Genomic DNA, 57,671 nt, shown 5'->3' on the forward strand with positions numbered 1-57,671 from the left:
AGCGGCACGTCCAGGTGGTCGGCCAGGTGCAGGACCATCTCGGGGGTCGGTCGCGCCTTTCCCGTCTCGACGCGGCTCAGGTGACGAGTGCTCACCCGCGACCGGTTGGACAGCTCGAGCTGGCTGAACCGGCGGCGCTCACGCCAGGTGCGCAGCAACGCACCCACATCGCCAGGGTTCACGACGGGGTTCACCACGGGGTCCACGACCAGGGCCATGCCGCCAGCCTAGGGAGCCGGGCTCCGGCGTCCCATGACCTCCGAGGTCATGGACCGTCGTCGCCCACCGGCGCGAGGCTCGACGCCGTCAACACCCGACGGAGGAGAGGAAGCATCATGAGCGACATCGTGGAGCAGTACCTGGCGACCTGGAACGCGTCCGGCGCCGAGCGTGAGGCCCTGCTGGCCGAGCACTGGTCCCCCGACGTGAGGTACGTCGACCCGCTTGCCGAGGTCAGCGGAACGGCTGCCGTCGGCGCCCTCGTCGACGCCGTCCAGGGTCAGTTCCCGGGCTTCGTCTTCAGCCAGGCCTCGGAGGCGGACGCGCACCACCGCCAGCTGCGGTTCTCGTGGGGTCTCGGCCCCGAGGGCGAGGAGCCGGTGGTGATCGGGTTCGACGTGGTCGTGCTCGACGAGGACGGTCGGATCCAGGACGTCCGCGGCTTCCTCGACCGGGTGCCGGCGTGAGCACGCGCCGGGGCTACGCGGTCGCGTTCCTGAGCGACGTGCGGATCGGCCCGGAGATCCTGCGCTACATCGAGCAGATCGAGGCGACCTTCGAGCCGTTCGGCGGCGAGTGGGTGGTGCACGGCAGCCAGCCGGAGATCGCGGAGGGCCACTGGCGGGGGGACCTGGTGGTCATCGGCTTCCCATCGATCGTCGCCGCTCGGGACTGGTACGCCTCGCCGGCGTACCAGGAGATCCTCGAGCTCCGGAGCCGGCACTCCGACTCGGTGGCGCTCCTGGTGGAAGGCGTGCGGGACGGCTACCGCGCCGAGGAGACGCTCCACAAGCTGCGTACCGGCTGACGGGTGCCTTGTCGGTGCCGTGAGCAAGGATGGGCGGGTGGCAGCAGCCCTCGACAGGTTCAGCGAGCCGACCCGCACCTGGTTCGGGGCGGCCTTCGCCGAGCCGACCCCTGCCCAGGCGGGCGCGTGGACGGCGATCGGCGCCGGCAAGCACGCGCTCGTAGTCGCGCCCACCGGCTCCGGCAAGACGCTGAGCGCGTTCCTGTGGAGCCTCGACCGGCTGCTGACCGGGGAGCGGCCGCAGGACAAGCAGAAGCGCACCCGGGTCCTCTACATCTCCCCGCTGAAGGCGCTCGGTGTCGACGTCGAGCGCAACCTGCGCGCCCCGCTGACCGGCATCCGGCACACGGCCGACCGGCTCGGCACGCCGGTCCCGGAGGTGAACGTCGGCGTCCGTTCCGGCGACACGCCGGCCGCGGACCGGCGCAAGCTGGTCACGAGCCCGCCCGACATCCTGATCACCACGCCCGAGTCGCTGTTCTTGATGCTGACCAGCCAGGCCCGCGAGAGCCTGCGCGGCGTCGAGACCGTCATCGTCGACGAGGTCCACGCGGTGGCCGGCGGCAAGCGGGGCGCGCACCTCGCGGTCACCCTCGAGCGCCTCGACGCGCTGCTGGACCGCCCGGCGCAGCGCATCGGTCTCTCCGCGACGGTCCGCCCGCTCGAGGAGGTCGCGCGGTTCCTCGGCGGGAGCGCGCCGGTCGAGATCGTCGCCCCGCCGTCCGCGAAGGAGTGGGACCTCGAGGTCGTCGTCCCCGTCGAGGACATGACCGCTCCCGAGGAGTACGACGACGAGGACGACGGCGACCCGCAGCGCGCCCAGAGCATCTGGCCGCACGTCGAGGAGCGCGTCGTCGACCTGATCGAGCAGCACCGGTCGACGATCGTGTTCGCGAACTCCCGGCGCCTCGCCGAGCGGCTGACGGCGCGGCTGAACGAGATCGCGACCAAGCGCGCCGGGGTGGACCTCGACGCGGGCGGCCCGCCGGCTGAGCTGATGGCGCAGTCCGGGCAGAGCCACGGCGCCGAGCAGGTGATCGCGAAGGCGCACCACGGCTCGGTGTCGAAGGAGCAGCGGGCGCTCATCGAGGACGACCTCAAGCGCGGCCGGCTCCCCTGCGTGGTCGCGACCAGCAGCCTCGAGCTCGGCATCGACATGGGCGCGGTCGACCTGGTCGTCCAGATCGAGTCGCCGCCCAGCGTCGCGAGTGCCCTCCAGCGCGTCGGCCGCGCCGGCCACCAGGTCGGCGAGGTGTCGCGCGGGGTGCTGTTCCCCAAGCACCGCGGCGACCTCGCCCAGACCGCGGTCGCCGTCGGCCGGATGCGCACCGGCGCGATCGAGTCGCTGCGGGTGCCCACCAACCCGCTGGACGTCCTCGCCCAGCAGGTCGTCGCCGCCACCGCGCTCGACGCCTGGGCCGTGGACGACCTGTTCGAGCTCGTCAAGCGCAGCGCGCCGTTCGCGAACCTCCCTCGCAGCGCGTACGACGCCACCCTCGACCTGCTCAGCGGCCGCTACCCCTCCGACGAGTTCGCCGAGCTCCGCCCGCGCATCGTCTGGGACCGCGTCACCGGCACCCTCACCGGCCGGCCGGGCGCCCAGCGGCTCGCGGTCACCAGTGGTGGCACCATCCCCGACCGCGGCCTGTTCGGCGTCTTCCTCGTCGGCGGCGAGGGTCCGGGCCGGCGCGTCGGCGAGCTCGACGAGGAGATGGTCTACGAGTCCCGCGTCGGCGACGTCTTCGCGCTCGGCGCCACGAGCTGGCGGATCGAGGACATCACCCACGACCGGGTGCTGGTCACCCCGGCGCCCGGGATCCCCGGCCGGCTGCCGTTCTGGAAGGGCGACGCCCTCGGGCGGCCCGCCGAGCTCGGGCAGGCGATCGGGGCGTTCACCCGCGAGCTCGGCGCGCTCCCGCGCGAGCGCGCCCAGGCCCGCGCCCAGGAGGACGGCCTCGACGAGTACGCCGCCGGCAACCTGGTCGCCTACCTGCACGAGCAGCTCGACGCCACCAACCTGCTCCCCAGCGACCAGACCCTGGTGGTCGAGCGGTTCCGCGACGAGCTCGGCGACTGGCGCCTGGTCGTGCACTCGCCGTACGGCACCCCGGTCCACGCGCCCTGGGCGCTGGCGATCAACGCCCGGCTGCGGGAGCGGTACGGCGTCGACGGGCAGGCGGTCGCCTCCGACGACGGCATCGTCGTGCGCATCCCCGACACCGACGCGGAGCCGCCGTCCGGCGACGTCATCGTGTTCGAGCCCGACGAGATCGAGGCGGTCGTCACCGACGAGGTCGGCGGGTCGGCGCTGTTCGCCGCCCGGTTCCGCGAGTGCGCGGCACGGGCCCTGCTGCTCCCCCGGCGCGACCCCGGCCGGCGCTCGCCGCTGTGGCAGCAGCGCCAGCGCTCGGCCGTCCTGCTCGAGGTCGCCTCGAAGTACCCGTCCTTCCCGATCGTCCTCGAGGCCGTGCGCGAGTGCCTGCAGGACGTCTACGACCTCCCCTCGCTGGTGGCGCTGATGCGCGGCGTCGACCGGCGCGAGGTCCAGGTGGTCGACGTGTCGACCACGCAGCCGTCGCCGTTCGCCCGCAGCCTGCTGTTCGGGTACGTCGCCCAGTTCATGTACGAGGGCGACTCCCCCATCGCCGAGCGCCGGGCCGCCGCGCTCTCCCTCGACCAGGGCCTCCTGGCCGAGCTGCTCGGCCGCGCCGAGCTGCGCGAGCTGCTCGACCCCGAGGTGCTGGCCGAGGTCGAGGCCGAGCTGCAGCGCACGACACCGGAGCGGCGGGCCCGCGACGCCGAGGGCGTGGCGGACCTGCTGCGGCTGCTCGGGCCGCTCAGCACGGCCGAGGTCGCCGAGCGCTCCACCGCCGACCCGGCCGACTGGCTGCAGGCGCTCGCCGACCAGCGCCGCGTGGTCGCGGTCCGGATGGGCGGCGACGAGCGCTGGGCCGCGATCGAGGACGTCGGCCGGCTGCGCGACGGGCTCGGCGTCCCGGTCCCGCCCGGCACCCCGGACGCGTTCACCGATCCGGTCGACGACCCGCTCGCCGACCTGGTCGCCCGGTTCGCGCGGACCCACGGCCCGTTCACCACCGAGGACGTCGCGACCCGGCTCGGGCTCGGCGTCGCGGTCGTCCGGCACACCCTGCAGCGACTGGCCGCTCAGGGTCGGGTCCTCGACGGCGAGTTCCGGCCCTCCGGTTCCGGCACCGAGTGGTGCGACGCCGAGGTGCTCCGCAAGCTGCGCCGCCGCTCGCTGGCCAAGCTGCGCCAGGAGATCGAGCCGGTCGAGCCGGACACCCTGGGCCGGTTCGTCCCCGCCTGGCAGCACGTCGGCGGCCGCCACCGCGGCATCGACGGCGTGCTCACCGTCATCGACCAGCTCGCGGGGTGCGCCGTCCCGGCCTCGGCGCTGGAGCCGTTGGTGCTCGCCAGCCGGGTGCGCGACTACGAGCCGTCGTACCTCGACGAGCTCACCGCCTCCGGCGAGGTCCTCTGGGCCGGGCACGCCGCGCTCCCCGGCTCCGACGGCTGGGTCTCGCTGCACCTCGCCGACCAGGCACACCTGACGCTCCCGGACCACGCCCCCTTCGAGCACAGCGAGCTGCACCAGGCGGTGCTCGACGCCCTGGCCCCGGGCGGCGCCTGGTTCTTCCGCCAGCTCTCCGACTCGGTGGGTTCGACCAACGACGCCGCGCTCTCGACCGCCCTCTGGGACCTCGTCTGGGCGGGCCGGATCAGCAACGACACGCTCACCCCGCTGCGCGCGCTGACCCGCAGCGGCACCCCGGCCCACCGCACCCGGCGCCCGCCGCCGCGGCTGGGCCGGCGACCGGGCAGCGGCGTCGCGCGCACCGGCCCGCCCGAGACCGCCGGGCGCTGGGCGCTGCTGCCGTCGATCGACACCGACACCACGCGCCGGGCGCACGCGTTCGCCGAGCGGCTCCTCGACCGGCACGGCGTGGTCACCCGGGGCGCGGTGGTGAACGAGCGGGTGCCGGGCGGCTTCGCGGCCGTCTACAAGGTGCTGTCGGCGTTCGAGGACTCCGGCCGTTGCCGGCGTGGCTACTTCGTCGCCGGGCTCGGCGCCGCGCAGTTCGGCACCGCCGGCGCCGTCGACCGGCTGCGCACGTTCTCCGAGGTGCCGGTGGACGCCAAGCCGAGCGCGATCGCGTTGGCCGCCACCGATCCTGCCAACCCGTACGGCGCCGCGCTCCCCTGGCCGGAGACGTCCGGCCACCGTCCGGGCCGCAAGGCCGGTGCGATCGTGGTGCTGGTCGACGGCGTGCTCACGATGTACGTCGAGCGCGGCGGGCGCACCCTGCTCACCTGGACCGAGGAGCCCGACCAGCTCGGACCCGCGGCGGCGTCGCTCGCCGAGGCCGCCCAGCGCGGCAGCCTGGGCCGGATGACGGTCGAGAAGGCCGACGGCGAGCAGCTGCTCGGGTCCGGGCCGACCCCGCTGCGGGAGGCTCTCCAGGCGGCCGGGTTCGTGGCGACGCCGCGTGGCCTCCGACTCAGGACGCCCGCCGGTGCCTGAGGGCGACGCCGTACGCCGCACCGCGCGCCGGCTCGCGCGGGCGCTCGACGGCCGGGTCCTGACCCGCACCGACTTCCGGGTCCCGCAGCACGCGACCGCCGACCTCGCGGGTGCGCGCGTGCTCGAGACGGTCTCCCGCGGCAAGCACCTGCTCACCCGCATCGACGCAGCCGACGGTCCGGTCACGCTCCACACCCACCTGAAGATGGAGGGCTCGTGGCGGACCTTCGAGCCCGGCAAGCGGTGGAACCCACGCTCACACGAGATCCGGGTGGTGCTCGAGACCGACGGGCCGACCGCGGTGGGCTACCTGCTCGGGATCGTCGAGCTGCTTCCCACCGCCCGCGAGGACGACGCCGTGGGGCACCTGGGCCCGGACCTGCTCGGGCCGGACTGGGACGAGGACGAGGCGCTGAGGCGGCTGCGTGAGCACCCCGACGAGGCGGCCTTCGAGGCGCTGCGCGTCCAGTCGAACCTCGCCGGGATCGGCACCATCTATGCCGCGGAGGTGCTGTTCGTCATGGGTGTCGCCCCGGCGACGCCGATCGGCGAGGTCCCCGACCTCCCCCGGATGCTGCGCCGGGTGCGCCAGATGCTCGACCAGGACTGGTCACGGTCGAACCGGATGTGGGTCTACCGCCAGCGGCTGTGCCGGCGTTGCGGCACCCAGGTACGCGTCGACCAGCTCGGACCGGCCGGCATGGAGCGGTCGGCGTACTGGTGCCCGTCCTGCCAGAGGTGACCCAGAAAGTGACTACGCCGCGGAGTTGACGACGCTCGCGGGCGTCGCGACCGGCAGCCGGGTGAGGCCGGCGGCGGCCTCCTCGAGCGCGACCGCGCTCGAGACGTCACGCAGGACCTCCGACAGCGGCACGTCGAGCGCCGCGCACAGCGAGGCGAGGAGCTCGGAGGACGCTTCCTTCTGGCCGCGCTCGATCTCGGAGATGTAGCCCAGGCTGACCCGGGCGTCGGCCGACAGCTCGCGCAGGGTCATGCCGCGCTGCATCCGCAGGTCACGGAGCACGTCGCCGAGCAGCCGACGGAACAGCACCATGCGCGTCTCCCTGTGTCGAATCTGGCGGGTCGTCCGTGCCAACGCTACCCGAGGCCCGAATCTTCCCGGCGCAAGACCGTCTCGAACGCCTCGAACGCCTCGCGGCAGGTGCGGTCCTGGATCTGCTCGCGCTTGCCCGGCAGCTCCAGCGCCACGGCCTCGAGCAGCCCCGGTCCGGCGATGCCGACGAACACCGTGCCCGGCGGCTTGCCTTCCTGATCGGCAGGTCCGGCCACGCCTGTAGTGGAAATCCCGTACGTCGCACCCATCACGGCCTTGACGCCCGACGCCATCGCCTTGGCGCACTCCGGCGAGACCACCCCGTGCTGCTCGATGATGCCGTCGTCGACGTCGAGCACCGTGGCCTTGATCTCGGTGGCGTAGCTGACCACACCACCGAGATAGGTCTCCGAGGCCCCGGGGACGTCGGTGAGCGCCACCGCGAGCCGGCCTCCGGTGAGGGACTCGGCGGTCGCGACGGTGCTCCCGCCGGCCCGCAACAGGAGGTGGACACGCTTGAGCAGGTCGGTCACGCGGTAGAACCTACCTCCGGACGTCGATGGCGTGGGTCGTGGTCGAGCCCTCGGTCCAGCTATCACCCTGATAGGTGACGGTCACGACCTGGACCCCGGTGGACCGGAACGGGTCGAGCCGGAACGTCGCCTTGCCCTTGTCCAGTGACTCCCACTGGGTGCCCTGGCCCGGCACGGTGATCTTGACCAGCCCGGTCGGCGTGGCGCCGTCTGCGTCGACCTCTACGCGGAGCTTGACCTCGGTCTTGTTCACCTTCACCGACTGCGGCGTGCTGTCGGCGGTGACGCTCGAGGACCTCTTCAGCACCGTGAGCGTCGCGGGCGCCGACTGGCTGGGCCGGGTCGTGGCGTCACCGACGTACGACGCGGTCACCGAGCGGACTCCGGCGAACGGGATCGGCGGGATCGCCACCGACGCCGTGCCGTTGACGAGCAGGCCGACGCCGACGGGGACGCCGTTGACGCTCACGAACACGTAGCCGGTCGGCGTGAAGCCGGCCGCCGTCACCGAGACCTGGGCGCTCACCCCGGACTTCCCCACCACGACCTGGGTCGGCACGACCGCCACCTGGGTGGTGGAGTCGGCCTTCGAGACGGTCACACTGACCGTGCCCTGGGACGGCTGGGTGCCGCTGTTCCCGAGGTACTTCACGGTCAGGCTGTGGGTCCCCACCGCGAGCATGGTGCCGGGGATGGTCAGCGTGCCGGTGCCGTCGGCCGCGACCGAGCCGGTCGCGATCAGCGTGCTGCCCTCGAGCAGCTGCACCGAGCCCGCCTTGTTCGCCCGGGTCGAGGTGACCGCCACCGAGACCGTGCCCGGAGTGCCGTACGCCATCGGCGACGCCGCCGCCGTGGTCGTGCTGCCGACCGGGTTCTGCGGCGTCACCGCGACCGTGGTCGTGGTGCTGCCGGAGCCCGTCTGCGCGTCCCCGGAGTAGTCGATGGTCACGGTCTGGTTGCCGGCGGTCGGGAACGGACCCACCGTCAGCGTCGCCGCGCCGTCGACCAGCGTGGCGGTGTCGATCACGGATCCGTCGACCGACGCCATCACCGTGCCGGTCGGGCTGACCCCCGCCGCGGCCACCGTGACCGCGATCGAGGAGGTCTGGTCGATCTCCACCGACGCCGGCGTGGCCGTCGCGGTGAGCGTCGGCTCCGCCTTCGTCACGGTCATCGTCACCGAGCCCAGCGACCCGGTGGTCGCGGAGTCCCCGCCGTACACGAGCGTCAGCTCGTGGTCGCCCACCTCGAGCGAGCCGGCCGGAATGGTGACCGTCGCGGCGCCGCCGGCGAGCGTCGCCGAGCCGAGCACCGTGATGCCGTCGCGCACCGTCACCGTGCCGGTGGCCGAGGACGGCGTCACGGTTACGTCGACCGAGCCGGTCTGGCCGTACGCCATCGAGGCGTCGTCGGCCGAGACCGTTGAGTTCGGGAGGCCGTCGGTCGTCGTGATCGGCACGATCACCTCGGTGCCCGTCGTGGTGCCGCGCACGAGGACGTTCGCGGACCCGTCGGCCAGGCCCTCGGGCAGCACCACGCTGACCGCGGCGGTCCCGGCCTCGTCGTCCGGCTCGGTGCGCAGCGTGTTCGTGACCGGGAAGGTGCCGAGCACGGTGTCGCCGAGGAGCACCTCGACCTGCGCGTCCTGCACGTCGCCGGCGGCGGTCATCGCCAGCGACGACAGCGTGAACGCGAGCGTGTCACCGGCGCCGTACTCCGCCGGCGCACCGCCGGCGAAGTGGACGCCGACGCCGTGCTGGGCGTAGTCGACGGCCAGCGGGTCGGCGAACTCGGCCATGTAGTCGACGACCGCCTGCAGGTCGGTCTTGCCGGTGTCCTGCTTGTTCGTCGCGGCCGCGAAGCCCCAGAAGTTGTCACCGGTGCCGGACGACAGGAACGACGTCGCCGACACGCGGTACGTCGCGTCCGGGTCGAGCGGCTGACCGTCCAACCACATGCCGGTGATCCGGTCGCCCTCGGCGCGGGACGCGTCCTGGGTGAACGTGAACCCGTCGGAGGTGCCGAGCCGCAGGAACGGGCGCGACGGGACGTTGCCGTCGGCGTCGCGCTGCCACTGCTGCTCGAGGATCGTCTTGATCTGGTCGCCGGTGAGGTCCATCGACACCAGCGTGTTGGCGAACGGCTGGACGTCCGCGGCCTGCCGGTAGGTCACGGGCCGCGGGGTGCCGTCGTTGCCGAGCAGGTCCGCGCGCAGACCGCCCGGGTTCATGAACCCGATGTCCGCGCCGGTCTTCCAGCGCTGGATCTCGGCGATCAGGTTGCCCACGGTGGACTCACCGCCGCGGTTCTCGACGGCCGGGCCGCCGCTGATGTTCGGGTCGGTGCGCCGCGCTCGCATGAACGGGCCCTCGACGTCACCCAGGACCGCGGCGCCCGCGACCTCGGCGTACGCGACCGCGTCGTCCACGATGTCCTGGGTGGCGGGGTCGGCGTCGTAGTCCTTGAGCTGGAGGACGGTCTGGCGGATGTTGACCAGGTCGCCGTCGCCGGGCGCGAACTCGAACTGCAGCCGGTTGAGGTTGGCGCCGTACTGGCCGGCCGACACGACCGGACGCTCGGTGACGTCGCGGTTCTCGTCGATCCAGGCCTGCACCGGCACCTTGTGGTTGTAGGCCAGGTGGGTGTGGCCGGACACGATCGCGTCGACGTTCTCGTTGGCACCGGCCACGATCTTGCCGAACGTCGAGTCGTCGGTCACCGCGGCGTACGACGTGCTGGCCGCACCCTCGTGCACGAGCTCGATCACGAGGTCGGCCGAGACGCCGGTGTCGCAGCCGTCGGGGCCCTTGAGGTCGTCGGCGTGCTCGTTGACCGCGTCGACGATGCTCGTCACCACGATGTCCTCGATGGCGGAGGCGGAGACCAGCGTCTCCAGGTCCTCGGTGACCGCGCCGACGAAGCCGACGACGCGACCGTTGGGCAGGGTCTCGCACCAGGTCTCCGGCAGCGCCGGGTCGCCCGCGGCGTGGCCGTCCTCGGTGTCCTTGAACTCCACGTTGGCGCCGAGGTACTCCCAGGACGTCAGCGGCATCACCCGGTCGACGAGGTCGTGGTAACCCTTGTCGAACTCGTGGTTGCCCACCGAGGACACCTCGAGACCGGCCTCGTTGAGGGCCGCGATCGTCGGCTCGTCGTTCTGGAGGAACGACTCGAACGTCGAGGCGCCGATCAGGTCACCCGCCGCCGCGAAGATCGTGTCGGGGTTCTCCGCGCGCAGCTCCTTGACCGCGCCGGCCATCGAGGCCGCGCCGGCAGCCGCGCTGCCGGGGTCGTCGACCAGCCGGCCGTGGAAGTCGTTGGTCGCCAGGATCTGCACCGTGTCGACGGTGGGGTCGGCGGTGAGCTCGCCGACGTCGATCCCGATGATCTCCGGGTTGTGGTCGGAGCTGCGGAACGGGTTGACCGCGTAGAGGTTGGTCGCGTTCGCGTTGAGACGGCTGTACTCGTAGTACACCGACTCGCCCGCGTTGATCTCCCAGATGTCCTCGCCGGTCACCATGTCGAGCGCGGCGGGGTTGGCGAACACGTGGTCGAGCGAGCCGGCGAGGCCACCGAAGCTGTAGGTCGTCTCAGGGGTGCTCGGCTTGAGGTTCTCGTAGCCCGCGGCCTCGATCACCTGGACCGGGTCCTCCGCGGAGTAGGAGTTGAAGTCGCCCGTGAAGAAGACCGGCTCGATGTTCTTGTCCGACGAGACCTGCTCGGCGAAGGCCACCAGCGCGGCAGCCTGGCGCTTGCGGTCGCCGTTGTAGAACCCGGCGCCGTCACCCGCGTCCACGTTGTCGCCGTTGACCGTCGCCGGAGCCTGCGGGCCGCTCTTGGACTTGAAGTGGTTCACGATGACGACGAACGCGTCCTCGCGACCGCCGCCGAGCGGCTTGAAGGCCTGCGCGAGCGGCTCGCGGGCGTTGCGGAACTGCGGAGCGTTCAGCAGCACCTGCGAGCGACCGACGGTCTCGACCTTGCTCGGGTTGTAGATGAACGCCGAGCGGATCGCGTCCTGCTCGGTGACCGTGGGCAGCGCCTCGGGTCGCGGCGACGCGACGTAGGCCCACCGGTCCCCGACGTACGACGGGTGGTGGGTCGCCCAGTGCTGGTTGAGCTTCAGGACCAGCCGCTTCAGCGCGTCGTCGCGGTCCTTGTCGGTGCCGTTGGGTCCGTCGATCGCCGGGTCGTAGAGCTTGATCGAGTTCTCGACCTCCTCCAGCGACATCACGTCGGCGTCGATGGTGTTGATCGCCTCGAGCTCCTTGGCCTCCTGGTTCAAGAAGTTCGTCTGGTTCGCGGCACCGCGCGGACCGAGCAGCTGCACCTTCAGGCCGGTGATCGGGTCGATCGCGTCCTGGATGCAGGTGTCGTTGGAGATCCGAGCCGCAGTGCCGCCACCGACCGGACCGCGGTCGGTGTAGAAGCTGCAGCGACGCGGGTTGGTGAGGCTGAAGGCGGACGTGTCGCTCCCGGTGCTGTTGCCGTCGCTGGCCGCCCACTCCTCACCGAGGGTGTTGAAGTAGTTGAGCATGTTGAACGTGGCGATCTTGAGGTCACCGGTGCTCCCGAGCACGTCCTCGGGAGCGCTCGTGCGGGTGTTCTCGATGGCGACCCGGTCCTGGCCGTCCTGCCCCGGCGCCACCTTGGTCTGCGGCTGGAGCCGCCAGAAGTCGAAGTCGAAGCGCAGCACGACCGGCTTCGGGAAGGTCACCGACGCGCCGACCCGCACGGGGTGGCTCGGGGTCAGCCACGGGAACTGGAGGTCCTCGAAGGTGTTGGTCGAGTAGTCGATGTCGGCGCCGTCGTCGAGGATCAGCTGGTGCGCCAGGTTGTAGCGCTGCCGGGCAGCGAGACCGGAGGCGTCGGACTGGTCGATGCTCTCGGTCGGGATCATCAGCGGTACGTCGCTCTCGGCCGCCAGGCCGATCTCGCCCTGCATCGCGAACCCGCGGCTGCCGCTCTGGGTGAAGGGGCTGCCGTCGTAGGAGTCGGTGACCGTGTAGTCGCCAGTGGGCTGGAAGAGCTCGCCCTCGTGCTCCTCACGGGCCGCGTCGAGCGCAGCGCCGGCCAGGCAGTTGCTGCCCGGCAGGACGCAGTCCGTGCCCGGAACGACGTCGCCCGGGACCACGGCCGGCTGCGGGGTGCCCAGCACCGTGATGGGGTTGGCGGCGCTGGAGGAGTTGAGCTGGGTGGACCCGAACCGCTCGCCCGCCACACCCTGCACCTCGACGGTGCTGCCGATCGCCGGCAGGGTCTTGCTCCCCGAGAACACGAAGATCGCGTCCGACGCACCCGCGGTGTCGTAGTCGACTCCCTCCTGGCCGCCGGTCTGCAGGTAGAAGCCGGCGTAGTTGCCGTCTCCGTTGGGGTACGCCGCCGTGACCACGCCCTCGGTGATGACCGTCTTGCCGCTCTCGGGGGTGGTGGGTCCGGTGCCCTGGATCTCAGCGATCGTGAGCCGCTGCGGTGCCGCCTGCACGTCGATCTCGAACTCGACCGTCGACGTGGCCGGCGTGGGAGCGGCCGAGTCGGTGACGGTGGCCGTGACCGTGGTCGTGCCGACCTCGGTCGGGGTGCCTGCGATCACGCCGTCGCTGGTCTCCTCGAGGCCGGCGGGGAGGGTGGAGAACGACCAGCTGTACGCCGGAGTCCCGCCCGTCGCTTGCAGCGTGATGTTCGAGATCGGGGTGTTGACGAACGCGTCCACGTCGGCCGGGTCGACGGCCGCGAGCGGCGTCGGAGCGCCGCCCGTGCTGTTCGTGGGCGTCATCGCGGTGCCGTTGAGCACCGTGAAGTCGACGTTGTTCCGGTCCGTGTCGACCCCGTTGGTGCGCGTGATCGACGACGAGTTGCTCGGGGCCGGGGCCGCCGCGGTGCCCTCGCGGATCGCGGCGGTGCCGAACCCGACGAAGTCGATGACGTTGGCGTCGGTGACGGCCGCGTTGCCCGCGCCGTCCGGGTCGATGCCGGCCGTGCCGTTGACGAGGAAGACCTGGCCGGCGGTGCCCGACAGGTTGAGGCCGCAGGCCGTGGTGTCCGCGGCCTGCGGCAGCGCGGCGCCGGTCGCGCCTCCCGCGCACTGCACGAGGTAGTGCTTGCCTGCGCCGAGGCTGAACGCCGGCAGCGCGAACACGTTCGTCGCCGTCGTGGTGGTCGCCGCCGCGCGGTACTGCAGGCTCTTCCCACCGAGCGCGATCGCCGACCCCGTCGGGTTGTAGATCTCGATGAAGTCGTTGGTCCAGGTGGCCTGGTTGTTGCCACCGCCGCCGTACACCTCGTTGATGACGAGGCCGGTGCCCGCCGGGTTGCCGCTCGCACTGGACGGGATGAGGAGCAGCGAGCTCGCGACCAGGGCGAAGGCCGAGGCCGGCCCTACCAGTCGATTCCAGGAAGTGCGCATGTCGGACGTCTCCAGGGCAGGGTTCGATGCGGGTTCGGGCAGGCGCCATCGAATCGCCCAAGGCGGAAGGCCACCGCCGCCGCTCGAGGCAGCGGGTACTTCCGGGGAAACCAAGCGCGATGCAAGATGCTCTCTCGGCCGAGATCCGAGATGCAGGGAACCTAACCCTGAAACGAACGTCTCAGGAAGAGAATCCGCCAACATCTTGTAACAAGTCGGCGAAGATTTCGGCTCAGGCCTCAAGTTGGCGTCGGGGCCCGCCGATAGCCGGGCCCCGACGCCAGGTCCTGGATCCGGGTCAGAACAGCCTGATCACCCGGACCGTGACGGTCGTGCTCGACGGCTCCGTCGCCTCGTCCCCGGCATAGCTGACCTCGACCTCGTGGATGCCCGCGGTGCGGAAGGTGCCGAGGTTGACCGCGGCGTAGCCCTGCTGCAGCTGGACCACGCGGGACTTGCCGTCCCACGTCACCGTGACGCTCCCGGTCGGCGTGACGTCGCCGTCGGAGTCGACCTGCACCACGAGCAGCACCGGCAGGAGCTTGGCGATCGTGACCGGGGGCAACGCACGAGCGGTGACGCTCGACGCGGCCCTGGCCTCGGTGCCGGCGTCCAGCCCGACGACGACCGGGTCGTGGTCGGACGATCGGTACGGACCCTCCTGGTAGAAGTCCGTCGCGTGGTAGTTGTAGCGGCTGTACTCCATCGCCACCGGCTCGACCGCGTTGATGTTCCACACGTCCGCACCGGTGAACCGCTCCAGCGCCGACGTGTTCGCCAGGACGTGGTCGAGCGAGCCGGAGAGGCCCGAGAACGAGTAGGAGTACTCGTCGTTGCCCGAGGCGACCTCGAGGTTGGTGTACCCCTCGTCGTAGAGGATCCGCATCGGGTCCTCCTGGGCGTAGGAGTTGAAGTCGCCCATCAGGAAGACGTCGTCGACGTCACCCTGGATCGTGGGCACCCAGTCGGCCAGCGCCTGCGCCTGCCGCATCCGCGACTCGTTCGACGCGCCCTGGCCGTCGCCGGTGTCGGCGTCGCCCGGCCACGGGCCGGCCGAGCCCTTCGACTTGAAGTGGTTGACGACGACCAGGAACGGGTCGCCGCCGGCGCGCGGGCTGAAGGCCTGGGCGATCGGCTCGCGTGCGTTGCCGAAGGCCTGGTCGTCGCCGCTCAGCGTGCCGAGCGCACGCGCCTCGCCGACCCGCTCGACCGCGGCCGGCTTGTAGATGATCGCGTTGGTGATCACGTCCATGCCGTCCGCGGGCAGCTCGGACGACGACGGGTTCGCCGCCCACGTGCCGGCACCCGCGTCGGCGTTGAGAGCCGCGACGAGAGCGCTGACGGCCTCGTCGGGCGCCTCTCCCAGCTGGCGCGAGTTCTCGATCTCCATCAGACCGACCACGTCGGCACCCAGCGCGTTGATCGCGTCGACGATCTTGGTCTGCTGTCGGCCGAGGTCCTGGGGGTCCCAGGCCCCTCGGAAGTCACACCCGTCCCGGACCGTGTTGCCGTCGTCGTCGCGGTCGTAGTACGCCAGGCAGCCGGCGTCCGGGACGTTGTCGTCGTTCGGGTCGCCGAGGCTGGTGAAGTAGTTGAGCACGTTGAACGACGCGATCTCGACCACCGGGTCGCCCTCGGCCGAGATCAGGTCCTGGTCGGGGGCCGCGGTGCGGGTGTTCTCGAACGTCGCCGGGGCGGCGGCGTTGTCCGGTCCGACGACCCGCTCCACCGGCTGGAACCGGTACGTCGGGGCGCTCGGGCTGCCCCCCTCGGTCAGGATCACCGGGTCCTGGAACGTGCCGGTCGCACCCACCCGGATCGGCTCGGTGTTCGAGATGTACGGCGGGGTCAGGTGGCCGTTGAACAGGCACGGCGCCGGCCGCGGGCTGCACGTCGACGCGCTGCTCGACGAGGCGGTGAAGTTGGTCGACGAGCCGTCGTCGAGCGTGATCGCGCGCGCCGCGTTGTCGGCCGCCTGGGCCGTCGCCGCGGCCGAGCCCGGAGCGCCGACCTGCGTGGGCTGGATCAGCGGGCGGTCGCCCACCGCCAGCCCGAGCTCGCCGTACTGGTTGGTCGCGTAGTTGTTCGAGACGGTGAACTCGCCCTGGGGCGCGAACAGCATGCCCTCGAGGCTCTCCTTCTCGGCGTCCGTGTCCGGCCAGGCGGTGATCGCCGGGGTCGGCGCCGGCACTGCCTCGCTCAGCTCCACGACGCTGCCGGCGTTCGGGATCGTGATCTGCGTTGCGCCGGCGAACTCACCGACGGCGCCGGTGACCTGGACGTGGTCACCTCGGGCCACGGTGACCGGGATCGTGCCCTGGTAGACGAAGATGCCGTCGGACGCCGTGTGGGTCGCCAGGTCGATCGATCCCCCGGTGCCGGGGGTCTGGAGGTAGAACCCGTTCAGGCCGCCGGCCGGGTAGGCCGCGGTCACGACACCGCTGGTCCGCTGCGTGCCGGTGCGCGCCGCCGTCTCGCCGGTCCCTTGGATCTCGGCGATCGGCACGGTCTCCAGCGCGGTGACGACGAAGCCGAACTCCACGCCGGCCGTGTCGCCCGCGGCGTCGGTGACCGTCGCCGTGACGGCGTAGTCGCCGGCCGCCGTGGGAGTGCCCGACACGACGCCGTCCGCGCTCACCTCGACGCCGGGCGGCACTCCGGTGGCCGACCACGCGTAGGGGCTCTCGCCCCCGGTCGCCGCCAGCGTGAACCCGGTGATCGGCTCGCCCACGAGGCCGGTCTTGTCCCCCGGGTCGTCGGCCGCGAGCTCGGCCGGCTCGCCACCCCCGGTGTAGCCGTTCGGCACGCCCTTCGTGCTCGGTGCGGCAGCGGCCCACGTGTCGTCGGCCTGGCGCTGCAGCGACTGGCCGACGGGCGTGGTGTCCGGCTCCAGCACCCCGATGTCGGTGGCCGTCTGGCCACTGGCCGGCCCGTTCGTCGCGGTGAGCGGTCCCTCGTAGGACAGGAACTCCACCACCACGCCGTCGTCCACGAGCGCCAGCCCGTCCGGTGCGCCGTTCTGGATCCCGTTCGACGGGTAGTCGAGGACCGCGGTGCCCCAGCCGTCCTGCTGGTCGGCGACCACGCCGGTCAGGGCGTCGGTGTCGTACGACGCCCCGGTGGCGCCGTTGTAGAGCACGACCTGATAGCCGGTGAGGTCGGTGCCGGCCGGTGCTGTCACCTCGACGAACTCGCCGCTGTCGGTGCTGACGTTGTCGTAGTGCAGCTCGCTGATGAACACGCCGGTGGCGGCGTTCGCAGGAGCGGACGGAACGAGGGCGAGGCCCATGACCGCCACGGCGAGACCGGCGAGCTTCGCCAGCACCCGTCGCGACGCCCGAGATGACGTGGACATGGTGAAGTCCTTCCGAGAATGCAGTTGTGGGGAGAACCGCGTCGGGGCCCGCCTCGCGGCGGGCCCCGACGTGGGCGCTACTTCTTGACGACCTTGATCGTCACCGAGGTGCTGGACGGCTCGGTGTCGGCGTTGCCGAGGTACTTCACCTTGACCGTCTTCTTGCCGGTGCTGGAGAACCTCTTGAGCGTCACGCTCGCCTTGCCGTTCTCCAACGTGGCCCGGTAGGTCTTGCCGGCCACGCTGACCGTGACCTTCCCGGCTGCCGGCTGGCCGCCCGCCTTCACCGTGACCTTGACGGTGGCCTTCGTCTTGTCGACGACGACCTTGTCCGGGCTGACGGTGGCGGTCGTCTTCGACGCCGCGCTCGCCGCGCGGACCACGAACGGCACGGTGACGACCGTGCCCGTGGTCTCGCCGGTGAGCGTCATGGTGTGCTCGCCCGGCGCGAGGCCCTCGGGCAGCTCGACGCTGACCGAGGCGGTGCCGGACTCGTCGTACGGCGTGGCTTCCGGGACGGTGTTGTCGACCGGCGTCACGCCGGCGTCCGTGCCGTCGATCGCCAGGGTGAGCTGGCTGTCCTTGGCGTCGCCCGCGCCGGTCATCGCCAGCGACGACACCTCGAACGCCAGCGTGGACCCCGGTGCGTACGTCGCCGGCGCACCGGCCGGGAACGCAACGCCCACGGCGTGCTGGGCGAAGTCGACCGGCAGCGGGTTGGCCTCGGTGCCGAACTCCGCGAGGTAGTCCACCATCGCCTCGAGGTCGACCTTGCCGGTGTCGCGGCGCCCGGTCCCGTTGGCGAACTCGAAGAAGTTGTCGCCACCGGTGGAGAGGAAGGAGTTGACCGTGACCGAGTACGACTGGGTCGCGACGATCTCCTCGCCGTTGAGCCACATGCCGGTGACCGTCTTCGTCGCCGGGTCGTAGGTGTACCTGAAGCCGGCCGAGGTGCCCAGCCGCAGGAACGGGCGCGAGGAGCCCTCGGGCTGCCACTGCTGCTCCAGGACCTTCTTGATCTGCGCGCCGGTCAGCTGCATGTTGACGAGCGTGTTGGCGAACGGCTGCACGTCCGCGGCCTGCTTGTAGGTGAGGTCGGACGGGTAGCTGTCCGGCGTGCTGCCGACCATGTCCTTGCGGAGGCCGCCGGGGTTCATGAACGCGATCTGCGCCCCGCCGGCGGTCTCGGACTCGGTCGCCCAGCGCTGGACCTCGGCGACGAGGTTGCCGAGGGTCGACTCCCCGCCCCGGTTCTCCTCGGTACCGCCACCGGCCTTGCCGCGGTAGGCGCGGCTGAAGCCGTCGGCGATCTCACCGAGCTTGACCGCGCCCTTGACCGCGGCGTCCGCCACGGCGTCGTCGACGATCGGCTGGACCTCCTGGTCGGCCGGGTAGAGCGGCGCGAACACGGCGCTCGAGGAGCCACAGGCCGACACACACTCGGTCAGCGGCACGAGGCTCTGGGAGATGTTGAGGATCTTGTTGTCGTCGGGCGAGATCGTGAACCCGAGCCGGTTCAGGTTGTAGCCGTACTGTCCCGCCGAGACGACCGGGCGCTCCTTGACGGGGTGGCCCGCGTCGCCCTGCCAGGCCGCCACCGGGAACTTGCAGTTGTAGGCCAGGTGGGTGTGGCCCGACACGATCGCGTCGACGTTGGCGTTGACGCCCGTGACGATGCTCCCGAAGTCGGAGGTCGGGTCGTCGTCCATCGCGTCGCAGTCGGTCGAGGGCGCGCCCTCGTGGACCAGCATCACGACCGCGTCGACCCCGTCGGCCCTGAGCGCGTCGGCCTCGGTGTTGACCGCCTCGACGATGCCCGTGACCTCGATCTCCTCGATGCCGGACGGGGTGACGAGCTCGGGCAGGTGCTCGGTGACCGCGCCGACGAAGCCGACCTTGACCTCGTTGACGGCGCCCTGGTTGAAGACCTTCACGAACGTCGGGTCGAGGGCCGGGTCCTCGGTGTCCTTCATCATCACGTTGGCGGCGATGTACTCCCACTCCGCGCCGCCGTACGGGTTGGTGGTGGCGTCGTAGGGAGCCAGCACCCGGTTGACGAGGTCGTCGTACCCCTTGTCGAACTCGTGGTTGCCCGCGGCGGAGACCTCGAGGCCGGCCGCGTTCAAGGCGTCGATCGTCGGCTTGTCCTGGTTGATGAACGACTCGAAGGTCGAGGCGCCGATCAGGTCACCGGCGGCCGCGAAGACGGTGTTGGGCCAGGTGGCCCGCATCTGGTCGACGGCACCGGCCAGCACTGCGGCACCGGCCTCGACGCCGTTGGACTTGATGCGGCCGTGGAAGTCGTTGGTGGCGACGACGTTGACGTAGACGTTGGGCGTGGCTGCGTCGGCAGTGGAGCTGACCAAGGCAGCTGAGGACGCGACGAGCGCGAGCCCGGAGACGGTGGCGAGGGCACGCATGCCCTGGCGCACCCGAGAACTGCTGGAGGGCACGAGGAGACCTTTCGGCGACGAGTTGCGGGGGTGCCCGCAACATAACCCCGAAACTGCCGTGCCAGGCAAGGGCCCCGGTGAACAAGTTGTTCCAGCCCGGCAGCCTTTACGTAACGGTTCGAGCGCGCAGGCTGTGCCGCTGCTTCCAGACGTCGCGGAAGAACTCGTAGCCGGACCACAGCGTGAGGGCGACGGCGATGGCCAGGCAGGCCTGGGCGAGGTAGAACAGCACCTCTCCGGGCGTCTCCATCCAGCCGGGCAGGTCCGGGTCGCGCAGCGGCAGGCAGAGCGTGGCGAGCGCGATCGCCTGGAAGGTCGTCTTCAGCTTGCCGAGGTCCTTGGCCGCGATCACGACCTTCTTGAGGACCGAGAGCCGCAGCAGGGTGACGCTCCACTCGCGCAGCAGCACCACGATGGTCACCCACCACCAGATGTCGCCCACGATCGAGAGACCGATGAAGGCCATCCCGGTGACGGCCTTGTCGGCGATCGGGTCGGCGATCTTGCCGAAGTTCGTGATCAGGTTGTGCTTGCGGGCGAGGTCGCCGTCGATCTTGTCGGTGATCATCGCGGCCACGAAGATCACGAACGACACGCAGCGCCAGGTGATCGAGTCGCCACCGTCGATCAGCAGCGCCCAGGCGAAGAACGGCACCGACGCGATGCGCAGGGTCGTGAGGACGTTCGGGACGTTCCAGTTGCTGGGCTTCGCCTCGACCTCGGTCATCACAGTCCCCGAGCGTAGAGGTCGGCGCCCTCGGCGCCGACGACCACCGCGCGCACGAGGTCGCCGACCTTCGCCGCGCTGTCGACCAGGTACGTCGATCCGTCGACCTCAGGACCCTGGTGGGCGGCGCGGCCCTCGACCCGGTCATCTGAGGGGGCGTCCTCGACCCGCTCGACCAGCACCTCGACGTGCTCGCCGACCCGCTCGAGCGCGCGCTGCGCGGTCAGCTCCTCGACCAGCGCGGACACGTGCTCGGCGCGCGCCCGCACCTCGTCCTCGTCCAGCTTGCCGTCGTACGTCGCGGCCTCGGTGCCGTCCTCGTCGGAGTAGCCGAAGACGCCGGTCACGTCGAGCCGCGCGGCGACGAGGAAGTCGCACAGCGTCTCCAGGTCCTGCTCGGTCTCGCCGGGGAAGCCGACGATCACGTTGCTGCGCACGCCGGCGGTCGGCGCGAAGCCACGGATCTGCTCCAGCAGCGCGAGGAAGCTGTCCGGGTCGCCGAAGCGGCGCATCCGGCGCAGCAGCGGTCCGCTGGCGTGCTGGAACGACAGGTCGAAGTACGGCGTCACGCCGGGCGTCGTCGCGATCGCCTCGACCAGGCCCGGGCGGGTCTCGGCGGGCTGGAGGTACGACACCCGGACCCGCTCGACGCCGTCGACGGCGACCAGCTCGGGCAGCAGGGTCTCCAGCAGCCGCAGGTCGCCGAGGTCCTTGCCGTACGACGTGGAGTTCTCGCTCACCAGGAACAGCTCGCGCACGCCCTGGGTGCCCAGCCACTGGGCCTCCTGCAGCACGTCGCTGGGCCGGCGGCTGACGAACGAGCCGCGGAACGCGGGGATCGCGCAGAACGAGCAGCGTCGGTCGCAGCCGCTGGCGAGCTTGAGCGAGGCGGTCGGGCCGGAGTCCAGGCGCCGCCGCAGGGAGGCCGGTCCGGACGCGTGGCCGGGGACCGCGGCCGTCGACAGCGAGCGCTCCACCGGCGAGATCGGCAGCAGCCGGCGCCGGTCCTGCGGAGTGTGGGCGTGGTGCTGCTCCCCCGCGATGATCGAGCGCAGCCGGGCCGAGATGTCCGGGTAGTCGTCGAAGCCGAGGACCGCGTCGGCCTCGGGCAGCGACTCGGCGAGCTCCTTGCCGTACCGCTCGGCCATGCAGCCGACCGCCACGACCGCCTGGGTGCGGCCCGACTCCTTCAGGTCGGCGGCCGCGAGGAGGGTGTCGACGGAGTCCTTCTTGGCCGACTCGACGAACCCGCAGGTGTTGACCACCACCGTGTCGGCGTCGGCCGGGTCGTCGACCAGCCGGAAGCCGTCGGCCTCCAGCCGGCCCGCGAGCTCCTCGGAGTCGACCTCGTTGCGGGCACATCCGAGGGTGACCATGGCCACCGACAGCAGGTTCTGGGAAGTCATAACCGATCGAGTATCCCAACCGAACCTGTGTCGGGCCTAAACGGCCGCTGCCGCGCTACTCCGGGGCGGCGAACGTGTTGGACGCCGGCTGGCCCTCGGTGCCCAGCGGACCCTGGTCCTCGCCGTCGATGGTCACCCCGAGCGAGCCGTCCGAGGACTGCACCTGCACCGGCGGCGTCGCCTTGATCGCGCGGGTGTCGCCGTACGCCAGGTCGCCGTTGAACACGACCTGGCCGGTGCCGTCGTGCACCACCACGTGCGCGCCACCGGTGGACGCGTCGAGCAGCACCGGCACCGGTGCGCCGAGCTTCGCGGGGTTGGACGGCGAGCCGTTGAGCACCGGGCGCTCGTCGAGCTGGATCGGGCTGTCCATGATCAGCCGGGCGATCGACCACGCCAGCACGATCGCCATCACCGCGGCGACGAGCACCGACCAGTTCGGGCCGCCGCGGGTGCCGCGGATCGGGCCGTCGGCCTGGGTGGCGAGCTCGGCCTCGAACACGCGGCGCGCGTCGATCGGGGCGTCGGCGTACAGCTCGTCGTACGACGCGAGCAGCGGCGCCGCGTCGACGCCGACCACGCGGGCGAGCGTGCGCAGGTGGCCGCGGGCGTAGAAGTCGCCGCCGCACGGCGCGAAGTCGTCGACCTCGATCGACTCGATGACGTGGGGGCGGATCCGGGTCCGCTCCGCCAGCTGGTCGACGGTGAGGTGCAGGCGGGCGCGCGCCGCGGCCAGCTCCGAGCCGATCACCGGGTCGGCGGCCGGTCGCACCAGCAGCTCGTCGCTCGCGGTCCAGCGCAGCTCGCCCGCCTCGGGGAGCTCGGCCCGGACCTCGTCCTGAGCGTCGGCGTGGTCGAGCGCGTACGCCGCCGCGCCGTCGAACCGCACCTCCGTGCGCGTCCCGGTCACCGGCTCGCGCAACGGCAGCGGGGTGGCCGAGGCGACGGGCACGACCGGCATCGCCTGGGTCGGCTCGGGCTCGCCGTCGTCGCTCTCGAGGAGCGGCTCGTCGTGGCGGTGCCGCAGGGTCAGCCGGTCGGCGAGGAAGCCGATCCCCCGCGCCAGCGTCGGGCGCGGGTCGTGCAGCACGGGGTGCTCCGGCTGCTCGACGACCTCGTCGTCCTGCTCCCAGGGCTGCTCCCAGGGCTGCTCCCGGTCCTGCTCCCGGTCCTGCTCGTCCCACTCGCCGGCGGGCTCGTCGTCGTGTTCCTCGACGATCTCGACCACGCGGTCGGGGTCGCCGGCCAGCCGCTCGAGGGCGGCGGTCAGGTCGCCGTCCGCGCCGAGCACCCGGGTCGCGAGCGAAAGCCGCACCGCACGGACGTCGGCGTCCTCGTCGACCGGCACCAGCGTGACCCGGCCGTCGCGGAGCAGGCCGTGCCGCGGCTCGTGCTCGACGCACTCGATGTCGCGCCAGGGCAGGCCGTGCCAGGTCCGGCCGGTGCGCAGCCGGACGCCGTGCTCGTCGACCACCAGCAGGGGTACCCGCGCGTCGACGAGCGACTGGAGGTGGGCGGCCGCGATGGCGCCCGTCACGAGCACCAACGCCCACTCCAGCCACCCGCCGTCGCCGATCGCGCGCGCGAGGTACGCGATCGACACGATCGAGGCCACACCGCCGACCGCCGCCGCCAGGCGGGCGTCGGTGCGGATCTCGACCGACCCGAGCTCGTGGGTGGTCTCCTGCACGTCTGCGCTGAGGTTGCTCACATCTCCCCCTGGAGGGTCGCGATCACGGCATCGATCTCGTCGGGCTTGACCAGGACGTCGCGGGCCTTCGAGCCCTCGCTCGGCCCGACCACGCCCCGGCTCTCGAGGATGTCCATCAGCCGGCCGGCCTTGGCGAAGCCGACGCGGAGCTTGCGCTGCAGCATCGAGGTCGAGCCGAACTGCGTCGACACGACGAGCTCGACGGCCTGGATCACCAGGTCCATGTCGTCGCCGATGTCGTCGTCCAGCTCGCGCTTGGCGGCCGCCGGGGCGGTGACGTCCTCGCGGTACGACGGCTCCAGCTGGCCCTTGCAGTGCTTCACGACCGTGGCGATCTCGGCCTCGCTCACCCAGGAGCCCTGCACGCGCACGGGCTTCGACGCGCCCATCGGCAGGAACAGCCCGTCACCCTGGCCGACCAGCTTCTCGGCGCCCGGCTGGTCGAGGATGACCCGGCTGTCGGCGAGGCTGGACGTCGCGAACGCCAGCCGCGACGGCACGTTGGCCTTGATCAGGCCGGTGACGACGTCGACCGACGGTCGCTGGGTCGCCAGCACCAGGTGGATGCCCGCGGCCCGCGCCAGCTGGGTGATGCGGACGACGGCGTCCTCGACGTCGCGCGGCGCGACCATCATCAGGTCGGCGAGCTCGTCGACGATCACCAGCAGGTACGGGTACGGCGCCAGCTCGCGCTCGCTGCCCGGCGGCACCGTCACCTTGCCGGCGCGCACCGCCTTGTTGAAGTCGTCGATGTGGCGGAAGCCGAAGTTCGCGAGGTCGTCGTAGCGCATGTCCATCTCGCGCACGACCCACGCCAGCGCCTCGGCGGCCTTCTTCGGGTTCGTGATGATCGGCGTGATCAGGTGCGGGACGCCCTCGTAGGCGTTCAGCTCGACCCGCTTCGGGTCGACCATGATCATCCGCACCTCGTCGGGCGTCGAGCGCATCAGGACCGACGTGATCATCGAGTTGATGAAGGACGACTTTCCGGACCCGGTCGCACCGGCGACCAGCAGGTGCGGCATCTTCGCGAGGTTCGCGACGACGAAGCCGCCCTCCACGTCCTTGCCGAGGCCGGCGATCATCGGGTGGTGGTCGCTGCGCGCGGTGTTGGACCGCAGCACGTCGCCCAGCGTGACGATCTCCTTGTCCACGTTGGGGATCTCGATGCCGATCGCGGACTTGCCCGGGATCGGGCTGAGGATCCGCACGTCGGCCGAGGCGACGGCGTACGCGATGTTCTTCGACAGCGCGGTGACCTTCTCGACCTTGACCGCGGGGCCGAGCTCGACCTCGTAGCGCGTCACCGTCGGGCCGCGGGTGTAGCCCGTGACCTGGGCGTCGATGCCGAACTCCTCCATCACCTGGGTGAGGCGCTCGACGACGGCGTCGCTGGCCTTCGAGCGCGCCTTGTGGGGCGAGCCGGCCTTGAGCATCTCGTTGGTCGGCAGGGAGTAGGCGATGTCGCCGGACAGCGCGAGCTGCTCGACGCGCGGCGGCAGCGGCGTGTGGGGCGGCGGCTCGAGCTCGCCCTTCTCCTCGACCACCGGCGTGACCGGCGGGGTGACCTCGGTCGGGGCTTCGGGCGCGAAGATGTCGAGGCCGTCGTCGGTGGTCTCCAACCGCTTCTTGCGCTTGCGCAGCTCGCGCTCGGCGAGGACCGGGCTGTCGTACGCCGGGTCGCCCATCTCGGGATCGATGTCGTCGGTGTCGACGCTCTTGCGCCGGCGGCTGCTCTTGACGGCGGGGATCGCCTGGGTCGCGTCCGGGTCCTCGTCCTCCTCGGCGTGACCGCGGGTCAGCCCGAGCTTCTCCGGGACCTGGTAGAGCGGCGTGCCGGTGATGATCAGGACGCCGAAGAACGTGAGCAGCGTGAGCAGCGGCACCACGACCCACGGCGAGCGGAGCAGGTCGAGCAGCAGGCTGGCGACGACGTAGCCCACCGCGCCGCCGGCGGTGCGCAGGTCGGAGGTGTCCCCCAGCTCGGGCTGCGGGTTGTCCGCGGCGATCTGGACGAGACCGAGCAGCCCGAACGACAGCGCGGCCCAGCCCACCACCTGGCGGCCGGCCGGACCGCTGTGCTCCGGGTTGCGCATGGTGCGCCAGCCGACGTACACGAGCGCCAGCGGGACGAGGAAGCCGACCTTGCCGACGGAGCCCTCGACGACCGTCCGGGCGGCGTCCATGACCGCGCCGGGCAGCTGCCACCAGACGGCGGCGGCGACGACGATCGCGCCGCCGATGAGGAACAGGCCGGCGCCGTCGCGGCGGTGCTCGGGCTCGAGCTCCTCCGCCGAGTGGCCGATGCCCCGGGCCAGCGCCCCGAGCCCGTGCGCGATGCCCAGCCAGATCGCCGAGACGCCGCGCCAGAGCGCGGCGAAGGTGCGCGCGATCGGGCCCGGTCCGTTGCGGACCGCGCGCGGCGCGGGCCGACGGGTGGCGGGCCGGCGCGCGGCCGGCTTGCGCTTGCTCGTGCTCCGAGTCGACTTCTTCGGGGCAGGCTTGCGCTTGGGGCTGGTACTCCGGGATCGGGTGCTCGAGCTGGTCCGAGACGTGCTCTTGCTCCGCGACCCCGGCGGGGAAGACGTACGGGTCGCCATGTTGTCCACCCTAGGCGTCGGTCACTCCAGTCACACGCATCACAGCAGTGCGTGTCTCGGGCCACCCTTCTGGATGAAAGACCTGCGGGAAGGGACGCGGAGGGTTCCGGCAAATCTCTCGCGACTCTGGACCTGTCCCGTGATCTGTTCCTAGGGTGCCCGCATGGCCCGCGTCTCGTGGGCGGGCCGCACCTATCTCGGAGGAACTGTGAAACTGCTCTCTACAGGTGTCAGCCTCGCGCTCGTGGCTGCCGGCCTGGCGGCGCTCCCCGCGCTGTCGGCCGAGGCGGCCAGCACACCGACCAAGTCCGACCAGAACGTCGTCCAGCGCATGGAGGCCGAGGCCTCCGAAGGCGCCCGCTTCAAGACCGAACGCACCACGGGCAAGGTCGGCTTCGTCCGCGCGGCCAGCCAGGGTGACCTGATGCCCTCGCAGAAGGCCGCCGACGGCGCGAGCGCCGCGGCGAAGGCCACGGCGTACGTCGACAAGTACGCCGGCGCCTTCGGCGCCACCGCCGACCAGCTGACCGAGGCGGGCGTGACCGCCACGAAGCTGGGCTGGACGGTCCGCTACGACCAGACCTACCAGGGCGTGCCGGTCTTCGGCGCCCGGCTGCTCGCCAACCTCGACAAGAGCGGTGACCTCACCTCGGTCAACGGCTTCGTCGCCCCCGACCTGTCCCTCAGCACGACTCCCGCCTTCTCCCAGGCCGAGGCCGCGGCCCGCGCGATCTCGACGGTCCGGGCGAACCCGCCCGGCGCCGACGGTGACGCGGACCTCTCCGGCATCAAGGCGGCGTCGACGACGCTCAGCGTCTACCGCCTGGGCGCGATCCGCGGACAGACCGGCGACAACATCCTCGCCTGGGTGGTCGAGGTGACCAACCAGAAGAACGTGCGCGACATGGTCTTCGTCGACGCGAGCACCGGCAAGGTCGTGAACCGCTACTCGATGATCGCCGACGCCCTGGACCGCGAGGTCTACGAGGAGTCCCCCGAGCCGGCCAACCTGGTCTGGAAGGAGGGCGACCCGTTCCCGGGCACGCTCAACCAGTCCCACCAGGACCTAGTGGAGGGCAGTGGCGACGCCTACTGGCTCTTCAAGAACACCTTCGGCCGGGACTCCTTCGACGGTGAGGGCTCGACGATGAAGACGGTCAACAACGACCCGACCATCTCCTGCCCGAACGCCAACTGGAACGGCGTCACGACCAACTACTGCACCGACGTCACCTCCGACGACACCGTGGCCCACGAGTGGGGCCACGCCTACACCGAGTACACCTCCGGGCTGATCTACCAGTGGCAGTCGGGAGCGATGAACGAGGCGTTCTCCGACATCTGGGGCGAGACCGTCGACCAGGTCAACGACCGCTTCAACGAGACGCCGAACACCCCGCGCGTCGAGGGCCAGTGCTCGAAGTTCACCCGCGGCAACGTCGGCGTCACGATCAACGCGCCGGCCGAGATCGCCGGACCGTGCGAGGCCGCTCCCGCCGCGTTCGGCCCGGTCTTCGACAAGGACGGCGTCACCTCCGACGTCGTGGTCGGCACCGACGTCGCCGAGGAGGGCGGCGGCTCGCCCACCGACGGCTGCTCGCCGTTCGACAACGCCGCCGCGCTGGCCGGCAAGTTCGCCTACGTCGACCGCGGCACGTGCTCGTTCGCGATCAAGGCGGACCACGCCGAGGCCGCCGGAGCCACCGGCATCGTGATCGGCAACAACGTCCCCGACCCGCCGTCCAGCCCCGTGGGCACCGCGGACATCTACGGCGTGATGATCGACCAGGCCAGCGGCGCCAAGATCAAGGGCGCGACCGGCACGGTCAACATCACGATCAAGGACATCGACGAGGACCCGAAGGACAACACCTACCGCTGGCTCTCCGGCGAGGGCGACCCCGCCTTCGGCGGCGCGATCCGCGACATGTGGACCCCCACCTGCTACGGCGACCCTGGCAAGGTCTCGGACGCCGAGTACTGGTGCTCCACCGACGACAGCGGCGGTGTCCACTCCAACTCCGGCGTCGTGAACCACACCTTCGCCCTGCTGGTGGACGGCAGCACGTCGAACGGCGTCGAGGTCGCCTCGATCGGTCTCGACAAGGCTGCGAACGTGTTCTGGCGCGCGCAGTCGGCGTACCTCACGCCGACCTCGCGGTTCCCCGACCTCGCCAACGCCCTCACCACCGGCTGTGCCGACCTGGTGGGCAAGCCGATCAACGCGGTCTCGATCGACCCGGACACCGTGACCGCCGCCGACCCGATCACGGCCGAGGACTGCGCTGCGGTCCTCGCCGCGACCCAGGCGACGGAGCTCAACGTCGAGCCGACCCAGTGCAACTTCAAGCCGATGTTCGCCAAGAACCCGCCGGCGCTGTGCGGCTCGAAGTTCAAGACCCGGACGGTCTGGAAGGAGACCTTCGAGAAGGGCCTGGGCAAGTGGGCCAAGACGCAGAAGATCGTCTTCGAGGGCGGCATCGCCGAGCCCTGGAAGACCGCGTCGGACCTCCCGGGCAGCCACGGCTCCAAGGCGGCATACGGCCCGGCTCCCGACGAGGGTGCCTGCTCCAACGGCGCGAACGACTTCTCCAGCACCAACGGCATCACCACCCCGCAGGTCAAGCTTCCGGGCAACGGTGTCCAGAAGCTGTCGTTCCAGCACTACGTCGCGACGGAGACCGGCTACGACGGTGGCACGGTGAAGATCAGCGTCAACGGCAAGGACTTCAAGATCGTGCCGAAGTCGGCGTACCTCTACAACAAGCCGCTCGAGCTCACCTCGGAGGCCGAGGGCAACACCAACCCGCTCGCCGGCAAGACCGGCTTCACCGGCACCGACGGCGGCCTGCCGACGGGCTCGTGGGGCACGTCGATCATCGACCTGAAGAAGGCCGGCGCCAAGCCCGGCCAGAAGATCAAGATCAGGTTCGAGATCGGCCGCGACGGCTGTGGCGGCAACGACGGCTGGTACGTCGACAACGTCAAGGTCGTCAAGTGCGTGAAGAAGCAGCAGAACAAGGTCGTCCTGGGCCGCCAGGGCTGACCTGATCCACACCCGAGTCGGCGCAGTCCTCACCCGAGGGCTGCGCCGATTCGCATTTCCGAGGGTGGTGGTTTCGAGGCTCGCTTCGCTCGCACCTCAACCACCGACACACTCACCTCTTCATGAAGGTGACAACCGAGAACGCGAGCGGCCAAGTCCGACGCCGGCGGAGCCCCGGGGCAGCGCCCGGGACGCGTGAAGCGGAGGCGTGGCGGAGCGAAGCGACGACACGGCGAGGCAAGCGACCGGGCGCAGACCCGAGGGCGACGCCGGTGGCGGCGCAGGACGAACAGGCGGGGCGAGGGCCGCATCCGGAACCGCGCCCCCGCGCGCCTCAGGCCTCGATGACCACCGGGATGATCATCGGCCGGCGCCGGTGCGTGTTGCTGACCCAGCGGCCGATGACCCGGCGCACGGTCTGCTGCAGCTGGTAGGAGTCGGTGTTGCCCTCCGCGATCGCCCGGTCGAGGGCGTCGATGATCGGCTGCTTCACGTCGTCGAAGTTCGAGCCGTCCAGGGCGTTGCCGCGGGCGTGGATCTCGGGGCCGGCGGACACCTTCCCGCTCACCGAGTCGACGACCACGATCACGGAGATGAAGCCCTCCTCGCCGAGGATCAGCCGGTCCTTCAGGTCGGACTCGGTGATGTCACCGACCGACGAGCCGTCGACGAAGACGTAGCCGCAGTCGACCTTGCCGGCCACCGCGGCGACGCCGTCGATCAGGTCGACGACCACGCCGTCCTCGGCGATCACGACGTTCTCGACACCGGTCGCCCGGGCGAGCGCGGCGTTCGCCAGCATGTGCCGGATCTCGCCGTGCACCGGAAGCACGTTGCGCGGCCGGACGATGTTGTAGCAGTAGAGGAGCTCGCCGGCGCTGGCGTGGCCCGAGACGTGCACGAGCGCGTTGCCCTTGTGCACGACGCGTGCGCCCCAGCGGGCCAGGCCGTTGATGACGCGGTAGACGGCGTTCTCGTTGCCGGGGATCAGGCTCGAGGCGAGCAGGACGGTGTCGCCCTCCTCGATGTGCACGAAGTTGTGGTTGCGCTGCGCGATCCGCGACAGCGCACTCATCGGCTCGCCCTGCGAGCCGGTGGAGATCAGCACCTGCCGGTCCGGCGGGAGGTCGGCGAGGTCCTTGGTGTCCACGAGCACGCCCGGCGGCACGTTGAGGTAGCCGAGGTCGCGCGCGATCCCCATGTTGCGGACCATCGAGCGGCCGACGTAGGCGACCTGGCGCTCGTGCGCGTACGCCGCGTCGAGCACCTGCTGGACGCGGTGCACGTGGGAGGCGAAGCAGGCGACGATGATGCGCTGCGAGGACTCCCGGAAGACCTGGTCGATGACCGGGGTGATCGACTTCTCGGCCGGCGTGAAGCCGGGCGTCTCGGCGTTCGTCGAGTCGGTGAGGAAGAGGTCGACGCCCTCCTCCCCCAGCCGCGCGAACGCGCGCAGGTCGGTGATCCGGCCGTCCAGCGGCAGCTGGTCCATCTTGAAGTCGCCGGTGTGGAGCACCATCCCGGCGCCGGTGCGGATCGCGACCGCGAGCGCGTCCGGGATCGAGTGGTTGACCGCGACGAACTCGAGCTCGAACGGCCCGAACGTGATCCGGTCGCCCTCCTTCACCACGTGGTGCACGGTCTCCTTGAGCCGGTGCTCGCGCAGCTTGCTGCCCAGCAGCGCCAGCGTCAGCTCGGAGCCGACCAGCGGGATGTTGCCGCGCTCGCGCAGGAGGTACGGCGTCGCGCCGATGTGGTCCTCGTGGCCGTGGGTGAGCACCAGGGCCTCGACGTCGTCGAGGCGGTCCCGGATCGAGCCCCAGTCGGGGAGGATCAGGTCGATGCCGGGCTGGTGGTCCTCGGGGAACAGCACCCCGCAGTCGACGATCAGCAGGCGGCCGTCGTACTCGAAGACGGTCATGTTGCGACCGACCTCGCCGAGCCCGCCCAGCGGGGTGACCCGGAGACCCCCCTTCGGCAGTGCGGCCGGCGCGGAGAGCTCGGGATGCGGGTGACTCAAGAGATGTCCTTTGTTCTACAGAAGGCCCGACGCGGAGAGACCGGCGCGCAGCGCGGCCACCTCGTCGTCGTCGAGCTCGGAGAGCGGGGAGCGGACCCGGCGGTTGTCGAGCACGCCGAGCAGCTCCAGGGCCGCCTTGGCGGTGGTCGCGCCGTAGTTGGGCACGCCCATCATGGCCTCGAACGCCGGGGTGAGCCGCTGGTAGGTCTCCAGCGCGCCGGCGTGGTCGCCGGCGATGAACATGTCGATCATCGACGCGAGCTCCTTGCCGGCCGCGTGGCCGACCACGGAGACCAGGCCGCAGGCGCCGTGCGCGAGGTAGCCGAGGGTGTTGGCGTCGTCGCCGGAGTAGACGGCGTAGCCGAGCTGCACGAGCTTGGCGGCCCGCGCGATCTCGCCGGTCGCGTCCTTGACCGCGACGACCTGGTCCCAGTCGGCCATCGCGGCGTACGTCTCGACCGCGATCAGGCTGCCGGTGCGCCCGGGGACGTCGTACATCATCACCGGGACCTCGGCCGCGTCGACGACCTGGCGGAAGTGCGCGAGCATGCCGCGCTGGCCGGGCTTGTTGTAGTACGGCGAGACCAGCAGCACGCCGTCGGCGCCCCGCTCGCCCGCCTGCTTCGCGAGGAACGTCGAGGTCGCGGTGTCGTTGGTGCCGACGCCCGCCACGATCTTCACGCCGGGGCCGACCGCCTCGCGGACCGCCTCGATGATCTCGCCGTCCTCCTCCTTGAGGGTGGTCGGCGACTCACCGGTGGTGCCCGAGACGACCAGGCCGTCGTGGCCATGGGCGACCAGGTGCTTGGCCACGCGCTGGACTCCGTCGAGGTCGAGGCTCCCGTCGGCGGCGAACGGCGTCGCCATCGCGGTGAGCATGCGGCCGAACGGAGCGGCAGGCGCAGCAGTGGTCATGGAGGACAGGTTATCGCTCCGCGCTCGGCTCACACGTGCGGCATGACCTCGCGCGCCACCAGCCGCAGGTGGTCGAGGTCGGCGAGGTCGAGCACCTGGAGGTAGATCCGCTCGGCTCCGGCTGCTGCGTAGCGCCCGATCTTGGCGACGACCTCGTCGGGGGTGCCGGCCAGCCCGTTCTCCCGCAGCTCGGCCTTCTCACGCCCGATCGCGGCCGCGCGGCGGTCGATCTCGGCCTCGTCGGCGCCGACGCAGAGCACCAGCGCGTTGGACCAGCGCAGGGTGCCGGGGTCGCGGCCCTGCTGCTCGCACGCCTCGCGGACCCGGGCGAACTGCGCCCTCGTGGTCTCCTCGTCGACGAACGGCAGGTTGAACTCGTCCGCGTAGCGCGCCGCCAGCTCCGGGGTCCGCTTCTTGCCCAGCCCGCCGATGAGCACCGGCGGCTTGGGCTGCACCGGCTTCGGCAGCCCCGGGCTGTCGGTCACCTGGTAGTGCGCGCCGGCGTGCGTGAACCCACCCTCGGTGGCCCAGAGGCCGGTGATGATCGCGAGCTGCTCCTCGAACCGGTCGAACCGCTCCCCCGTGCTCGGGAACGGGATGCCGTACTTCGTGTGCTCGGCCTCGAACCAGCCGGCCCCGATGCCGAGCTCCACGCGCCCGCCGCTCATCTGGTCGACGTTCGCGACCGAGATCGCCAGCGGGCCGGGCAGCCGGAACGTCGCGCTGGTCATCATCGTGCCGAGCCGGATCGTGCTGGTCTCCCGCGCGATCCCGGCCAGCGTGATCCACGCGTCCGACGGGCCGGGCAGCCCCTCGGTGCCCATCCCGAGGTAGTGGTCGGAGCGGAAGAACGCCCCGAAGCCGAGCCGCTCGGCCTCCTGGGCGACCGCGACCAGGTCGTCGTACGTGGCACCTTGCTGGGGTTCGGTGAAGATGCGGAGCTCCATGGCTCCACCCTGTCAGGCGCGACAAGAGCCGTGCCGGTCGGGCCGTCGATGCGAGGAATGGTCACCAACCGCAGGTGGGAGCGTGCCCAACCTGCGGTTGGTGACCATTCCGCACGCCATCCCGGCCCGGGCCGCCGGAACGTCACAGGGACGGGGCCTACCGACACACCGGTCACACGACGCCCGCGCGCATGCGAGGAATGGTCACCAACCGCAGATGGGAGCGTGCCCAACCTGCGGTTGGTGACCATTCCGCACCACCCAGCGGCCGCTACAAGCGGTTGGCCGCCCGCTCCAGCCAGACCCGCTCGTAGCCGTCGAAGTGCTCCCGGTCGGTCTCGAGCCAGGCGTTGCGGTCGAAGTCCGGGTAGAACACGTCGCCCTCCGGCTCGAGGGGCACCTCGCTGATGATCTGCTCGGCGGCGAGCGGCAGCGCCTCGGCGTACACCTGCGCGCCGCCGACGACGATCACCTCGCCGTCGTACGACGCCGCCTTGCCGAGCGCGTCGAGGAAGCTGTGCGCCACGAGCACGCCGTCGGCCGACCACGACCGGTCGCGGGTGAGGACGATCGTGGTGCGGCCGGGCAGCGGCCGCCCGATCGACTCGTACGTCGTGCGGCCCATCACCAGCACGTGGCCCATGGTGAGCGCCTTGAACTCGGCCTGCTCACCGGGGATCTTCCACGGGATGTCGGACCCGTTGCCGATGACACCGTTCCGCGCGACCGCCGCGACCAGGATGATCCGCTTGCTCATACCGCGATGGGTGCCTTGATGCCGGGGTGCGGGTCGTAGCCCTCGACCGCGATGTGCTCGAGGTCGAACGCGTCGAGCGCCGTGACCGACGGGTCGAGCGTCAGCGTCGGGAGCGGCCGCGGGTCGCGGGTGAGCTGGAGCCGCGCCTGGTCGAGGTGGTTGGAGTACAGGTGCGCGTCGCCGAGCGTGTGCACGAAGTCGCCGACCTCCAGCCCGGTGACCTGGGCGACCATGTGCGTGAGCAGGGCGTACGACGCGATGTTGAACGGCACGCCCAGGAAGATGTCGGCCGAGCGCTGGTAGAGCTGGCAGCTGAGCCGGCCGCCGGCGACGTAGAACTGGAACATCGTGTGGCACGGCGCCAGCGCCATGTCGGGGATGTCGGCGACGTTCCACGCCGAGACGATGTGGCGGCGCGAGTCGGGGTTGGTGCGGATCTGCTCGACGACCTGAGCGATCTGGTCGACGTGCCGCCCGTCGGGCGTCGGCCACGAGCGCCACTGGTAGCCGTAGACCGGCCCGAGGTCGCCGTTCTCGTCGGCCCACTCGTCCCAGATCGTGATGCCGCGGTCCTGCAGCCACTTCACGTTCGTGTCGCCGCGGAGGAACCACAGCAGCTCGCCGAACACCGAGCGGGTGTGGATCTTCTTGGTGGTCACCAGCGGGAATCCGGCCGCGAGGTCGAAGCGCATCTGGTGCCCGAACACCGAGCGGGTGCCGGTGCCGGTCCGGTCGCTCTTCTCCACGCCGTCGTCGAGAACCCGCTGGAGGAGATCGAGGTACTGCTGCACGACTCCGACCCTAGTCCAGCGAGACCGTGCCGGTGACCGTCGTCCGCGTGTCGCCACCGACCCAGATCTGGCCGTCGACGAGCTCGACGTGCACCCGGCCGGCGCGCTGGAGCACGGTCCCCTGGGAGGCGACGTACGACGTGGGCAGCGTGCGGCCGGCCAGCCACTGGCCGACGCCGGCGTTCAGCGAGCCCGTGACGGGGTCCTCCGGCATGCCGTAGCCGGGGCAGAACGCCCGCAGCTCGACCGCGACAGGTCCGTCGGCGTACGGGCCGACGACGCCGATCTTCAGGTTCCCGAACGCCGCCCAGTCCGGCTCCAGCCCGAGGACGGTCTCGGCGTCGCGGAGCAGCACGCCGACCCAGCCGGGACCGTTGTCGATCCACTCGGTCTCGAGGATCTGGTCGCGCGCGATCCCCAGCGCCCGCGCGATGGCGGCGATGTCGTCCCCGGCCACCGGGCCGGACCGCACCAGCGGCGGCGCCCCGAACGACAGCCGCTCACCCCGGCGGATCCGCACCAGCCCGGCGCCGCACTCCTGCACGAGGTCCTCGCCGGCCGGCGATCCCCCGGCCTCCAGCCACGCGTGCGCGCTGCCGAGCGTCGGGTGGCCGGCGAACGGCAGCTCACCGCCGGGCGTCCAGATCCGCAGCCGGTAGTCGGCCTCGGGCGTGGTCGGCCGGAGCAGGAACGTCGTCTCGGAGAGGTTGGTCCACCGGGCGAACGCCGCCATCTCCTCGTCGGAGACGTCGTCGGCGTCGTGCACGACGGCGACCGGGTTGCCGCGCAGCGGCTGCGCGGAGAACACGTCGACCTGGCTGAAGCGCATGGCGCCATCCTGCCTGCCCCGGCAAGGCCTCAGTGGGCGAGCATCGGCTCCTCGTCCGCGCGGGCGAGCGGCAGGACGTCCGAGCACTCCATCTCCTGCCGGTCCGTCTCGACCGTGCAGGTGCGGAGCACGACGAGCGGCTGGTCGTTGCCCTCGAGGTCCGGCCCGACGCCGTAGTCCTCGGCCCGGATCACGAGGTAGTCGATCGTCCCGTCCGGACCGAACGCCGCGTCGAGGGCGAGCTCGTCGCCGCCGATCCCCGTCGGCAGCCGCTCACCGGAGCGGGCGTCGTACAGCAGCGGGGCGAACGGCCCCTCCTCCTGCCCGGGCGGGCGGGCCACCAGGAGGTTGCCGCCGGGCGCGAACTCGGCGGAGACGCCGGGCCGCACGAAGTGCACGTTGAAGAACGGCTGCACCATGTCGACCCTCGAGCCGACGGCGTAGGCGCGGGTCGCGGACTCGACGTCGAGCAGCACCTGGCTCGCCAGGAGCTCGACCCGGCCGGTCAGCGGGTCCCAGCCGTAGGTCTGGCCCTCGTCGACGTAGTAGACGCGGTTCTGGTCCAGCGCGACCACGCGCGAGCCGGGCGGGACCGTCACCCGGGCGACGTCGTCCCCGGTGGCGACGTCGTGCACCACCAGCTCCGGGTTGTCGTTGGGACCGCCGACCCAGGCCGCCCAGCCGCGCTCGTCGGAGGCGACGATCGACGACCCGAGCCCCTTGGTGCCGAGCCGGCTCAGCTCGCCGTTGGGCCCGAGGCGGACGAGCACGCGGTCGGTGCCGGCGTAGATGACGCCGCCGCCGACCTCCACCAGGTCGACGACCTGCGGCACCTCGACCGCCACGTTCGCCAGGTGCAGCTGGCCGGCGCCGTACCACGGCTGGTCGATCGGGTTCTTCGACTCCACCACCTTCGCCTCCGGCGGCGGGGGCTCTGCCTCGGGCCGGGTCGAGAACCACGTCAGCCCGGCGACGACCAGCACCCCGGCGACGCTGGAGCCGACCACGATCCGGCTGCGGCGGCGGCGCGCGGCCCGGGCCCGCGCGACCACGACGTCGTACGGCGGCGGCGAGACCTCGATGGTCTCCCGGGCGATCCGGTGGTCGACCTCGGAGAACCGGCTGCGCTCCGGGCCCAGCGCCCGGTCCAGCACGTCCGCGACCTGGTCCTCGGTGAGCTCGGCGACGTGGCGCAGGACCTGCTGCTCACGCTGCGCCGCGGGCAGCGCGGCGAGCTCGGCCTCGATCTCGCGGCGCAGGAGCACCTCGTCGGTCTCCTCCTCGGCGGGCTCCTCGGCGGGCTCCTGGGCCGGTTCCTCGACCGGGACGTCGCCGTGCTTCAACCGGCGGTGCCAGGCGTCGAGGACGGTGCCGTAGACGTGGACGTCGATGTCCTCGTGCTCGCGCACCTTCTCGTACGACGGGTAGCAGCGGGCCAGCGCGCCGACGACGAGCTCCTCGGCCTCCGCGCGCGGGCAGCCGATCAGGACGAGGCTGCGGACGAGCGCGGGCCAACGTGCGGCGAGGTAGCCGGCGAAGTCCGCGTCGTTGCGCATCGGTCGCTACTCATGCAACGACATGGGTCCGTAGACCCGACGGTCCTGCTCGAACAGCACGACGGCGTCGACGCCCTCGGCGGCCAGGTCCGACCAGGTCTCGCCCACCCAGGACTCGGCGTCGGCCTGGCTGGCGAACCGCTGCTCGGCCAGGTCGCCGCCGACGGCGACCTCCTCACCCGAGGCGTCCTCCAGGCGCCACCACCACGGGCGCTCGGCCGGCGACGGCGGTCGGAAGGTGGGCTGCTCCGGCAGGTTCATCTCAGGCCTCTCGCACCGACGGGTCGAGGAACGGCGGCTTCACGAGCTGGAAGATCTCGCGGCGGCCGCGGATGTCGACGCCGACCTCGGCGTCCGGGTCGACGAACGACGGCAGCAGCGCGAGGCCGATGCCCTTCTTCAGCGTCGGCGAGAACGTGCCCGAGGTGATCTCGCCGAGCAGGACGTCCGGGGTCAGGCTCACGCCCATGTGCGGGCGCGGGATGCCGCGCCCGGTCGCGACCAGCCCGCGCAGGACCCGCTTCGGCCCGGCCTCACGCTCGGCGGTCAGCACGTCGCGGCCCCAGAAGGCGTCCTTCTTCCAGCCGACCGCCCAGCCCAGCCGGGCCTCGTTCGGAGTGACGTCGAGGGAGATCTCCTGGCCGTGCAGCGGGTAGCCCATCTCGGTGCGCAGCGTGTCGCGGGCACCGAGTCCGCAGGCGAGGATGCCGTGCGGCTCCCCCGCCGCCAGCAGCGCGTCCCACAGCGCGACGGCCACGGAGTTCGGAGCGACGACCTCGTAGCCGCGCTCACCGGTGTAGCCGGTGCGGCAGACGACGACGGTCTCCCCCTCGAAGGCCGCCTCCGCGAACGACATGTACGCGTGGTCGATCGGCAGACCGACCGCGGCGAGCGTCTCGTCGGACCTCCTGCCCTGCACGGCGAGCACGACGTAGTCGCGGTGCTGGTTGGTGACCGTGACGCCCTCGGGCGCCTCGGCCTCGAGCCGGCGCACGACCTCCGCGGTGTTCGCGGCGTTCGGGATGAGGAACACCCGCTCGTCGTCGTACAGGTAGGCGATCAGGTCGTCCACGACGCCGCCGGTCGCGTCGTCGCAGCACAGGGTGTACTGCGCCTGGCCAGGCCCGATCCGGCCGAGGTCGTTGGTCAGCGTCCGGTTGACGTACGCCGCGGCGCCCGGGCCGGCGACGGTCGCCTTGCCGAGGTGGCTGACGTCGAAGATCCCGACGGCCTCGCGGACCGCGGTGTGCTCCTTGACCACGCCGGTCGAGTACTCGAGCGGCATCGACCAGCCACCGAACGCGGCGAACTTCGCTCCGAGGGCCTCGTGCCGGTCGTGGAGCGGGGATCGGAGCAATTCGCTCGGAGGCAGGTCGGACATGGCGGCGAACTTACCCGACTATCCTGCGCGGGTGACGACCTACACCCTGCGCGCCGCGAGCCCCGCCAAGACCCGGAGCGACGCCGTCGTCGTCGGGGTCGTCCAGTCGCCGGAGGGCCCGGTTCTCGCCGACGGTGGCGACGAGGTCGCGAAGGCCTACGGCCGCAAGCTGCGCCCGCTGCTGGCCAGCCTCGGCGTGACCGGCAAGGCCGGCGAGGTCGTGAAGGTGCCGACCGCCGGCATCGTGTCGTCGCCGCTGCTGGTGCTGGTCGGCCTCGGCAAGGAGCCCACCACCAACGCCGTCCGCAAGGCCGCCGGTGTCGCCGCCCGCGGCGTCACGAACGCCGCCTCGGTCGCGCTGGCGCTCCCCGGCGAGACGCCCGAGCTGGTCAGCGCGGTCGTCGAGGGCTACCAGCTCGGCGGGTACGCGTTCACGGCGTACAAGAAGAACGGCGGCGCCGACCGCCCCAATGACGTGGTCGTGCTCAGCTCCGGCGCGCGCCGCAAGGAGGTCGTCGCGGCGTTCGAGGCGGCGCAGGTCGTCGCTCGGGCCGTCGCCGCGACCCGCGACTGGGTGAACACGCCGCCGGGCGACTTCACACCGCCGCTGTTCGCCGACGCGGTCGCCGCCGCGACCAAGGAGCAGACCAAGGGCCGGGGCGCGCCGAAGATCTCGATCCGGGTCCTCGACGACACCGAGCTCACCGAGCTCGGGTGCGGGGGCATCCTCGGAGTGGGCGCCGGCTCGTCCGCGCCGCCGCGCCTGGTGGAGCTGACCTACGCGCCGAAGGGCGCGACCCGGCACCTGGCGCTGGTCGGCAAGGGCATCACGTTCGACTCCGGCGGCCTCACGATCAAGCCGGCTCAGGGCATGGGCGAGATGAAGTCCGACATGGCGGGCGCGGCCGCGGTCGTGCAGGCGACGTACGCGATCGCCGCGCTGGGGCTGCCGGTCAAGGTCAGCACGTTCGCCCCGATGGCGGAGAACATGCTCTCCGGCTCCGCGCTGCGGCCCGGTGACGTCCTGCGGATGTACGGCGGCACCACGGTCGAGATCCAGAACACCGACGCCGAGGGCCGGCTGATCCTCGCCGACGCGCTGGTGCGCGCCACCGAGCAGAAGCCCGACGTGATCGTCGACGTCGCCACGCTGACCGGCCACATGGTCGTCGCGCTCGGCGACCGCGTCGCGGGCGTGATGGGCAGCGAGGAGGTCGTCGCCGACGTGCTCGCCGCGGCCGCCGCCGCCGGCGAGGAGATGTGGCCGATGCCGATCCCCGAGGCGATGAACGACCGGATCCGCAGCAGCAAGATCGCGGACCTGTCCCAGCACGACTGGATCCGCTGGGGCGGCGGGCTGTTCGCGGCGGCGTTCCTGCGCGAGTTCACCGCCGGCGTCCCGTGGGCGCACCTCGACATCGCCGGACCGTCGTTCAACACCGGCGGCCCGTGGGGTCACGTCACCTCCGGCGGCACCGGCGTCGCGGTGACGACGCTGGTGGAGTACGCCCGCGCCTTCGCCGAGGGCTGAGGGCCGGCTACGGCTAGAGCCCGCCCTCGAGCTTCTTGCGGCGGTTGTAGTCGCGCATCCGCTGCGGGATGCCGACGACCGCGGCGTCGTACGACGGGATCTGGCCGCGGTTGCAGAAGTCGTGCGCCCACTTCACCGACGGCACCCGGCGGCGGGTCCACTCGCCGTCGTGCGCGACCAGGAGCAGCGTCACGTCGCTGACCGCGGTGCGCGGCTCCACGAAGCCCTCGACCCCGCGGCGCTCCGCGACCCACGTCTGCAGGTGCTCGAGGTCCACGGTGTCCGCCGCCCGTACCCGGGTCGATCCGGTGCGCGCAGCGTCGCGCGCGGGGCCCTTCATCTTGGTGCCCGAGCCACGCCGGAACCGGTCCATCCACGCCATGGGCACCAGTGTGCCTTGCGGACCTACCGGAGCGTAGGAACCTCGGTGTGGACACGTTGAGCGGAAGTGCAAGGATGGGCCCGTGGCCGATCCCGACTTCGACGTACTCATCCTCGGTGCCGGCTCCGGTGGCTACGCATGCGCCCTCCGGGCCGCCCAGCTCGGGCTCACCGTGGGACTGGTGGAGAAGGGCAACCTCGGCGGCACCTGCCTGCACGTCGGCTGCATCCCCACCAAGGCGCTGCTGCACGCCGCGGAGGTCGCCGACCAGACCCGCGATTCCGCGACGTTCGGCGTCCTCGCCAGCCTCGAGGGCATCGACATGGCCGGCGTCAACGCCTACAAGGACGGCGTGGTCTCCCGGCTCTTCAAAGGCCTCACCGGCCTGATCAAGGGCCGCGGCATCACCGTGATCGAGGGCTCCGGCCGGCTCACCGGCCCGCGCGAGGTCACCGTCGACGGCAAGGCCTACACCGGCCGGAACGTCGTGCTGGCGTCCGGCTCCTACTCCCGCAGCCTCCCCGGCCTCGAGGTCGACGGCGAGCGCGTGATCACCTCCGAGCACGCACTCAAGCTCGACCGCGTCCCGGCGTCGGTGGTCGTGCTCGGCGGCGGCGTGATCGGCTGCGAGTTCGCCAGCGTGTGGCGCAGCTTCGGCGCCGAGGTCACCATCGTCGAGGCGCTCCCGCGGCTGATGGCCGCCGAGGACGAGGCGTCCTCGAAGGTCCTCGAGCGCGCGTTCCGCAAGCGCGGCATCGCGTTCAAGACCGCCACCTCGTTCCAGAGCGTCAAGCACTCCGACACCGGCGTCGCGGTGACCGTCGAGGGAGGCGAGGTGATCGAGGCCGAGCTGCTGCTGGTCGCGGTCGGCCGCGGACCGGTCACCGAGGGCCTCGGGTACGACGAGCAGGGCATCGCGATGGAGCGCGGCTTCGTGCTCGCCGACGGCCACTGCCGCACCAACGTCGAGGGCGTGTACGCCGTCGGCGACATCGTCCCCGGGCTGCAGCTCGCGCACCGCGGGTTCCAGCAGGGCATCCTCGTCGCCGAGCACATCGCCGGCCTCGACCCGAAGCCCATCGACGAGGACGGCATCCCCCGGGTCACCTACTCGCACCCCGAGCTCGCCTCCGTGGGCCTCGACGAGGCCAAGGCCGCCGCGACGTACGGCGCCGACGGCATCGAGACCCTCACCTACGACCTCGGCGGCAACGGCAAGAGCCAGATCCTGAAGACCCAGGGCTTCGTGAAGCTGGTGCGCCGCAAGGACGGTCCCGTCGTCGGCGTCCACATGGTCGGCGACCGGGTCGGTGAGCTCATCGGCGAGGCGCAGTTGATCTACAACTGGGAGGGGTACCCCGAAGACGTGGCACCCCTCGTCCACGCGCACCCGACCCAGAACGAAGCCCTCGGCGAAGCGCACCTCGCGCTCGCCGGCAAGCCCCTCCACGCACACGCCTGATCGAGAAGCGAAGGAAGCCCATGGCCACCGAAGTCACCCTGCCGGCACTCGGCGAGTCCGTCACCGAAGGCACCGTCACCCGCTGGCTCAAGCAGGTCGGTGACACGGTGGCCGTCGACGAGGCGCTGCTCGAGGTCTCCACCGACAAGGTCGACACCGAGATCCCGTCCCCCGTCGCCGGCACCCTGCTGGAGATCAAGGCCAACGAGGACGACACCGTCGAGGTCGGCGCCGTGCTCGCGCTGATCGGCGACGAGGGCGAGGGTGGCGGCTCGGCCGACCAGGAGCAGCCCGAGCCCGAGCCCGAGCCCGAGCCGGAGCCCGAGCCCGAGCAGCAGCAGGCCGAGGAGCCGGCGGCCGCCGAGGAGCCCGCGCCCGCCGCCGAGGAGGCCGAGAAGCCGGCCGCCGAGGCGAAGCCGTCCGGCGGTGGTTCCGGTACGTCGGTGACGCTGCCCGCGCTCGGCGAGTCGGTGACCGAGGGCACCGTGACCCGCTGGCTGAAGTCGGTCGGTGACGAGGTGGCCGTCGACGAGGCGCTGCTCGAGGTCTCCACCGACAAGGTCGACACCGAGATCCCCTCGCCGGTCGCCGGCACCCTGCTGGAGATCAAGGTCGAGGAGGACGAGACCGTCGAGGTCGGCGCCGAGCTGGCCGTGATCGGCGACCAGGGCGCCGCGCCCGCACCCGCCGAGGAGAAGGCCCCCGAGCCGGAGAAGCAGCCCGAGCCCGAGCCTGAGCCCGAGCCGGAGAAGCAGCCGGAGCCCGAGCAGCCGAAGGCCGAGGAGAAGGCGCCCGAGCCCGAGCCGGAGAAGAAGCCCGAGCCGCAGCAGTCGGCCCCCCAGCAGTCGGCCCCCCAGCAGTCGGCCCCCCAGCAGTCGGAGCCGGTGGGCGGTGGCGACGGCCCCGGCTACGTGACTCCGCTGGTGCGCAAGCTCGCCGCGCAGCACGGTGTCGACCTGGCCGGCGTGACGGGCACCGGCGTCGGTGGCCGGATCCGCAAGCAGGACGTGCTCGACGCGGCCGCGAAGCCCGCCGCCGCGGCCCCGGCGGCCCCCGCCGCCGCACCGGCCGCGTCCTCGTCGGCGCCCGCGCCGGCGACGCCGTCCCCGCTGCGCGGCAAGACCGAGAAGATCTCGCGGCTGCGCAAGATCATCGCCAGCCGGATGGTCGAGTCGCTGCAGACCTCCGCCCAGCTCACCCAGGTGGTCGAGGTCGACGTGACCGCGATCGCGCGGCTGCGGGACTCGGTGAAGGCCGACTTCCTGGCCCGCGAGGGCGTGAAGCTGTCGTACCTGCCGTTCTTCGCGAAGGCCGCGATCGACTCGCTCAAGGAGCACCCGGCCCTCAACGCGACCCTCGACACCGAGGCCGGCGAGGTGACCTACTTCGACCGCGAGCACGTCGCGTTCGCCGTGGACACCGAGAAGGGCCTGCTCACCCCGGTGGTCAAGGACGCGGGCGACCTCTCCATCGCCGGCCTGGCGAAGAAGATCGCCGACGTCGCCGAGCGGACCCGCACCAACAAGATCGGGCCCGACGAGCTGTCGGGCGGCACGTTCACGATCACGAACCTCGGCTCGGTCGGCGCCCTCTGGGACACCCCGATCATCAACAAGCCGCAGGTCGCGATCCTCGGTCCCGGCACCGTCGTGAAGCGTCCGGTCGTCATCGACGACCCGAACCTCGGCGAGACGATCGCCGTGCGCCACATGGTCTACCTCGCGCTCACCTACGACCACCAGCTGGTCGACGGCGCCGACGCCGGCCGCTTCCTGCAGGCGGTCAAGAAGCGCCTGGAGTCCGGTCAGTTCGAGGTCTGAGCCTGACGGGTCGTCCGCCTCTCGGCTGCCTCCAGGCAGTCCAGAGGCGGACGACTCCGCATTTGCGGGCATGACAGGCTGGTCCCATGCCGCTGAACGTCGTGATCGCCGGGGCCTCCGGGTTCCTGGGCACCCACCTCGCCGAGGAGCTGACCGGCCGCGGGCACTCCGTGGTCGCGCTGGTACGCCGGCCGACCTCGGCGCCGGACGAGTCGGCGTGGGACCCCTACGCCGACGTCTACGACCGCGCCACCATCGAGCGCGCCGACGTCGTGGTGAACCTGGCCGGCTCCCCCACGATCGGCAACCCGCACTCCGGCGCGTGGGCGCGCAACCTGCGCACCAGCCGGGTGACCACCACGCGGGTGCTCGCCGAGGCGGTCGCGAGCAGCGACCGGAAGCCGGCGTTCCTCGCCGGCAACGCCATCGCGTGGTACGGCGACCACGGCTCCCAGGTCGTCACCGAGGCCAGCGGCAGCGAGGGCGACAGCCTGCTCACCGAGGTCACGCGCGAGTGGCAGGACGCCGCCCTCCCGGCCGTCGACGCCGGCGCCCGGGTGTGCCTGCTGCGCACCGCGCCGGTGATGGACCGACGCGGCGCTCCGCTCAAGCAGCTGCGGCTGCTCACCAAGCTCGGGCTCGGCGCCCGGCTCGGCAGCGGCCGGCAGCACATGGCGATGATCTCGCTGCGCGACTGGGTCGGCGCGGTCGCGCACCTGGCCGAGCACGACGAGGTGAGCGGCCCGGTCAACCTGTGCAGCCCGGAGACCCCGACGAACGCCGAGTTCACCGCGGCGCTCGCCCGCGCCCTCCAGCGCCGGGCCTTCCTCGCCGTGCCGGAGTTCGCGATCCGTCTCGGCGCGGGCCGCCTGGCCCCCGAGGCGCTCGGCTCGCTGAACCTGCGCCCCGCGGTGCTCGAGGACTCGGGCTACTGGTTCCGTGACCGCACCGTCCACGAGGTCGTGCGCACCGGTCTCAGCTGACCCCGGCGACCCGCCACTCCCCGGCGACCACCCGCAGCGTGACCACGTGCCGGGTCGGCAGGTCGGCCGGCAGGTGCGCGCCGCCCACGAGCCGGTCGACGACGTCGAGCACCAACCGGTCCGCCGTACGCCGGCGCACCTGGACCGACAGCAGCTGCATCTCCATCCCGGTCACCCGGAGGCCGCGTTCCTCCCAGGCGCGCAGCATCGCGGCGTCGGCGCGACCGGCCGCAGCACCCGCGGTGTAGAGCGAGCGCAGCCCGGCGACGTCACCGGTCGCCCAGGCCTCCGAGCGGTGCTCGTCCCAGGCGCGCAGGACGTCGACGGGGGCGAGGGCGAGCGCGAGTTCCGGGAGCACCCCCTCCGGATACCCCGATCCGCGCGGCTGCCGACGTTCATCCACAGGGCTGGCAGACTCGGCCAGATGCTCAGTCGTCGCACGGTCCTGCTCGGAGGCACCGCCGCCGGTGCCGTGGTCGCCGTCGGCGCCGGTGTCGGCGTCGAGCGGGGCGTCCTGCCGGGCCGGCCCTGGGCGCAGGCCCACCTCGGGCTCAACGGCTCGCCCGGCGTCGTGCCCGACATCGAGCCCGGCCCGGTCGCGCAGGGCAGCTTCGTCTCCGAGGCGCGGCTCGGCGCCGAGACGGGCTGGTGCCTCATCTCGCCGCCCGGGGAGCACGACGAGCTCCCGGTCGTGGTCGCGCTGCACGGACACGGTGCCGACCACGCCTCGCTGCTGAAGGACCAGTTCGGCCTCGACCGCTACCTCGCGGCGGCGGTCGCCGACGGCGTGCCCCCGTTCGCGATCGCGGCGGCCGACGGCGGCGGCAACTACTGGCACCCGCGCCCGGACGGCGACGACGCGAGCGCGATGGTGGTCGACGAGCTGCTGCCGATGCTGGCGGACGGCCACGGCGTGCGCACCGACCGGATCGGCCTGCTCGGCTGGTCGATGGGCGGGTACGGCGCGCTCCGGCTGGCCGCGCTGCTCGGGCCGGACCGGGTCGGCGCGGTCGTCGCGGTCAGCCCCGCGGTCTGGCGCGACCCCGACGACGCGTCGCGCAAGGGGTTCGTGGACGCGGCGGAGTACGAGGAGTACTCCGTGATGGGACGTCAGGAGGAGCTCGCCGGGATCCCGGTGCGCGTCGACTGCGGCACCGGCGACCCCTTCTACCGCGAGGTGCAGGCGTACGCCGACGGCTTCGACGACGTGACGAGCAGCTTCGACCCGGGCGCCCACGACCCGGACTACTGGCGCCGGATGCTGCCCGTCGAGCTGGCCTTCCTGGGTGAGCACGTAGGCTCGACGACGTGAACGTCGAGGAGCGTGGCCTGGTCGACTACGTCGCTGCCTGGGAGCTCCAGCGCGACGTGCACCAGCGGGTCGTCGACGGCGACCTGCCGGACACGACCCTGCTGCTCGAGCACCCGCCGGTGTTCACCGCCGGCAAGCGCACCGAGCCGCACGAGCGGCCGGCCGACCCCGGCGACGCCGACGTCATCGACGTCGACCGCGGCGGCAAGATCACGTTCCACGGCCCGGGGCAGCTGGTCGGCTACCCGATCGTCACGCTGCCCGACCACGTCAAGGTCGTCGACTACGTCCGCCGCGTGGAGGAGGCGCTGATCCAGGTCTGCGCCGACCTCGGCGTGACCACCGCGCGGGTCCCGGGTCGCAGCGGCGTCTGGCTGCGCGCCGACAAGAAGGGCCCCGAGCGCAAGGTCGCCGCGATCGGCATCCGCGTCAGCCGCGGCGTCACCATGCACGGCTTCGCGATCAACTGCGACGTCGACCTGGGCTGGTACGACCGGTTCGTGCCCTGCGGCATCGCCGACGCCGGCGTGACCTCGCTGAGCCGCGAGCTCGGCCGCGACGTGACCGTCGCCGAGGTGACGCCGTACGTCGAGAAGCACCTCGGCCACTACCTCTCCTGGGCGCCGTACGACGCCACCCCGGACTACGAGCCGAGGCCGGACCCGGCCAGGGTCCCACGCATCGAGCTGCTCACCCCGTGACCTGCGCCCGGTAGTGCTCCTGCATGGCCGGGTAGTAGTCGCGCTCGAAGTCGACGTCCGCCGGGTCGCCGCCGGTCTCGGCGCGCACCAGCCGGTCGAGGTAGTACTCCCAGCCCGGCCCGACGTTCTCCGCCTCCGCGGCGCCCACGGCGGGCTGGGTGAACACGAGCGTGGTCACGCCGTCGGTCTCCGACAGCTCGAGCTCGAGCTGCCACGACTGACCGTCCGCGTGCGTCGTGACCGCCAGCCGGCGGGGCGGGTCGCACGCGCGGATCTCCACGTCCTCGGAGGAGTCCCCGTCCTCGAACAGCATCCGGAACGCGACGCGCTTCGTCGCGGGATCCCCTGACCAGGTCCCGATCCAACGGGCCATCCGTTCCGGCTCGGTGACCGCGGCCCAGACGTCGTCGATCGGCGCGTCGAAGGTACGCTCGATGACGAGCCGGCGGATGCCGTCCACGGTCTCGATGCGGCCGGTGGGTGTGCTCATGCGGTCTCCTTCTTCGAGCTGGTACGCCGGTCGCGGGTCGCGCGGCGCACCTCGGTGTCGAGCGCGTCCAGCGCGTTGGCGGTGAGCGGCGACGGCCGCAACCCGGCGAGGTACGCCGCCACCGGCCGGAGCCCGTCGCGGCGCAGCGCGTAGTGGCGCTCCCGGCCGCGATCCTCGGCCACGACCAGGCCGGCCTCGGCGAGCAGCCGCAGGTGCCGGCTGACCGCCGGGCGCGAGATCGGACGGGCGTCCGCGAGGTCGACCACGCGCGCCGGGCCGGCGGCGAGCTCGACCAGGAGCTCGCGGCGTACCGGGTCGGCCAGCGCGGCGAAGGCGTCCACGGCAAAAAGGTAACCTTTCGGTTACCTATCAGGCAAGGGGCGCGGCAACCCGTGATCGTGCCGCCCGCGCCGTAGGGTCCCCGGGTGAGCGAACTCGTCATCGAGGCCTCGGGGCTCCGCAAGGAGTTCCGCACGCGCCAGGGCCTGCGGGTCGCCGTCTCGGACCTGGACCTCGCGGTCCCCGCCGGCGGCGTCCACGGCTTCCTCGGCCCCAACGGCTCCGGCAAGACCACGACGATCCGGATGCTGCTCGGCCTGGCGCACGCCACCGCGGGCTCGATGCGGCTCTTCGGCGAGCCGGTCCCCGACCGGCTGCCGTCGGTGATCGGACGGGTCGGTGCGGTCGTGGAGAGCCCGAAGTTCGCGCCGCACTTCTCGGGGCGCCAGAACCTCACGCTGCTGGCCCGCTCGATCGGCGCGCCCTCGTCGCGGGTCGACGCCGCCGTCGAGACCGTCGGCCTGACCGGTCGCGACCGGGACCGGTTCAAGACCTACTCGCTGGGCATGAAGCAGCGGCTCGCGATCGCCGCGACCCTGCTCAAGGACCCGGCGCTGCTGATCCTCGACGAGCCCACCAACGGCCTCGACCCGGCGGGCATCCGCGAGATCCGGGACACGATCCGCAGCCTCGGCGAGTCCGGCGTGACCGTGCTGCTGAGCTCGCACATCCTCGCCGAGGTCCAGCAGGTCTGCACGTCGGCCACGATCATCGGCCAGGGCCGGATGCTGGCGTCCGGCCGCGTGGACGACCTGGTCGGCGCGAGCACGTCGTACCGCGTCGCGGTGCCCGACCCGGAGGCGGCCCGCCGGGTCCTCGACGTGGCCGGCTTCCACCTCACCGACGACCTGCTCGTCGAGACCGACCGGCCCGCCGAGGTGACCCAGGCGCTCGGCGCCGCCGGGATCTGGCTGAGCGAGCTGACACCCGTGCGCCGCGACCTCGAGTCGGTGTTCCTCGAGCTCACCTCGGGCACGGAGATGGGAGCGGAGCAGTGATCCGGCTGCTCGGGGTCGAGCTGACCCGCCTGCGCTGGCGGCGCGCCGTGCTCGCGCTGCTGGTCCTCGCGATCGTGGTCCCCGCGCTGATCGCGGCGTCCCGCGTCTGGGCGACCCGGCCGGTCTCCCAGGGCGAGCTCGACCAGGCGGCCCGCAACGGGTCCTCGGAGATCCAGGACTGCGTCGACCACCCGCGCCGCTACGGCGTGCCGGCGCAGGACGCGGAGCAGCGATGCACGGACATGGTGGTCGGCTGGTACACCGGCCGCGAGCCGCTGAGCCTGGCCGGCGAGCGGGTCGGCGGCTCGGGGATGGCGGTCGTCGCGGTGCTGACGGCGTTCCTGCTGCTCGCCGGCACGACGTTCGTCGGCCACGACTGGAACACCGGGTCGATGAGCAACCAGCTGCTGTTCGAGGCCAGACGCGGGCGGGTGTGGTGGGCCAAGGCGCTCGCGGTCACGCTCGCGTCGTTCGTGCTGGCGGCGGCCGTGAGCACGGCGTACTGGCTCACCCTGTGGGCGACGATGAGGGCCCGCGACCTGCCGATGCTCGACGGCGCGCTCGCGGACTCGCTCGCCTACGGCATGCGCGGGGCGGGGTTCGCGACCGCGGCGGCGCTCGGCGGCTACGCGCTGACGATGCTGTTCCGCAGCACGGTGGCGACCGTCGGCGTGCTGTTCGGCGTCTCGATCGCGGGCGGCATCATCATCGCGACGCTGGGCATCGGCGAGCAGTGGCAGCCGCAGAAGAACGTGTCCGCGATCGTGAAGAACGGCACGACGTACTACGCCGAGGTCCCCGACTCCTGCTTCATGCGCGCCCAGGAGGCGACCGAGCCCGAGCCGAACTCGGAGTGCGACCAGATCCGGGACCTCTCGCTCTGGCACGGGCTCGGCTACTACGGCGTGGCCCTGGCTGCCACCGCCGGGGCTTCGGTCGCGTCGTTCCGCCGTCGCGACGTCCCCTGACCGCCTCAGTGGTGCGCGGCCTCGAAGCCTTCCGGGGCACGGTCGAGGAAGCTCGTCACCGAGCTGATCCGACCGTCCCGGTCGAGCTCCAGGACGTCGGTGCCGGTCGCGAACGACTCCTCGTCGCCGACCACGATCTCCCACTGGAACCGCATCCGGTCGTGGTGTCGCTCGGGCACCCGGCGAGCGACCAGCCGCGCGGTCGGCACGTGGCTGGTGAACTCCTGGCGGAAGCCGATCATGGCCTGCGCGCCGGTCAGCACGCCGATCGGCGCGTGGTACTCGACGCCGTCGACGAACGTCAGCGCGGCCAGCCGCTGCTGGTCCTCGTCGGTGGAGGCGTTCCAGAACGCGGTGTAGCGGTCGGCGATCTCGAGCTCGGTCATGGTGGTGCTCCTCTCGGTGGATGGACGAGCAGCGTGGACCTCGGGCGGGAGCGGTGTCGATGACGTCGGACGTCATTGCCGGGGCGCACCGGTCCGGGCAGCCTGGGCCCATGACCGCCGCTCTCGACGCCAGCACCGCTGCCGAACCGGTCGGAGCCCAGGTGCGCCGCTGGCGCGAGCGCCGGCGCCGCTCGCAGCTCGACCTGTCGCTGGCCGCGGACGTGTCCACGCGGCACCTCAGCTACGTCGAGACCGGCCGGTCGCGGCCGAGCCCGGTGCTGATCGAGCGCCTCTGCGACGAGCTCGAGGTGCCGCTCCGCGAGCGCAACCGGCTCCACCTCGCGGCCGGCTACGCGCCGCCGCACCCCCAGCGGGCGCTCGTCGACCTCGGCGCCGCCCGGACGGCGATCGACACCGTGCTCGCCGGGCTCGAGCCGCACCCGGCGCTGGCGGTCGACGTGCACTGGGACCTGGTCGCGGCCAACCGCGCGGCGAGCGCGTTCTTCGCCGACCTGCCCCCGGGGCTCACGACGCCGCCGGTCAACGTGCTGCGCGCGACGCTGCACCCCGACGGCCTGGCCGCGCGGATCCGCAACCTCGCGGAGTGGCGCGCGGTCGTGCTCGGCCGGGTCCGCCGCCAGCTCGACCGCACCGGCGACCCGGTGCTGGCCGAGCTCCTCGCGGAGCTGCGTGGCTACCCCGCCCCGCCGGGTCACGTGGACGCCGGCCCGGTCCCGGCGAGCCACCCCCTCGTCGTACCCCTCCGGCTGGCCACCGGGGACGGCGAGCTGGCCTTCGCCTACACGACGACGGTCTTCGGCTCCCCGCGCGACGTCACCCTGGACGAGATCGCGATCGAGGCGTTCCTGCCCGCCGACGAGCGGACCGCGGCGGCCCTGCGCGACGCCGGTTGAGCCCGGCTCGGCCGGTCACCCGGCCGCGCGTACAGTTGGGGCGTGACGCAAGCTCCCGCCCCAGAAGGCCGAAAGCTGCTCCGACTCGAAGTGCGCAACGCGGAGACCCCGATCGAGCGCAAGCCCGAGTGGATCAAGACCCGCGCGAAGATGGGTCCGGAGTACAAGCACCTCCAGAGCCTGGTGAAGTCCGAGGGACTCCACACCGTGTGTCAGGAGGCCGGCTGTCCCAACATCTTCGAGTGCTGGGAGGACCGCGAGGCGACGTTCCTCATCGGCGGCGACCAGTGCACCAGGCGCTGTGACTTCTGCCAGATCGACACCGGCAAGCCGCAGCCGCTGGACCGCGACGAGCCCCGCCGGGTCGCCGAGTCCGTGCAGACCATGGGCCTGCGCTACGCCACGATCACCGGCGTCGCGCGCGACGACCTCGAGGACGGTGGCGCCTGGCTGTACGCCGAGACCGTGCGGGCCATCCACGAGCTCAACCCCGACACCGGCGTCGAGAACCTCATCCCGGACTTCAACGGCAAGCCCGAGCTGCTCCGCGAGGTGTTCGAGTCGCGGCCCGAGGTGCTCGCCCACAACGTCGAGACCGTGCCGCGCATCTTCAAGCGGATCCGCCCGGCGTTCCGCTACGAGCGCTCGCTGGACGTGATCACCCAGGCCCGCGACTTCGGCCTGGTCACCAAGTCCAACCTCATCCTCGGCATGGGCGAGACCCGCGACGAGGTGTCGCAGGCGCTGCGCGACCTGCACGGGGCCGGTTGCGAGCTGGTCACGATCACCCAGTACCTCCGCCCCTCGGTGCGGCACCACCCCGTCGAGCGCTGGGTGAAGCCCGAGGAGTTCGTGGAGCTCAAGGACGAGGCCGACCAGATCGGCTTCTCCGGGGTGCTGTCCGGCCCGCTGGTCCGTTCGTCGTACCGGGCCGGGCGCCTGTACCGTCAGGCCATGGACGCCCGCGCGGGCGTCGCCACCGCCTGACCCGACCGACACACCAGAACGAGGCACCACAGAAGATGGCGAAGGAACCCAAGCCCGTCGACCCCGACCAGATGGGTCGCATGCGGCAGTTCGTCGAGACCTACCGGATGGCTCGCAAGGTCGACCGGGCCCTCCCCCTGTGGCTCCTCGGCGCGTTCGTCGTCGGCGCCGCGATCGGCTTCGGCCTGCTGACCCTGCTGCCGGGGGACGGCCTGCTGCGGATGGTCCTGCGGATCGTCTCCGCGCTGCTGTTCGGCACGCTGTTCGCGATGATCGTGTTCGGTCGTCGCGCGCAGACCGCCGCCTACAAGCAGATGGACGGCCAGCCCGGCGCGGCCGCGGCCGCGCTGCGGATGCTGCGCCGCGGCTGGCGCACCGACCCCGTCATCGCCTTCACCAAGCAGCAGGACATCGTGCACCGCGTGGTCGGCCCTCCGGGCATCGTGCTGGTCGGCGAGGGCAACCCGCACCGCCTGCGGCAGCTGATGTCCAGCGAGCGCCGCAAGCACGAGCGGGTGGCGTCCGGCGTCCCGATCCACGAGGTCATGTGCGGCAACGGCGAGGGCCAGGTCCCGCTGCCGAAGCTCGTCAAGCACATCCAGAAGCTCGGCCGCCAGGTGAAGCCCGCCGAGATGACCGACATCTTGAACCGGCTCAAGGCGCTCGACGCCAACCGCTCGGCGATCCCGATGCCCAAGGGCCCGGTGCCGACGAGCATGAAGGGCATGCGCGGCAACCTGCGCGGTCGCTGACCGGCAGACCGGCGAGGGCGGGTCAGGACATCTGCATCCCGCCGGGCATCCGCACGACGTCGGCCGCGGGCGGCGCCTCGATGTCCACCGGCTCGCCCCAGTCGGACATCGTCATCGTGACAGAGCCGAGGTCGCCCATGGCGATCTCGGTCTTGCGCATCCGGTCGTCACCGTCGAGCCAGATGTCGTAGGTGATCGCGCTGGGCAGGTCGGCCGCGCCGGTCCCGCCGAACTGCTTCTGCAGGTCGCGGAACGCCTCGCTGCGCACCGTCATCGTGTAGTGGTGGAGCGTCTCGCCGTCCACGTCCTCCTCCCCCACGTAGGTGACGTCGTCGACGGCGTCCTGCATGCCCTCGAGCGCCTGGCCGGGATTCATCTGGTCGAGCAGGTCCCCCGGGAGCAGGGAGTCGGGGCCGCCGAGCGGGACCTTGAACCACTTGCCCTTGCCGAGCTGCGGCATCTGCATATACATGGCGCCGTCGACCATGCGCATCTCCATGCCGCCCTCACCGAGCATCGAGTTGGTCATACTCATCGACATCTCGGGCGGTGTCGCCGCGTAGTCGACGTCGCCCTCCATGGTCATCTGCGCCGGGCCGCCCTGCATCGTCATGGACACGTGGGCGGTCGTCGCGTCCTCGATGCCGCTGAGCACCGTGTCGAGGAACTCCGCCGTGTCGACGGTCTCGCCGGAGGGAGGCTCCTCGGTGGCGGACTCGCTCGGGGACTCCGATGCCGCCGAGGTGGTCGGGTCGGCGGGGTCGTCGGTGGCGGTCGTGCTGTCGTTGCAGGCGCTCAGGCCGGCGACGACGAGCACGACGGCGGCGGCAGCGGCGGTACGTCGTACGGGGCGGAGGGGTCGGCGCATGCCATCGAGGCTAACCCCGTCACCCCAGCCACGGGACCGGCCCGAACGGGCTACGCCTTGGTCACCAGGAGGGGCACCGTGGCCGATCCGGCGACGATGTCGTGCAGGCCGCGACCGTCGGGGCGGAACACCAGGGGCGGGATCACGAGCGCGATCAGCACCGAGCGGCCGAACGAGCGCAGCAGGTCGATCCGGCCGCCGTCGGCGACCCGCACCACCCGCAGCCGCGTCGCCATCTTCCCGAAGGAGCCGCCCACGGTGGCGGTGAGGATCGCGTTCTCGACCACGAACACCAGCAGCACCCAGACCTGGGCGGTGCTGCCCGGCTCGGAGTAGGTGTCCCAGCCGACGAACACCACGACGACCAGGATCGAGGCGATCCAGTCCACGAGCAGGGCCAGCATCCGGCGGGGCCAGGACGCGGTCTCGTACGGCAGGGCTCCGGGGTCGCTCACGCGGGCCAGCCTAGGTCGGGCGCGGCGGTGCCCAGTCACCGACCACCTGTTACATGCCGGAAACAAACCGGATACGGTCGAGAAACTGCACCTGCATACGTTGCGAGCATCGCCCGGCGCAGCGCCGCTCCGGTCGCTTTGCTCGCAGACTTTTTCCGGCTGCTCCCGCGGGTCGCAGCCAAGGAGGACGAATGTTCCAGAACAGCGACGAGCTGCTCAAGTTCATCAAGGACGAAGGCGTCGAGATGGTCGACATCCGCTTCGTCGACCTGCCCGGCATCGAGCAGCACTTCACGGTGCCCGTCTCGTCGTTCGACCAGTCGGTCTTCGACGACGGTCTGGCCTTCGACGGCTCCTCCATCCGAGGCTTCCAGGCGATCAACGAGTCGGACATGGCGCTGTTCCCTGACCCGACCACGGCGTACCTCGACCCGTTCCGCGCGGCCAAGACGCTCAACCTGAGCTTCTTCATCCACGACCCGATCACGGGTGAGGCCTACTCCCGCGACCCGCGCAACATCGCGCGCAAGGCGCTGGCCTACCTGTCGACGACCGGCATCGCGGACACCGCGTTCTTCGCCCCCGAGGCCGAGTTCTACATCTTCGACAACGTCCGCTACTCCACCACCGCCAACGAGGGCTACTACCACATCGACTCCGTCGAGGGCTGGTGGAACTCGGGCAAGGAGGGCGACAACCGGGGTTACAAGACCCGCTTCAAGGGCGGCTACTTCCCGGTCGCGCCGTACGACCACTACGGCGACCTGCGCGACGAGATGGTGAAGAACCTCGAGGCCTGCGGCCTGCTCGTCGAGCGCTCGCACCACGAGGTCGGCACCGCCGGCCAGGCGGAGATCAACTACCGCTTCGACACGCTGCTCAAGGCCGCGGACGACGTGATGAAGTTCAAGTACCTCATCAAGAACACCGCGTGGGAGGCCGGCAAGTCGGTCACCTTCATGCCGAAGCCGATCTTCGGTGACAACGGCTCGGGCATGCACGTCCACCAGTCGCTCTGGAAGGACGGCGACCCGCTGTTCTACGACGAGACCGGGTACGGCGGCCTCTCCGACATGGCGCGCTGGTACATCGGCGGCATCCTGAAGCACGCCCCGTCGCTGCTGGCGTTCACGAACCCGACCGTGAACTCCTACCACCGCCTGGTTCCGGGCTTCGAGGCCCCGATCTCGCTGGTGTACTCGTCGCGGAACCGCTCCGCGTCGGTCCGGATCCCGATCACCGGCTCCAACCCGAAGGCCAAGCGCATCGAGACCCGGTTCCCCGACCCGTCGGCGAACCCGTACCTCGCGTTCTCGGCCCTGATGCTCGCCGGTGTCGACGGCATCAAGAACAAGATCGAGCCCGCCGCCCCGATCGACAAGGACATCTACGAGCTCCCGCCGGACGAGATGGCCGAGATCGAGCAGGTCCCGACCTCGCTCAACGCCGTCCTCGACGCCCTCGAGGACGACCACGACTACCTCACGGTCGGCAACGTCTTCACGCCGGACCTGATCGAGACGTGGATCGAGTACAAGCGCGTCAACGAGATCGCTCCCGTGCAGCTGCGCCCGCACCCGCACGAGTTCGAGCTGTACTACGACATCTAAACCGGAGCCCGAAAGGGCCTCTGACCAGCAGAAACGCGCGGCCCCGCGGAGGATTCCCCCAGGTTTCCCCCAGCGGGGCCGCTGCGCGTGCACGGGCGCACGCCTCTGAGACCTCAGCGGTTCCGGGCCGCCGGCGCGCAGACACGCGAGCAGCGGGCTCACGGGTCACCGGCGCCGCGGTGGGTACCTCCGGCCCATGAAGCCGTTCTCCGTCGGCCTGGTGGCCGACCCAGCCTCGCCCACTCAGATGGCGCATCGCATCAAGGACCTCAGGCCGCCGGCGGGCGAGCATCACGACGCCTGGCAGATCGAGGTCGTCAGCGAGCCGTTCACCACCGGTTCCGAGGATGTCGACATCGCGATGGCGCGCCTCGGGGATCAGGCTCAGCACCACGAGTGGGACCTCGTCGTCGGCTTGACCGAGCTTCCCATCCGTGACGGCGACGGGCGCTACCTTCTCATCGAAGCTGACTCGCGACAACGGACAGCGGTCCTGTCGCTCCCGGCGCTCGGCGGACTTCGCATGCACGCGCGCACGCGCCGCGCCGTGCGCACGCTGATCGGCGACATGGCCGACCCCACCTCCTCGGTCCAGCACCGCGTCCCGCTCCCCCGCCTCAGCGGCCGCTGGCGACTGCTCGCCGGGATGGTCCTCGCCAACCGTCCGTGGATGCTGGTCCCGGGCCTGAAGTCCGCGCTCGTCGCGGCGCTGGCGACCGGCGCCGTCGCCACCGTCAACTCGACGGTCTGGCTGTTGGCCGACTCGCTGACGTGGTGGCGCCTCGTGGTCGCGACGGTCGCCTCGATCGCGCTCGTCGTCGGCTGGCTCGTGATCGACGGCGAGCTGTGGGACCGCCCCGGCGACGAGTCACCACAGGCGCGGGAGCGGTCACGGCTCTACAACGCTTCGACCCTGTTGACCCTGACGGCTGGGGTGCTCATCTGTTACGGCGCTCTCTACGTCGTGAACGTGATCTGGGCGTTCTTCGTCCTCGACCCCGACCTCATGGGGGGGTACCTCAATCGGGCGGTCGGCTACTCCGATCTGTTCGTGCTGGCCTGGTTCGTGGCGTCAGCGGCCACCGTCGGCGGCGGCCTCGGCTCCGGGCTGGAGACCGACGAGGCGATCCGCGCCGCCGCCTACTCCAAGCGCGAGGAGGACCGCCGCGAGCGTCTCGCGCAGGCCCGGCACTCGGAGTAGCGCGCCTGACCTGTCCTCCCCACACCTGTGGTCGTGGCAGGACACTCAGCGATCAACGCCTTCAGCCCTCGGGCTTCAGGCGGGTAGAAGGCCGCTCATGCCGATCGGCGGTCGGGCACGGCGGAACCGGCACTCTCGTTCTGGCGTCCGAGGGACGAGTGTCGACGGGTCGCGCGGAGGTCGGGCGTGTGAAGAGCGTGTGGGTGAGCGTGCTCGTCCTGTGGATGTTCGTGGGCGGCCTTGCCGCGTTCCAGCGCGGCGACTTCGCCGACGGAGACTGCAGCACGGTCACGGACACCGCCTTGGCGGTGGACGTGGGACGGGCTACACCGGTCCTAGGTCGTCGGAGATGATCCAGCCGTCGCCGCTCTCGGTCACCTGGAGCTGACGGGTCTCGCTCTCGCCGCCGTTGTAGACGAGCTCGACGGTCACGGTGTCCCCGTCGACGTCGGTGCCCTCGACGGACACGTCGGAGATCGTCTGCCAGAACCCCGCGAAGTCGTCGTACCCGCCGGCGTCGGCCCGGGCGCCCTCGCCGAGGTACGCCCAGGCGCCCTCGGTGTCCTCGGGGAGCAGGCCGTAGTACGTCGCGACCGCCTCCTCGGCCGACCCGGCGGCGGGCGCGGGCTCGGGTTCAGGGTCGGTCGCGGACTCGGTGGCGGTCTCGGTGACGGTCGCGGTCGAGGTCGGCGTCGGCTCCGGGGTCGGCTCCGTCGAGGTGCTCGACCTGGGCTCTCGCGGGTCCGGTGATGCGGTCGGCTCGTCGTCGCGCCTCTGGAGCAGGCCGATGGCTGCGGCGGCCAGGAGGAGCAGCACGACGAGAGCGGCGACCAGCGGCCACCGGCGCCGCCGGCTCTCAGGCGATTCGGCATCGGGCAAGGAGACAGCCGGAGCGGGCTCGGGGAGCGTTCCGACGGTGCGGTGCTGGTCGTGCAGCCGTTCGAGGGCGTGCGCCGCGTCGGCCATCGACCAGCGGGAGACCGGGTCCGGGTCGAGCATCCGCCCGATGGCGTCGGCGAGGAACCCGGCGTGCTCCGGCCGCGGCGGGTGGTTGTCCGCGGCCGCCGCAAGCGTGGCGATCGGGTTGCCCCGGTCCTCGACGGGCGGGACGCCCTCGACGGCGGCGTACAGCGTCGCTCCGAGCGCCCAGACGTCGTCGGCCGGGCTCGGGTCGGCGCCGCGGGGCGAGCTGCGGGGAGAAGTAGTGCGGCGTCCCCATCACCATGTCGGTGCGGGTCAGCTGGTCGTCGCCGGTCGTGCGCGAGATGCCGAAGTCACTGATCTTGGCGACGTCACCCTCGCCGACCAGGACGTTCCCGGGCTTCACGTCGCGGTGGACGGTGCCGCGGGCGTGCGCCGCCGCGAGCCCGTCGGCGACCTGGGCGCCGATCGTCGCGACCCGAGCGGGGTCGAGCCGACCCTCCTGCGCGATCAGCTCGGCGAGCGTCGAGCCCG

Annotated in this window: 46 protein-coding genes (2 of these 46 running past the window's edge); 18 read left to right on the forward strand and 28 right to left on the reverse strand. The window is 71.8% G+C overall.

What is annotated here, in order from left to right:
* Nucleotides 1-218, reverse strand: partial view of a helix-turn-helix domain-containing protein gene (locus tag ABD875_RS21720; protein ID WP_345182252.1) — the 5' end (the start) only. Its footprint begins 580 nt before the window's first position; only the first 218 of its 798 coding nucleotides appear in the window; the start codon lies at nucleotides 216-218; its stop codon lies off the left edge, out of view.
* Nucleotides 219-335: 117 nt separating this feature from the next.
* On the opposite strand from ABD875_RS21720, the gene ABD875_RS21725 reads away from it, so the two are divergent.
* Genes ABD875_RS21725 through ABD875_RS21740 form a run of 4 tightly spaced genes read left to right on the forward strand, consistent with a single transcriptional unit; the run spans nucleotide 336 to nucleotide 6,312 of the window.
* A complete protein-coding gene (locus ABD875_RS21725; RefSeq protein WP_345182254.1) occupies nucleotides 336-686 on the forward strand; it encodes a nuclear transport factor 2 family protein in 351 nt (116 codons plus the stop codon).
* Nucleotides 683-1,027 carry a DUF1330 domain-containing protein gene (locus tag ABD875_RS21730; RefSeq protein ID WP_345182257.1) on the forward strand — a complete coding sequence of 115 codons (345 nt, stop codon included), beginning with the start codon at nucleotides 683-685 and terminating at the stop codon, nucleotides 1,025-1,027. Before ABD875_RS21725 ends, ABD875_RS21730 begins: the two co-directional genes overlap by 4 nt.
* A 37-nt stretch (nucleotides 1,028-1,064) precedes the next feature.
* Nucleotides 1,065-5,570, forward strand: coding sequence for an ATP-dependent helicase (locus ABD875_RS21735; protein WP_345182259.1), 4,506 nt, complete (start codon nucleotides 1,065-1,067; stop codon nucleotides 5,568-5,570).
* Nucleotides 5,563-6,312: a DNA-formamidopyrimidine glycosylase family protein gene (locus ABD875_RS21740; protein WP_345182261.1), complete on the forward strand. Its 750-nt coding sequence runs from the start codon at nucleotides 5,563-5,565 to the stop codon at nucleotides 6,310-6,312. Before ABD875_RS21735 ends, ABD875_RS21740 begins: the two co-directional genes overlap by 8 nt.
* A 12-nt stretch (nucleotides 6,313-6,324) precedes the next feature.
* Here the strand turns inward: ABD875_RS21740 and ABD875_RS21745 are convergent, their stop codons facing one another.
* From ABD875_RS21745 to ABD875_RS21785, 9 genes are all read right to left on the reverse strand, one after another.
* Nucleotides 6,325-6,624 (reverse strand): helix-turn-helix domain-containing protein, encoded by a 300-nt coding sequence (locus ABD875_RS21745; protein ID WP_345182263.1) that lies wholly within the window; start codon nucleotides 6,622-6,624, stop codon nucleotides 6,325-6,327.
* A 44-nt stretch (nucleotides 6,625-6,668) separates the two neighbouring features.
* Nucleotides 6,669-7,157 (reverse strand): CinA family protein, encoded by a 489-nt coding sequence (locus ABD875_RS21750; RefSeq protein WP_345182266.1) that lies wholly within the window; start codon nucleotides 7,155-7,157, stop codon nucleotides 6,669-6,671.
* Nucleotides 7,158-7,167: 10 nt separating this feature from the next.
* Nucleotides 7,168-13,563 carry an ExeM/NucH family extracellular endonuclease gene (locus ABD875_RS21755; RefSeq protein WP_345182268.1) on the reverse strand — a complete coding sequence of 2,132 codons (6,396 nt, stop codon included), beginning with the start codon at nucleotides 13,561-13,563 and terminating at the stop codon, nucleotides 7,168-7,170.
* 298 nt (nucleotides 13,564-13,861) lie between these two features.
* A complete protein-coding gene (locus tag ABD875_RS21760) occupies nucleotides 13,862-16,918 on the reverse strand; it encodes an ExeM/NucH family extracellular endonuclease (protein ID WP_345182270.1) in 3,057 nt (1,018 codons plus the stop codon).
* Between the two features lie 77 nt (nucleotides 16,919-16,995).
* Nucleotides 16,996-19,371, reverse strand: a complete 2,376-nt coding sequence (locus ABD875_RS21765; RefSeq protein WP_345182272.1) for a 5'-nucleotidase C-terminal domain-containing protein — start codon at nucleotides 19,369-19,371, stop codon at nucleotides 16,996-16,998.
* A gap of 106 nt (nucleotides 19,372-19,477) precedes the next feature.
* Nucleotides 19,478-20,098 (reverse strand): CDP-diacylglycerol--glycerol-3-phosphate 3-phosphatidyltransferase, encoded by a 621-nt coding sequence (gene pgsA / locus ABD875_RS21770; RefSeq protein ID WP_345182274.1) that lies wholly within the window; start codon nucleotides 20,096-20,098, stop codon nucleotides 19,478-19,480.
* Nucleotides 20,098-21,504 carry a 30S ribosomal protein S12 methylthiotransferase RimO gene (gene rimO / locus ABD875_RS21775; RefSeq protein WP_345182276.1) on the reverse strand — a complete coding sequence of 469 codons (1,407 nt, stop codon included), beginning with the start codon at nucleotides 21,502-21,504 and terminating at the stop codon, nucleotides 20,098-20,100. The genes pgsA and rimO overlap by 1 nt, the downstream gene beginning before the upstream one ends.
* A 55-nt stretch (nucleotides 21,505-21,559) precedes the next feature.
* The gene (locus ABD875_RS21780; protein WP_345182278.1) at nucleotides 21,560-23,215 is read right to left on the reverse strand and encodes a helix-turn-helix domain-containing protein; all 1,656 of its coding nucleotides are present in this window, start codon (nucleotides 23,213-23,215) and stop codon (nucleotides 21,560-21,562) included.
* On the reverse strand, nucleotides 23,212-25,815 hold the full coding sequence (locus tag ABD875_RS21785; protein ID WP_345182280.1) for an FtsK/SpoIIIE family DNA translocase: 2,604 nt from the start codon (nucleotides 25,813-25,815) through the stop codon (nucleotides 23,212-23,214). Before ABD875_RS21785 ends, ABD875_RS21780 begins: the two co-directional genes overlap by 4 nt.
* A gap of 244 nt (nucleotides 25,816-26,059) precedes the next feature.
* Between ABD875_RS21785 and ABD875_RS21790 the strand changes: the two genes are divergently transcribed.
* On the forward strand, nucleotides 26,060-28,861 hold the full coding sequence (locus tag ABD875_RS21790; protein WP_345182282.1) for a M4 family metallopeptidase: 2,802 nt from the start codon (nucleotides 26,060-26,062) through the stop codon (nucleotides 28,859-28,861).
* 334 nt (nucleotides 28,862-29,195) lie between these two features.
* Here the strand turns inward: ABD875_RS21790 and ABD875_RS21795 are convergent, their stop codons facing one another.
* From ABD875_RS21795 to gcvT, 9 genes are all read right to left on the reverse strand, one after another.
* A complete protein-coding gene (locus ABD875_RS21795; protein WP_345182284.1) occupies nucleotides 29,196-30,881 on the reverse strand; it encodes a ribonuclease J in 1,686 nt (561 codons plus the stop codon).
* Between the two features lie 15 nt (nucleotides 30,882-30,896).
* Nucleotides 30,897-31,796 carry a 4-hydroxy-tetrahydrodipicolinate synthase gene (gene dapA, locus ABD875_RS21800; RefSeq protein WP_345182286.1) on the reverse strand — a complete coding sequence of 300 codons (900 nt, stop codon included), beginning with the start codon at nucleotides 31,794-31,796 and terminating at the stop codon, nucleotides 30,897-30,899.
* Between the two features lie 29 nt (nucleotides 31,797-31,825).
* Nucleotides 31,826-32,743 (reverse strand): LLM class F420-dependent oxidoreductase, encoded by a 918-nt coding sequence (locus tag ABD875_RS21805; RefSeq protein ID WP_345182288.1) that lies wholly within the window; start codon nucleotides 32,741-32,743, stop codon nucleotides 31,826-31,828.
* A gap of 271 nt (nucleotides 32,744-33,014) precedes the next feature.
* Nucleotides 33,015-33,500, reverse strand: coding sequence for a dihydrofolate reductase (locus ABD875_RS21810; protein WP_345182290.1), 486 nt, complete (start codon nucleotides 33,498-33,500; stop codon nucleotides 33,015-33,017).
* Nucleotides 33,497-34,291, reverse strand: a complete 795-nt coding sequence (locus tag ABD875_RS21815) for a thymidylate synthase (RefSeq protein WP_345182293.1) — start codon at nucleotides 34,289-34,291, stop codon at nucleotides 33,497-33,499. Before ABD875_RS21815 ends, ABD875_RS21810 begins: the two co-directional genes overlap by 4 nt.
* A 10-nt stretch (nucleotides 34,292-34,301) precedes the next feature.
* A complete protein-coding gene (locus ABD875_RS21820; RefSeq protein ID WP_345182295.1) occupies nucleotides 34,302-35,120 on the reverse strand; it encodes a PhzF family phenazine biosynthesis protein in 819 nt (272 codons plus the stop codon).
* Nucleotides 35,121-35,149: 29 nt separating this feature from the next.
* The gene (locus ABD875_RS21825; protein WP_345182297.1) at nucleotides 35,150-36,676 is read right to left on the reverse strand and encodes a SigE family RNA polymerase sigma factor; all 1,527 of its coding nucleotides are present in this window, start codon (nucleotides 36,674-36,676) and stop codon (nucleotides 35,150-35,152) included.
* 6 nt (nucleotides 36,677-36,682) lie between these two features.
* Complete coding sequence (locus ABD875_RS21830; RefSeq protein WP_345182299.1) at nucleotides 36,683-36,937, reverse strand: hypothetical protein; 255 nt, start codon at nucleotides 36,935-36,937, stop codon at nucleotides 36,683-36,685.
* A 1-nt stretch (nucleotide 36,938) separates the two neighbouring features.
* Nucleotides 36,939-38,057: a glycine cleavage system aminomethyltransferase GcvT gene (gene gcvT, locus ABD875_RS21835; RefSeq protein WP_345182301.1), complete on the reverse strand. Its 1,119-nt coding sequence runs from the start codon at nucleotides 38,055-38,057 to the stop codon at nucleotides 36,939-36,941.
* A gap of 31 nt (nucleotides 38,058-38,088) precedes the next feature.
* Here gcvT and ABD875_RS21840 point away from each other — a divergent pair, with 31 nt between their 5' ends.
* On the forward strand, nucleotides 38,089-39,588 hold the full coding sequence (locus tag ABD875_RS21840) for a leucyl aminopeptidase (RefSeq protein WP_345182304.1): 1,500 nt from the start codon (nucleotides 38,089-38,091) through the stop codon (nucleotides 39,586-39,588).
* A gap of 13 nt (nucleotides 39,589-39,601) precedes the next feature.
* On the opposite strand, the gene ABD875_RS21845 is transcribed toward ABD875_RS21840, so the two are convergent.
* Nucleotides 39,602-39,970: a hypothetical protein gene (locus ABD875_RS21845; RefSeq protein ID WP_345182306.1), complete on the reverse strand. Its 369-nt coding sequence runs from the start codon at nucleotides 39,968-39,970 to the stop codon at nucleotides 39,602-39,604.
* An 82-nt stretch (nucleotides 39,971-40,052) separates the two neighbouring features.
* Here ABD875_RS21845 and lpdA point away from each other — a divergent pair, with 82 nt between their 5' ends.
* From lpdA to ABD875_RS21860, 3 genes are all read left to right on the forward strand, one after another.
* A complete protein-coding gene (lpdA, locus tag ABD875_RS21850) occupies nucleotides 40,053-41,432 on the forward strand; it encodes a dihydrolipoyl dehydrogenase (RefSeq protein ID WP_345182308.1) in 1,380 nt (459 codons plus the stop codon).
* A gap of 20 nt (nucleotides 41,433-41,452) precedes the next feature.
* The gene (gene sucB, locus ABD875_RS21855; RefSeq protein ID WP_345182310.1) at nucleotides 41,453-43,252 is read left to right on the forward strand and encodes a 2-oxoglutarate dehydrogenase, E2 component, dihydrolipoamide succinyltransferase; all 1,800 of its coding nucleotides are present in this window, start codon (nucleotides 41,453-41,455) and stop codon (nucleotides 43,250-43,252) included.
* A gap of 86 nt (nucleotides 43,253-43,338) precedes the next feature.
* Nucleotides 43,339-44,235: a TIGR01777 family oxidoreductase gene (locus tag ABD875_RS21860; protein ID WP_345182313.1), complete on the forward strand. Its 897-nt coding sequence runs from the start codon at nucleotides 43,339-43,341 to the stop codon at nucleotides 44,233-44,235.
* Here the strand turns inward: ABD875_RS21860 and ABD875_RS21865 are convergent.
* Entirely contained in the window at nucleotides 44,228-44,593 is a 366-nt protein-coding gene (locus ABD875_RS21865) for a hypothetical protein (protein WP_345182315.1), read from the reverse strand. The two genes, ABD875_RS21860 and ABD875_RS21865, sit on opposite strands and share 8 nt — an antisense overlap.
* Before the next feature lie 66 nt (nucleotides 44,594-44,659).
* Here ABD875_RS21865 and ABD875_RS21870 point away from each other — a divergent pair, with 66 nt between their 5' ends.
* Complete coding sequence (locus tag ABD875_RS21870; RefSeq protein WP_345182317.1) at nucleotides 44,660-45,547, forward strand: alpha/beta hydrolase; 888 nt, start codon at nucleotides 44,660-44,662, stop codon at nucleotides 45,545-45,547.
* Nucleotides 45,544-46,248, forward strand: a complete 705-nt coding sequence (gene lipB, locus ABD875_RS21875) for a lipoyl(octanoyl) transferase LipB (RefSeq protein ID WP_345182319.1) — start codon at nucleotides 45,544-45,546, stop codon at nucleotides 46,246-46,248. The genes ABD875_RS21870 and lipB overlap by 4 nt, the downstream gene beginning before the upstream one ends.
* Here lipB and ABD875_RS21880 read toward each other — a convergent pair.
* Nucleotides 46,238-46,738 carry an SRPBCC family protein gene (locus ABD875_RS21880; RefSeq protein ID WP_345182321.1) on the reverse strand — a complete coding sequence of 167 codons (501 nt, stop codon included), beginning with the start codon at nucleotides 46,736-46,738 and terminating at the stop codon, nucleotides 46,238-46,240. The two genes, lipB and ABD875_RS21880, sit on opposite strands and share 11 nt — an antisense overlap.
* Entirely contained in the window at nucleotides 46,735-47,079 is a 345-nt protein-coding gene (locus ABD875_RS21885; protein ID WP_345182323.1) for an ArsR/SmtB family transcription factor, read from the reverse strand. Before ABD875_RS21885 ends, ABD875_RS21880 begins: the two co-directional genes overlap by 4 nt.
* Before the next feature lie 84 nt (nucleotides 47,080-47,163).
* On the opposite strand from ABD875_RS21885, the gene ABD875_RS21890 reads away from it, so the two are divergent.
* Both ABD875_RS21890 and ABD875_RS21895 read left to right on the forward strand, forming a co-directional pair.
* The gene (locus tag ABD875_RS21890) at nucleotides 47,164-48,075 is read left to right on the forward strand and encodes an ATP-binding cassette domain-containing protein (RefSeq protein WP_345182325.1); all 912 of its coding nucleotides are present in this window, start codon (nucleotides 47,164-47,166) and stop codon (nucleotides 48,073-48,075) included.
* A complete protein-coding gene (locus tag ABD875_RS21895; protein ID WP_345182327.1) occupies nucleotides 48,072-49,043 on the forward strand; it encodes a hypothetical protein in 972 nt (323 codons plus the stop codon). Before ABD875_RS21890 ends, ABD875_RS21895 begins: the two co-directional genes overlap by 4 nt.
* Nucleotides 49,044-49,048: 5 nt before the next feature.
* Here ABD875_RS21895 and ABD875_RS21900 read toward each other — a convergent pair whose 3' ends face one another.
* Complete coding sequence (locus ABD875_RS21900; RefSeq protein WP_345182329.1) at nucleotides 49,049-49,429, reverse strand: nuclear transport factor 2 family protein; 381 nt, start codon at nucleotides 49,427-49,429, stop codon at nucleotides 49,049-49,051.
* A 110-nt stretch (nucleotides 49,430-49,539) separates the two neighbouring features.
* On the opposite strand from ABD875_RS21900, the gene ABD875_RS21905 reads away from it, so the two are divergent.
* From ABD875_RS21905 to ABD875_RS21915, 3 genes are read left to right on the forward strand one after another with little or no spacing between them, the layout of a single operon-like run.
* The gene (locus tag ABD875_RS21905) at nucleotides 49,540-50,343 is read left to right on the forward strand and encodes an MmyB family transcriptional regulator (RefSeq protein WP_345182331.1); all 804 of its coding nucleotides are present in this window, start codon (nucleotides 49,540-49,542) and stop codon (nucleotides 50,341-50,343) included.
* 42 nt (nucleotides 50,344-50,385) lie between these two features.
* On the forward strand, nucleotides 50,386-51,330 hold the full coding sequence (gene lipA / locus ABD875_RS21910; protein ID WP_345182333.1) for a lipoyl synthase: 945 nt from the start codon (nucleotides 50,386-50,388) through the stop codon (nucleotides 51,328-51,330).
* Between the two features lie 35 nt (nucleotides 51,331-51,365).
* On the forward strand, nucleotides 51,366-52,082 hold the full coding sequence (locus tag ABD875_RS21915; protein WP_345182335.1) for a DUF4191 domain-containing protein: 717 nt from the start codon (nucleotides 51,366-51,368) through the stop codon (nucleotides 52,080-52,082).
* A gap of 22 nt (nucleotides 52,083-52,104) precedes the next feature.
* Here ABD875_RS21915 and ABD875_RS21920 read toward each other — a convergent pair whose 3' ends face one another.
* On the reverse strand, nucleotides 52,105-52,950 hold the full coding sequence (locus ABD875_RS21920; protein WP_345182337.1) for an SCO4651 family lipoprotein: 846 nt from the start codon (nucleotides 52,948-52,950) through the stop codon (nucleotides 52,105-52,107).
* 50 nt (nucleotides 52,951-53,000) lie between these two features.
* Complete coding sequence (locus tag ABD875_RS21925) at nucleotides 53,001-53,405, reverse strand: RDD family protein (RefSeq protein WP_345182340.1); 405 nt, start codon at nucleotides 53,403-53,405, stop codon at nucleotides 53,001-53,003.
* A gap of 191 nt (nucleotides 53,406-53,596) precedes the next feature.
* Between ABD875_RS21925 and glnA the strand changes: the two genes are divergently transcribed.
* Together glnA and ABD875_RS21935 are read left to right on the forward strand one after the other, a co-directional pair.
* Nucleotides 53,597-55,015 (forward strand): type I glutamate--ammonia ligase, encoded by a 1,419-nt coding sequence (gene glnA / locus ABD875_RS21930; protein ID WP_345182342.1) that lies wholly within the window; start codon nucleotides 53,597-53,599, stop codon nucleotides 55,013-55,015.
* A gap of 196 nt (nucleotides 55,016-55,211) precedes the next feature.
* Nucleotides 55,212-56,216 (forward strand): hypothetical protein, encoded by a 1,005-nt coding sequence (locus tag ABD875_RS21935; RefSeq protein ID WP_345182344.1) that lies wholly within the window; start codon nucleotides 55,212-55,214, stop codon nucleotides 56,214-56,216.
* A gap of 324 nt (nucleotides 56,217-56,540) precedes the next feature.
* Here the strand turns inward: ABD875_RS21935 and ABD875_RS21940 are convergent, their stop codons facing one another.
* A complete protein-coding gene (locus ABD875_RS21940) occupies nucleotides 56,541-57,032 on the reverse strand; it encodes a hypothetical protein (RefSeq protein WP_345182347.1) in 492 nt (163 codons plus the stop codon).
* A gap of 40 nt (nucleotides 57,033-57,072) precedes the next feature.
* A protein-coding gene (locus ABD875_RS21945) for a serine/threonine-protein kinase (protein ID WP_345182349.1) crosses the window boundary here: on the reverse strand, nucleotides 57,073-57,671 show its 3' portion. 271 nt of this gene lie beyond the right edge of the window; only the last 599 of its 870 coding nucleotides appear in the window; its start codon lies beyond the right edge, outside the window; its stop codon occupies nucleotides 57,073-57,075.

This window comes from Nocardioides caricicola, from assembly GCF_039541135.1.
GTDB lineage: Bacteria > Actinomycetota > Actinomycetes > Propionibacteriales > Nocardioidaceae > Nocardioides > Nocardioides caricicola.

What these genes read in the sequence shown, in the direction of transcription:
- dapA (WP_345182286.1), bottom strand. Translation starts at nt 31,796, where the DNA reads ATGACCACTGCTGCGCCTGCCGCTCCGTTCGGCCGCATGCTCACCGCG.
- rimO (WP_345182276.1), bottom strand. Translation starts at nt 21,504, where the DNA reads ATGACTTCCCAGAACCTGCTGTCGGTGGCCATGGTCACCCTCGGATGT.
- ABD875_RS21805 (WP_345182288.1), bottom strand. Translation starts at nt 32,743, where the DNA reads ATGGAGCTCCGCATCTTCACCGAACCCCAGCAAGGTGCCACGTACGAC.
- ABD875_RS21830 (WP_345182299.1), bottom strand. Translation starts at nt 36,937, where the DNA reads ATGAACCTGCCGGAGCAGCCCACCTTCCGACCGCCGTCGCCGGCCGAG.
- ABD875_RS21860 (WP_345182313.1), top strand. Translation starts at nt 43,339, where the DNA reads ATGCCGCTGAACGTCGTGATCGCCGGGGCCTCCGGGTTCCTGGGCACC.
- pgsA (WP_345182274.1), bottom strand. Translation starts at nt 20,098, where the DNA reads ATGACCGAGGTCGAGGCGAAGCCCAGCAACTGGAACGTCCCGAACGTC.
- ABD875_RS21820 (WP_345182295.1), bottom strand. Translation starts at nt 35,120, where the DNA reads ATGCGCTTCAGCCAGGTCGACGTGTTCTCCGCGCAGCCGCTGCGCGGC.
- gcvT (WP_345182301.1), bottom strand. Translation starts at nt 38,057, where the DNA reads ATGTCCGACCTGCCTCCGAGCGAATTGCTCCGATCCCCGCTCCACGAC.
- ABD875_RS21810 (WP_345182290.1), bottom strand. Translation starts at nt 33,500, where the DNA reads ATGAGCAAGCGGATCATCCTGGTCGCGGCGGTCGCGCGGAACGGTGTC.
- ABD875_RS21785 (WP_345182280.1), bottom strand. Translation starts at nt 25,815, where the DNA reads ATGGCGACCCGTACGTCTTCCCCGCCGGGGTCGCGGAGCAAGAGCACG.
- ABD875_RS21755 (WP_345182268.1), bottom strand. Translation starts at nt 13,563, where the DNA reads ATGCGCACTTCCTGGAATCGACTGGTAGGGCCGGCCTCGGCCTTCGCC.
- ABD875_RS21845 (WP_345182306.1), bottom strand. Translation starts at nt 39,970, where the DNA reads ATGGCGTGGATGGACCGGTTCCGGCGTGGCTCGGGCACCAAGATGAAG.
- ABD875_RS21920 (WP_345182337.1), bottom strand. Translation starts at nt 52,950, where the DNA reads ATGCGCCGACCCCTCCGCCCCGTACGACGTACCGCCGCTGCCGCCGCC.
- ABD875_RS21825 (WP_345182297.1), bottom strand. Translation starts at nt 36,676, where the DNA reads ATGCGCAACGACGCGGACTTCGCCGGCTACCTCGCCGCACGTTGGCCC.
- ABD875_RS21745 (WP_345182263.1), bottom strand. Translation starts at nt 6,624, where the DNA reads ATGGTGCTGTTCCGTCGGCTGCTCGGCGACGTGCTCCGTGACCTGCGG.
- ABD875_RS21880 (WP_345182321.1), bottom strand. Translation starts at nt 46,738, where the DNA reads ATGAGCACACCCACCGGCCGCATCGAGACCGTGGACGGCATCCGCCGG.
- ABD875_RS21915 (WP_345182335.1), top strand. Translation starts at nt 51,366, where the DNA reads ATGGCGAAGGAACCCAAGCCCGTCGACCCCGACCAGATGGGTCGCATG.
- ABD875_RS21935 (WP_345182344.1), top strand. Translation starts at nt 55,212, where the DNA reads ATGAAGCCGTTCTCCGTCGGCCTGGTGGCCGACCCAGCCTCGCCCACT.
- ABD875_RS21760 (WP_345182270.1), bottom strand. Translation starts at nt 16,918, where the DNA reads ATGTCCACGTCATCTCGGGCGTCGCGACGGGTGCTGGCGAAGCTCGCC.
- ABD875_RS21905 (WP_345182331.1), top strand. Translation starts at nt 49,540, where the DNA reads ATGACCGCCGCTCTCGACGCCAGCACCGCTGCCGAACCGGTCGGAGCC.
- sucB (WP_345182310.1), top strand. Translation starts at nt 41,453, where the DNA reads ATGGCCACCGAAGTCACCCTGCCGGCACTCGGCGAGTCCGTCACCGAA.
- ABD875_RS21900 (WP_345182329.1), bottom strand. Translation starts at nt 49,429, where the DNA reads ATGACCGAGCTCGAGATCGCCGACCGCTACACCGCGTTCTGGAACGCC.
- glnA (WP_345182342.1), top strand. Translation starts at nt 53,597, where the DNA reads ATGTTCCAGAACAGCGACGAGCTGCTCAAGTTCATCAAGGACGAAGGC.
- ABD875_RS21870 (WP_345182317.1), top strand. Translation starts at nt 44,660, where the DNA reads ATGCTCAGTCGTCGCACGGTCCTGCTCGGAGGCACCGCCGCCGGTGCC.
- ABD875_RS21725 (WP_345182254.1), top strand. Translation starts at nt 336, where the DNA reads ATGAGCGACATCGTGGAGCAGTACCTGGCGACCTGGAACGCGTCCGGC.